The 57671-nt window shown below is 50.2% G+C and carries 50 protein-coding genes and 1 tRNA gene (1 of these 51 running past the window's edge); 16 read left to right on the forward strand and 35 right to left on the reverse strand.

Annotated elements, in window-relative coordinates:
- The 3 genes from HMPREF9439_RS00370 to HMPREF9439_RS00380 form a co-directional block, all read left to right on the forward strand.
- A partial coding sequence (locus tag HMPREF9439_RS00370; protein WP_008863288.1) for an addiction module antidote protein occupies positions 1 to 362 on the forward strand: 362 nt, incomplete at its 5' end.
- Between the two features lie 6 nt (positions 363 to 368).
- A complete protein-coding gene (locus HMPREF9439_RS00375; RefSeq protein WP_008863289.1) occupies positions 369 to 2216 on the forward strand; it encodes an AMP-dependent synthetase/ligase in 1848 nt (615 codons plus the stop codon).
- Positions 2217 to 4049 carry an AMP-dependent synthetase/ligase gene (locus tag HMPREF9439_RS00380; protein WP_008811795.1) on the forward strand — a complete coding sequence of 611 codons (1833 nt, stop codon included), beginning with the start codon at positions 2217 to 2219 and terminating at the stop codon, positions 4047 to 4049.
- A gap of 70 nt (positions 4050 to 4119) precedes the next feature.
- On the opposite strand, the gene cysE is transcribed toward HMPREF9439_RS00380, so the two are convergent.
- Together cysE and HMPREF9439_RS00390 are read right to left on the reverse strand one after the other, a co-directional pair.
- A complete protein-coding gene (gene cysE / locus HMPREF9439_RS00385) occupies positions 4120 to 4818 on the reverse strand; it encodes a serine O-acetyltransferase (RefSeq protein WP_008811794.1) in 699 nt (232 codons plus the stop codon).
- Positions 4819 to 4835: 17 nt separating this feature from the next.
- Entirely contained in the window at positions 4836 to 5633 is a 798-nt protein-coding gene (locus tag HMPREF9439_RS00390; RefSeq protein ID WP_008811793.1) for an RNA methyltransferase, read from the reverse strand.
- A gap of 87 nt (positions 5634 to 5720) precedes the next feature.
- On the opposite strand from HMPREF9439_RS00390, the gene HMPREF9439_RS00395 reads away from it, so the two are divergent.
- The gene (locus HMPREF9439_RS00395; RefSeq protein WP_008863290.1) at positions 5721 to 6650 is read left to right on the forward strand and encodes an inositol monophosphatase family protein; all 930 of its coding nucleotides are present in this window, start codon (positions 5721 to 5723) and stop codon (positions 6648 to 6650) included.
- Between the two features lie 112 nt (positions 6651 to 6762).
- Entirely contained in the window at positions 6763 to 9408 is a 2646-nt protein-coding gene (mutS, locus tag HMPREF9439_RS00400) for a DNA mismatch repair protein MutS (RefSeq protein WP_008811791.1), read from the forward strand.
- A gap of 72 nt (positions 9409 to 9480) precedes the next feature.
- Here mutS and HMPREF9439_RS00405 read toward each other — a convergent pair whose 3' ends face one another.
- From HMPREF9439_RS00405 to HMPREF9439_RS00440, 8 genes are all read right to left on the reverse strand, one after another.
- The gene (locus HMPREF9439_RS00405) at positions 9481 to 9999 is read right to left on the reverse strand and encodes an FKBP-type peptidyl-prolyl cis-trans isomerase (RefSeq protein ID WP_008811790.1); all 519 of its coding nucleotides are present in this window, start codon (positions 9997 to 9999) and stop codon (positions 9481 to 9483) included.
- Between the two features lie 79 nt (positions 10000 to 10078).
- Positions 10079 to 10555: a pyridoxamine 5'-phosphate oxidase family protein gene (locus HMPREF9439_RS00410; RefSeq protein WP_040603333.1), complete on the reverse strand. Its 477-nt coding sequence runs from the start codon at positions 10553 to 10555 to the stop codon at positions 10079 to 10081.
- 64 nt (positions 10556 to 10619) lie between these two features.
- Positions 10620 to 11792: an outer membrane protein assembly factor BamC gene (gene bamC, locus HMPREF9439_RS00415; protein ID WP_008811788.1), complete on the reverse strand. Its 1173-nt coding sequence runs from the start codon at positions 11790 to 11792 to the stop codon at positions 10620 to 10622.
- 93 nt (positions 11793 to 11885) lie between these two features.
- Positions 11886 to 12767 carry a 4-hydroxy-tetrahydrodipicolinate synthase gene (gene dapA, locus HMPREF9439_RS00420; protein ID WP_008863292.1) on the reverse strand — a complete coding sequence of 294 codons (882 nt, stop codon included), beginning with the start codon at positions 12765 to 12767 and terminating at the stop codon, positions 11886 to 11888.
- A 104-nt stretch (positions 12768 to 12871) separates the two neighbouring features.
- Positions 12872 to 13462: a class I SAM-dependent methyltransferase gene (locus HMPREF9439_RS00425; protein WP_008863293.1), complete on the reverse strand. Its 591-nt coding sequence runs from the start codon at positions 13460 to 13462 to the stop codon at positions 12872 to 12874.
- 18 nt (positions 13463 to 13480) lie between these two features.
- Positions 13481 to 14134 (reverse strand): site-2 protease family protein, encoded by a 654-nt coding sequence (locus HMPREF9439_RS00430; protein WP_008863294.1) that lies wholly within the window; start codon positions 14132 to 14134, stop codon positions 13481 to 13483.
- A gap of 37 nt (positions 14135 to 14171) precedes the next feature.
- Positions 14172 to 14795, reverse strand: a complete 624-nt coding sequence (locus HMPREF9439_RS00435; RefSeq protein ID WP_008863295.1) for an L-threonylcarbamoyladenylate synthase — start codon at positions 14793 to 14795, stop codon at positions 14172 to 14174.
- A gap of 80 nt (positions 14796 to 14875) precedes the next feature.
- On the reverse strand, positions 14876 to 15721 hold the full coding sequence (locus HMPREF9439_RS00440; protein WP_008863296.1) for a phosphatase: 846 nt from the start codon (positions 15719 to 15721) through the stop codon (positions 14876 to 14878).
- Positions 15722 to 15856: 135 nt separating this feature from the next.
- On the opposite strand from HMPREF9439_RS00440, the gene hslO reads away from it, so the two are divergent.
- Positions 15857 to 16807 carry an Hsp33 family molecular chaperone HslO gene (gene hslO / locus HMPREF9439_RS00445; RefSeq protein ID WP_008863297.1) on the forward strand — a complete coding sequence of 317 codons (951 nt, stop codon included), beginning with the start codon at positions 15857 to 15859 and terminating at the stop codon, positions 16805 to 16807.
- Between the two features lie 89 nt (positions 16808 to 16896).
- Here the strand turns inward: hslO and HMPREF9439_RS00450 are convergent, their stop codons facing one another.
- From HMPREF9439_RS00450 to HMPREF9439_RS00465, 4 genes are all read right to left on the reverse strand, one after another.
- Entirely contained in the window at positions 16897 to 17304 is a 408-nt protein-coding gene (locus tag HMPREF9439_RS00450) for a cytochrome c3 family protein (RefSeq protein WP_008863298.1), read from the reverse strand.
- Between the two features lie 9 nt (positions 17305 to 17313).
- Positions 17314 to 18843, reverse strand: coding sequence for an FAD-dependent oxidoreductase (locus HMPREF9439_RS00455; RefSeq protein ID WP_008863299.1), 1530 nt, complete (start codon positions 18841 to 18843; stop codon positions 17314 to 17316).
- 100 nt (positions 18844 to 18943) lie between these two features.
- Entirely contained in the window at positions 18944 to 19657 is a 714-nt protein-coding gene (locus HMPREF9439_RS00460; protein WP_008811779.1) for a response regulator transcription factor, read from the reverse strand.
- Positions 19654 to 21678: a sensor histidine kinase gene (locus HMPREF9439_RS00465; protein ID WP_008863300.1), complete on the reverse strand. Its 2025-nt coding sequence runs from the start codon at positions 21676 to 21678 to the stop codon at positions 19654 to 19656. The genes HMPREF9439_RS00460 and HMPREF9439_RS00465 overlap by 4 nt, the downstream gene beginning before the upstream one ends.
- Before the next feature lie 210 nt (positions 21679 to 21888).
- On the opposite strand from HMPREF9439_RS00465, the gene HMPREF9439_RS00470 reads away from it, so the two are divergent.
- The gene (locus HMPREF9439_RS00470; protein WP_008863301.1) at positions 21889 to 22650 is read left to right on the forward strand and encodes a sulfite exporter TauE/SafE family protein; all 762 of its coding nucleotides are present in this window, start codon (positions 21889 to 21891) and stop codon (positions 22648 to 22650) included.
- Here HMPREF9439_RS00470 and alr read toward each other — a convergent pair.
- The 10 genes from alr to pncB all read right to left on the reverse strand — a co-directional run bounded on the left by alr (position 22643) and on the right by pncB (position 33820).
- Positions 22643 to 23725, reverse strand: a complete 1083-nt coding sequence (alr, locus tag HMPREF9439_RS00475) for an alanine racemase (protein WP_008811776.1) — start codon at positions 23723 to 23725, stop codon at positions 22643 to 22645. The two genes, HMPREF9439_RS00470 and alr, sit on opposite strands and share 8 nt — an antisense overlap.
- 80 nt (positions 23726 to 23805) lie before the next feature.
- Positions 23806 to 24708: a ZIP family metal transporter gene (locus HMPREF9439_RS00480; protein WP_008863302.1), complete on the reverse strand. Its 903-nt coding sequence runs from the start codon at positions 24706 to 24708 to the stop codon at positions 23806 to 23808.
- 172 nt (positions 24709 to 24880) lie between these two features.
- Positions 24881 to 25186: a septum formation initiator family protein gene (locus tag HMPREF9439_RS00485; RefSeq protein WP_008811774.1), complete on the reverse strand. Its 306-nt coding sequence runs from the start codon at positions 25184 to 25186 to the stop codon at positions 24881 to 24883.
- Between the two features lie 3 nt (positions 25187 to 25189).
- Complete coding sequence (gene eno / locus HMPREF9439_RS00490; protein ID WP_008811773.1) at positions 25190 to 26476, reverse strand: phosphopyruvate hydratase; 1287 nt, start codon at positions 26474 to 26476, stop codon at positions 25190 to 25192.
- Positions 26477 to 26493: 17 nt separating this feature from the next.
- The gene (gene kdsA / locus HMPREF9439_RS00495) at positions 26494 to 27348 is read right to left on the reverse strand and encodes a 3-deoxy-8-phosphooctulonate synthase (RefSeq protein ID WP_008811772.1); all 855 of its coding nucleotides are present in this window, start codon (positions 27346 to 27348) and stop codon (positions 26494 to 26496) included.
- A 5-nt stretch (positions 27349 to 27353) separates the two neighbouring features.
- Entirely contained in the window at positions 27354 to 28997 is a 1644-nt protein-coding gene (locus HMPREF9439_RS00500; protein ID WP_008863303.1) for a CTP synthase, read from the reverse strand.
- Positions 28998 to 29142: 145 nt separating this feature from the next.
- Entirely contained in the window at positions 29143 to 30096 is a 954-nt protein-coding gene (locus HMPREF9439_RS00505) for a cation diffusion facilitator family transporter (protein WP_008811770.1), read from the reverse strand.
- The gene (locus HMPREF9439_RS00510) at positions 30093 to 30806 is read right to left on the reverse strand and encodes a hypothetical protein (protein WP_008863304.1); all 714 of its coding nucleotides are present in this window, start codon (positions 30804 to 30806) and stop codon (positions 30093 to 30095) included. The genes HMPREF9439_RS00505 and HMPREF9439_RS00510 overlap by 4 nt, the downstream gene beginning before the upstream one ends.
- A 190-nt stretch (positions 30807 to 30996) precedes the next feature.
- On the reverse strand, positions 30997 to 32418 hold the full coding sequence (locus HMPREF9439_RS00515; RefSeq protein ID WP_008863306.1) for a sodium:proton antiporter: 1422 nt from the start codon (positions 32416 to 32418) through the stop codon (positions 30997 to 30999).
- Positions 32419 to 32659: 241 nt separating this feature from the next.
- On the reverse strand, positions 32660 to 33820 hold the full coding sequence (gene pncB, locus HMPREF9439_RS00520) for a nicotinate phosphoribosyltransferase (RefSeq protein ID WP_040603335.1): 1161 nt from the start codon (positions 33818 to 33820) through the stop codon (positions 32660 to 32662).
- A gap of 220 nt (positions 33821 to 34040) precedes the next feature.
- Between pncB and fdxA the strand changes: the two genes are divergently transcribed.
- From fdxA to nth, 4 genes are read left to right on the forward strand one after another with little or no spacing between them, the layout of a single operon-like run.
- Entirely contained in the window at positions 34041 to 34370 is a 330-nt protein-coding gene (gene fdxA / locus HMPREF9439_RS00525; protein WP_008811766.1) for a ferredoxin FdxA, read from the forward strand.
- Positions 34371 to 34372: 2 nt separating this feature from the next.
- On the forward strand, positions 34373 to 35152 hold the full coding sequence (locus tag HMPREF9439_RS00530; RefSeq protein ID WP_008863308.1) for a ferredoxin--NADP reductase: 780 nt from the start codon (positions 34373 to 34375) through the stop codon (positions 35150 to 35152).
- Positions 35152 to 35748 (forward strand): RnfABCDGE type electron transport complex subunit B, encoded by a 597-nt coding sequence (locus HMPREF9439_RS00535; protein ID WP_008863309.1) that lies wholly within the window; start codon positions 35152 to 35154, stop codon positions 35746 to 35748. Before HMPREF9439_RS00530 ends, HMPREF9439_RS00535 begins: the two co-directional genes overlap by 1 nt.
- The gene (nth, locus tag HMPREF9439_RS00540) at positions 35717 to 36400 is read left to right on the forward strand and encodes an endonuclease III (RefSeq protein ID WP_008863310.1); all 684 of its coding nucleotides are present in this window, start codon (positions 35717 to 35719) and stop codon (positions 36398 to 36400) included. The genes HMPREF9439_RS00535 and nth overlap by 32 nt, the downstream gene beginning before the upstream one ends.
- On the opposite strand, the gene HMPREF9439_RS00545 is transcribed toward nth, so the two are convergent.
- Together HMPREF9439_RS00545 and htpG are read right to left on the reverse strand one after the other, a co-directional pair.
- Entirely contained in the window at positions 36397 to 37149 is a 753-nt protein-coding gene (locus tag HMPREF9439_RS00545) for a spermine/spermidine synthase domain-containing protein (RefSeq protein ID WP_008863311.1), read from the reverse strand. The genes nth and HMPREF9439_RS00545 overlap by 4 nt on opposite strands.
- Positions 37150 to 37261: 112 nt before the next feature.
- Positions 37262 to 39166 carry a molecular chaperone HtpG gene (gene htpG / locus HMPREF9439_RS00550; RefSeq protein ID WP_008863312.1) on the reverse strand — a complete coding sequence of 635 codons (1905 nt, stop codon included), beginning with the start codon at positions 39164 to 39166 and terminating at the stop codon, positions 37262 to 37264.
- Between the two features lie 247 nt (positions 39167 to 39413).
- Between htpG and HMPREF9439_RS00555 the strand changes: the two genes are divergently transcribed.
- Entirely contained in the window at positions 39414 to 40613 is a 1200-nt protein-coding gene (locus tag HMPREF9439_RS00555; RefSeq protein ID WP_008811760.1) for an aminotransferase-like domain-containing protein, read from the forward strand.
- 110 nt (positions 40614 to 40723) lie between these two features.
- On the opposite strand, the gene HMPREF9439_RS00560 is transcribed toward HMPREF9439_RS00555, so the two are convergent.
- The gene (locus tag HMPREF9439_RS00560; RefSeq protein WP_008863314.1) at positions 40724 to 42889 is read right to left on the reverse strand and encodes a flavocytochrome c; all 2166 of its coding nucleotides are present in this window, start codon (positions 42887 to 42889) and stop codon (positions 40724 to 40726) included.
- Positions 42890 to 43534: 645 nt separating this feature from the next.
- Here HMPREF9439_RS00560 and HMPREF9439_RS13395 point away from each other — a divergent pair.
- On the forward strand, positions 43535 to 43669 hold the full coding sequence (locus HMPREF9439_RS13395; RefSeq protein ID WP_244862359.1) for a TOBE domain-containing protein: 135 nt from the start codon (positions 43535 to 43537) through the stop codon (positions 43667 to 43669).
- 59 nt (positions 43670 to 43728) lie between these two features.
- Here HMPREF9439_RS13395 and ypfJ read toward each other — a convergent pair whose 3' ends face one another.
- The 8 genes from ypfJ to HMPREF9439_RS00600 all read right to left on the reverse strand — a co-directional run bounded on the left by ypfJ (position 43729) and on the right by HMPREF9439_RS00600 (position 53070).
- A complete protein-coding gene (ypfJ, locus tag HMPREF9439_RS00565) occupies positions 43729 to 44610 on the reverse strand; it encodes a KPN_02809 family neutral zinc metallopeptidase (protein ID WP_008811757.1) in 882 nt (293 codons plus the stop codon).
- A gap of 134 nt (positions 44611 to 44744) precedes the next feature.
- Complete coding sequence (gene parC / locus HMPREF9439_RS00570; RefSeq protein WP_008863318.1) at positions 44745 to 47564, reverse strand: DNA topoisomerase IV subunit A; 2820 nt, start codon at positions 47562 to 47564, stop codon at positions 44745 to 44747.
- 13 nt (positions 47565 to 47577) lie between these two features.
- Entirely contained in the window at positions 47578 to 49557 is a 1980-nt protein-coding gene (locus tag HMPREF9439_RS00575) for a DNA topoisomerase IV subunit B (protein WP_008811755.1), read from the reverse strand.
- Between the two features lie 132 nt (positions 49558 to 49689).
- A complete protein-coding gene (locus tag HMPREF9439_RS00580; RefSeq protein ID WP_008863319.1) occupies positions 49690 to 50355 on the reverse strand; it encodes a hypothetical protein in 666 nt (221 codons plus the stop codon).
- Positions 50356 to 50591: 236 nt separating this feature from the next.
- A complete protein-coding gene (locus HMPREF9439_RS00585) occupies positions 50592 to 51848 on the reverse strand; it encodes a dicarboxylate/amino acid:cation symporter (RefSeq protein ID WP_008863320.1) in 1257 nt (418 codons plus the stop codon).
- Between the two features lie 114 nt (positions 51849 to 51962).
- Entirely contained in the window at positions 51963 to 52340 is a 378-nt protein-coding gene (locus HMPREF9439_RS00590) for a cupin domain-containing protein (RefSeq protein WP_008811752.1), read from the reverse strand.
- Positions 52341 to 52403: 63 nt separating this feature from the next.
- Complete coding sequence (locus HMPREF9439_RS00595; protein WP_008863321.1) at positions 52404 to 52826, reverse strand: MarR family winged helix-turn-helix transcriptional regulator; 423 nt, start codon at positions 52824 to 52826, stop codon at positions 52404 to 52406.
- Positions 52827 to 52995: 169 nt separating this feature from the next.
- Positions 52996 to 53070: transfer RNA gene (locus tag HMPREF9439_RS00600), tRNA-Arg, on the reverse strand.
- An 883-nt stretch (positions 53071 to 53953) separates the two neighbouring features.
- Between HMPREF9439_RS00600 and HMPREF9439_RS00605 the strand changes: the two genes are divergently transcribed.
- The 3 genes in view from HMPREF9439_RS00605 to porA are tightly spaced (at most 24 nt apart) and all read left to right on the forward strand, a layout consistent with a single transcriptional unit that may run on beyond the window.
- Positions 53954 to 56089, forward strand: coding sequence for an acetate--CoA ligase family protein (locus HMPREF9439_RS00605; protein ID WP_008863323.1), 2136 nt, complete (start codon positions 53954 to 53956; stop codon positions 56087 to 56089).
- Between the two features lie 24 nt (positions 56090 to 56113).
- Positions 56114 to 56686 (forward strand): 2-oxoacid:acceptor oxidoreductase family protein, encoded by a 573-nt coding sequence (locus HMPREF9439_RS00610; RefSeq protein WP_008811745.1) that lies wholly within the window; start codon positions 56114 to 56116, stop codon positions 56684 to 56686.
- Between the two features lie 12 nt (positions 56687 to 56698).
- Positions 56699 to 57671 carry the 5' portion of a 2-ketoisovalerate ferredoxin oxidoreductase subunit alpha gene (gene porA, locus HMPREF9439_RS00615; RefSeq protein ID WP_008863325.1) on the forward strand. Its footprint extends 284 nt past the window's final position, so only the first 973 of its 1257 coding nucleotides appear in the window; it begins with the start codon at positions 56699 to 56701; its stop codon lies off the right edge, out of view.

Genomic DNA, 57671 nt, shown 5'->3' on the forward strand with positions numbered 1-57671 from the left:
ATTCGAAAGGAGGAGGCGCTTCCTCCCCTGCCGGAAGGCAGGGGACTCCGCGCCTAAATTTGATGAATTTATCGACAAAAACTCCTTCCTCTTCTCTTAAGGAAGACACGGAAGAGCTCGTCAATTCGCTCAATCGAATGCTCCAGAGCGCTCAGAACGACGCTGCGGAAATTGCAGCGGCACTCGGGCGTATTGCCAAGAATTACGGCATGTCCCGCCTTGCCCGAGAAACTGGACTCTCCAGAGAAAGCCTTTACCGCACGCTTTCGGGACAGTGTTCTCCGGAATTTTCAACCATTCTCAAAATCATCCGTGCCCTGAATTTGAACTTTGCGGTTACGGACAACTCTTCTTCAAAATAATCAATCATGCAGCAACCACAAGATAATGAATTTACCCGCGCTGAAGAGATTCGAAAGCTCCGCGTTATTCCTGAGCTTATTTCTCATCACCTAGAAATCCGCGGAGATGATCCGGCCGTTTGTCAATTCAATGCCAAAACCAAACAATGGGAAACGCTCTCTTTTAAAGAGCTCTACGCTCGCGCCCTAGATTGGGCCAACGCGTTTGTAGCCTCCGGTTTAAAGAAAGGCGATCGAGTCGCCATGCTTCTGCCAAACGGCATTGATGCCGTTTGTTTTGACCAGGGCGCACTGATCGTCGGCCTTGTTCCGGTCCCGCTGCATATCATCGACACGCCGGCCAACTGCGCCTACATTCTGGAAGATTCGGACACGAAGCTCCTCGTCACTGTTAACCGCGCACGCTGGCATGCCATTCAAGCAACCGGCGCCGATTTGTCTCAGCTCCGCACAGTCGTCTACATCGATGATGAATCCGAACCTGAAAGCAACGAGGTTCGCAGCGTTAACGTTGCTGAATGGCTGAAAGAAGGCGAATCCGTCTTAACCCTTCCGCCCGGACCCGAAGAGGAAGACTTGGCCGCTTTGGTATACACCTCCGGTACAACCGGTAAACCTAAAGGTGTCATGCTCACACATAAAAATATCATGAGCGATATTTCGGCCTTGCTTTACAACATCGCGCCGAATCCTTCCGACACCTGGTTATCCTTCCTCCCGCTGTCTCACACCTTCGAGCGCACCACTTCCTATTACATCGGCCTGGGAATGGGCAATAAAGTCACCTTCAGCCGAGGAGTTGCACGCATTCTGGACGATTTAAAACTTGTACGTCCGTCCATCATGATGTCCGTTCCGAGAGTTTTTGAAAAAGTCGCAGCTAAGATCAACGAACGTCTGAAACAAAAAGGCGCCGTGAGCCGCCTAGTCTTCAACGCGGCTGTTGACGCCGGTTACCGTAATTTCTGCCGCTGCAACGGCCTGCCCGTCGACTCCGCTGTCCCGGCAGCCTTCGATCGTCTGATGGATCCTCTTTACGACAAACTCGTTCGCAATCAGATTAAGAACTCCTTCGGAGGCCGCATGCGCGTCGCGGTTTCCGGCGGTGCAGCCCTGAGCCCAGAAGTTGCCAAAACGATCATCGGCTTAGGAATTGAAATCTTCCAAGGCTACGGCATGACCGAAACTTCCCCGATCATTTCCGTCAATAAAATCGAAGCCAATCATCCCGATACTGTCGGGCCGATCCTCGAAGGTATTGAAGCCAAACTGGGAGAAAAAGACGAGCTCTTAGTGCGCGGACCGCAGGTCATGAGAGGCTACTGGAAGCGTCCGGAAGACACGTTCAAGACTCTGGATCCCGAAGGCTGGCTCTCTACCGGTGACCAAGCCGACATCCTTCCCGGCAACTACCTGAAGATCAAAGGCCGCATTAAAGAGATCATCGTGACGTCTACCGGCGAGAAGGTGCCCCCTGTCGACATCGAGCAAGCCATCGAAACGGATCCGCTTTTTGATCAGGCCATGGTCTACGGCGACAATCGTCCCTTTATCGTCGGCCTCCTCGTGCTGAACAAAGATAACTTCGAACGATTTGTCGTTTCTCTGAACCTGGATCCCAAAGATCCTGAAATCCTTACCAACAAGGCAGTTATCAGGGAAATCCTTAAACGCATCAAGACCGCCTGCAAATCATTTCCGCAGTATGGTGTACCTCGTTCCGTGCTTCTTCTCAAAGAACCTTGGACAATTGAAAACGATTCTTTAACGCCTACGCTGAAATTGAAGCGCCGCGTTATCGTGGCCGAACACGGTGACGAAATCGAGAAACTTTATGAAAATTTTGGAAAGTAAATGACAGCAGACAACCTCAACAACATGCGCGTCATTCCGGACTTGCTCGCGATCAACGAAAAAGTTCGCCCGAACAAGGTTGCTTATCGCCAGTTTGACGACAAATCTAAGACTTGGATCAGCGTAACTTGGAAAGAATTCGCTGATATGGTTCGCAGCTGGCGCAAAGCCTTTACGGCCTCCGGCTTATCAAAAGGCGACCACGCAGCTGTCCTGTTGCCCAATTCCATCACGGCAACCGCCTGCGACTTGAGCATCCTTTCGCAAGGCATGGTTCCGGTTCCCTTGCACGCGGTTGATACGCCGTCTTCCAGCGCTTTCATTCTGAACAATTCGGAAGCTAAGATTCTTTTTGTTCCGCGTACTCTGCGCTGGAACGCCATGCTGAACGCGCAAAAAGAATATCCGTACCTCAAACTCGTCGTCACGACCGGAAACGATGCCGAGGGTGCTTCAGAAGACTCTCCTGTCCCTGTGGTCAATCTTTCCGATTGGCTCAAACAGGGAGAAAACACCGACCTTAAAGAAGTCTCGATTGATCCCGATGACCTCGCTGCCATCGTCTACACCTCAGGCACCACCGGTAAACCGAAAGGCGTCATGCTCACGCACGATAACGTTTTAAGCAACGTGAAATCGTTTTCTCAGGTGATTGACGTCGGTTCCGATGACGTCTTCCTGTCTTTCCTGCCGTTTTCTCATACGTTCGAAAGAACCGTCACTTTCTACTTCACTTTGTTCTTAGGCGCCGAAGTCGGTTTTGCCCGCTCCGTCTTAAAACTTGCCGAAGACCTGAAGATCATCCGTCCGACGATTTTTGTGGCCGTACCTCGCGTCTTTGAGCAGTTTCATAGCCGCATCAAAGCGAGTCTTCAGTCCAAGGGAAGCATTGCCGCCACGCTTGCCGATCAAGCCGAAATGATCGGCTGGAGAAGATTCTGCCGCCGTAACGGCCTGGCCGTTCCCTCTTCTTCCGCTTCCTGGCTTGATTCTTTCATTTGGCCGATGCTGGAAAGCCGCATCGTGCTCCCGATCCGCGATGTGTTCGGAGGCCGATTGAGAATCGCGATTGCCGGCGGTGCCGCGTTAAACAACGCTATCGGCCGTTTCTACAACGCCATGGGCGTTGAACTGCGCCAGGGTTACGGTCTGACCGAGACCTCTCCGGTTATTTCCGTGAATCGCGAGAACTGCAACAATCCCGTCACGGTCGGACAGCCGATTCCCGGACTTCAAATTCGTCTCGGCGACATAGAAGAGCTGCAGGTTAAAGGCCCGACTGTCATGAAAGGCTACTGGAAGCGTCCTGACGCAACAGCCGAAGTCTTTACCGAAGACGGCTGGTTCAGAACGGGCGACCAAGCTGACTTGTCGGATGCCGGCCGCATCCGCATCAAAGGTCGAATCAAAGAAATCATCGTAACTTCCACCGGAGAGAAGATTCCTCCGACCGACATGGAACTTGCGATTCAGACAGATCCGCTTTTTGAGCAGGTCATGGTGGTGGGCGAAGCTCGTCCTTTCATCACAGCTTTAGCTGTCGTCAACGAAGCCGAGTGGGAGAAGTTTGCTAAGGAATTCAATGTGGATCCTTCAGACGACCGCATGCTCATGCGTCGCGACATCCGCATGGCCGCGCTGAAGCGTTTAAAGAAAGCTGCTTCTCGCTTCCCGCAGTACGGTATTCCGCGAAATATTCGCCTGTTGAAGGAACATTGGACCGTTGACAACGGATGTCTGACGGTCACGATGAAGCTTCGCCGTCCGATCATCCGCGAAAAACTCCGCGCTGAGATCGACGAGCTCTACACCGTCCCGCAGAATAACGTTTAATCAGAGATTATTCCTTGATTCGTGCAGCCTTCGGGCTGCACGTTTTGTTTTGGGCTTAGATCAGGTGTGCTTAGCTGATCTTCTTTTCCATTTCGTCCAGACGTGCCTGCTGCTCCTGAAGCAAATTCTCGAGCGATTTAATCTTCTCTACGTACGGGTCTTCTTCGTTAGCAACGACGCCATAGGCAGCTAAACGAACCTGGGCTTTCGGGTCAGGCTGAGGCTCGGGCTCTTTCTTCGGAACCGCTTTCTTGGATTTATCCACGATTCGAGCCGGGTTGCCCACAGCTGTTGAGTTGGGCGGGAGCGGCTTGATCACCACGGCGTTACTGCCGATGCGGCAGTTATCGCCGATTTCAAAACCGCCGAGAATCTTGGCGCCGGCGCCGACAATGACGTTTTTACCGATCGTCGGATGCCGTTTTGTTCCCGAGGCAAGAGAAGTTCCGCCCAGCGTGACGCCGTGATAAATCGTGCAGTCATCTCCGACCTCAGCCGTCTCTCCGATCACGACTCCCATGCCGTGGTCAATCAGCACGCGGTCTCCGATCTTTGCTGCCGGATGGATTTCAATTCCGGTTAAGAAGCGGTTGCACTGGGAAAGTGCTCTTGCGCTTACCTTCCAGTCTTTATTCCACAGCCAGTGTGCCACTCGGTGTGCAATGATGGCATGCAGTCCGGGGTAGCAAAGAAGAACCTCCCAGCGTGAACGCGCGGCAGGATCCCTTTCATAAATGGAGTTGACATCTCCTTTGATTCTCGAAAACATCCTTCCCTCTGAATCTCTTATTGCTGTCCGTCTTTTTTCGATTTTCTTCCGCTGCGTTCCGCCCGCGGACAAATAATCGCAGCGCAGATACCCCTAAGCATATCGACATCGGGTACGCTTAAACCGGAACGAGACAAAATTCTTTTCAGTTTGGGCATCATCAGCTTAGGACGTTCGGGATTCAGAGCTCCGCAGGCGATCATTGCCTCTTCAAGGTGTTCATAGAGCCCTTCAATGGCTTCCACACTTGCGGGCGCCTCACCTTCAAAACGGCTGGCATGCGCATCCAAGGCTCTTCCGCGAAGTGTCTGCTGAGCCTGATAAGCCGTCACCTGCACAGCCTGGGCCAGATTCAGGGAATCGCATTCAGGATTAGCCGGGATAGCGGTACAGAGCTGACAGAGCATCATCTCTTCGTTCGTCAGGCCGCTTCTTTCCGTTCCGAAGACAAAGGCGATTTCTTCCTGAGGATTTTCTTCCAAACATGTCTTGACCATTTCGCAGGAAGTCTGCAAGTCTGCCAGAGGAGGTCCGAATTCCCGATCGTAGCCGGAGAGCGCACAGGCAAAAGAAACATCTTTTAACGCTTCTAAAAGTGTCTCAGTACAGACGCTGTTTTGAAGAACATCGACAGCATGAGTAGAAAAAGCAATTGCATCCGGATCGGTGCGGTACTCGGGATGACGGGGGCTCACGACGTATAGACGGTCAAATCCCATGGTCTTAATCGCCCTTGCGGCAGAGCCGATATTGCCCGGGTGGCTGGGTGAAACGAGAACGAAGCGGATACGCCCTCGTTGGGGAAGGAAGTCCATAAACTACTGTCTCTTGAGGTAAAATTTCTGACTCTAAAGTTTACTTCACCGCTGAGGCGGTGCATAAAAAGTTCATCAGAGGAATAAATGGCAACCACAACTAAGCCGATGGCAAAAACGACAAAGGCCACCGATAAAAAGCGCGCTCCTCGCTCCACCAGCCGTAAAAGCGCTGAAAACGGCGATCAGAAGAAACATTACCGCCCTGCTCCATCTCTGCCGATGCAGAATGAAGGCATGCTCAACATGGCAATTAAGGCCGCTCGCGACGCCGGCAAGATTCAGGTCATCGCTTTCCGTGACCGCAGCAATCTTCAGATCTCGAACAAGAGTCTCGGCGACTATGTCACTGAAGTGGACAAAGAATGCGAACGCGTCATTGTAGAAACACTTAAGACCGCCTACCCCGATCACGCATTCCTCGGTGAAGAAACCGGTGAGAGCGGCAAGAAAGACGCCGAATACACTTGGGTCATTGATCCGCTCGACGGCACGACGAACTTTATTCACGGAATTCCTCAGTTTGCCGTTTCCATCGCTCTGCTGAAAAACGGTCAGCCGCTCCATGCTGTCGTCTATCACGCCATGGCCAATGAGCTCTTTACCGCAACCAAAGGCAAAGGTGCTTACCTTGATTCCCGCCGTATCCGCGTCTCCGGCTGCAATTCCATGCAGGATGCCCTGCTTGCCACCGGCTTCCCCTTCCGCGAAGGCGATAACTACGATGCTTACATCAAGTCCATGAAGGTCATGATGGAAAAGACCTGCGGTCTGCGCCGCATCGGTTCTGCTGCTCTTGATCTTTGCTGGACAGCCTGCGGCCGCTTTGACGGCTACTGGGAAAAAGGCATCAAGATTTGGGATATCGCTGCCGGTGCACTGATTGCCCGTGAAGCCGGCGCCTTCGTTACCGACTTCTCCGGCGAAGGTGATTATCTTCAGAAAGGCGAAATCATTGCCGCCGCTCCGAAGATCTTCCCGGAAATGGTTAACGTCATTCAGGGCCGCCAAGCTTAATCCTTAGCGCAAATTTTGATAAAGCCTTCGGCGAACCGTCCGAAGGCTTTTTTTATCGATTTTTTGTCCGTTGAGATATCATCAACGAACGCCACTTATTATCCAAGTATCAATGTCCGACAAGTCTATCGCCTCGATTGCCAATATTAGTGAACAGGATTTGCTGAGCTTTACGCCTGCAATGCGTCAGTTTATTCAAATCAAACGCGACAATCCGACCTTATTGATCATGTATCGAATGGGCGACTTCTACGAAACTTTTTTCGAAGACGCCGAACTCGTCCATAGAGTGCTCGGGCTGACGCTGACTTCGCGTTCGTCCACCAACTCCGGGACTCGTATCCCAATGGCCGGCATTCCCTACATGACGCTGGATCAGTATCTGGTCCGTTTGGTCAATCAAGGCTTCAGTGTCGGCATCTGCGAGCAACTCGGTACCCCGGGCAAAGGTTTGATGGAAAGAAAGCTGGTTCGTACGATCACGCCGGGAACGCTGACAGACGAAAGCCTTCTCAACGACCGCTCGGAGAGCACACTGCTCGCCGTGTACATTCAAGGCAAGGGAAGCGCTGTCGGATTAGCCTGGATGACGATTTCTTCCGGTGTCTTCAAGGCGATGGAAACCACCGAGGCCGGTCTTCTGAACGAAATCGAACGCATCAATCCGTCTGAAATTTTGATTGCAGACCATGACCGCGAACTTGCTGAAGAGCGTTTCCCGGATCGTTCTGTATCTGCCCTTCCCGACTGGCACTTTGATCGAATTCGAGCAGAAAAGACCCTGCTGAAGCAATTCGGAACCTCCACCCTTGAGCCTTTCGGAATCGCCGACTCCGACCTCTTGATTACTGCGGCCGGAGTGGTAGCGGAATATGCCCGTTCCACCCAGGGAACCGACTTAACGCACATCACGGCCATTACCCGCGAGACAGACAACGACCACTTAGGCCTTGATGCTGCCTCCCGCAGAAACCTTGAAATTGTCCGTACGCTGCGTGGAGAGCAGACCAATACGCTCTTCTCGACGTTGGACCATTGCCGGACGGCGATGGGAAGCCGCCGTCTTGCTTCCTGGCTGACTTCGCCCTGTCGAGATCAGTCTGAAGCCACCAAACGGTCGGATGCTGTCGAGATTCTTTTGGGCTCGATGGAAAAGCTGGAAAACATTAACGAGTTCCTAAAAAGCATTCCCGACTTTGAACGAACCGCTACGCGTATCGCTTTAGGCTCAGTCAAACCTCGTGAACTTGCTGCTTTGCGGGACGCGCTGCCGTCGCTCAACGTAATAGCCGAGAACCTGTCGGATCTTGATTCCGAACTTCTCAAAGAAACCGCGGAAGAGTTGCCGCTCCCCGAAGAGCTTTATCAGCTTCTTTGCGCTTCTCTAAAAAAAGAACCGAGCACCTTTATCCGCGACGGCAATGTTATTGCCGAAGGATTTAATGCTGAGCTTGACGAACTTCGCGCCCTTAAAAATCACGGCGGTCAATTCTTAGTTGACTACGAAGCCCGTGAAAAAGAACGAACAGGCATTCCCAATCTTCGAGTGGAATTCAACAGCGTTCAAGGCTACTTCATTGAAGTCCCTAAAGGCCAAATTGATAAAGTCCCTGCGGATTACCGCCGGCGCCAAACCCTCAAAAACGTTGAACGCTACATCACGCCGGAACTCAAAGCATTTGAGGACAAAGCCGTCAGCGCAGAGGAACGATCCAAAGCTTTGGAAAAGCAGCTTTACGAAGAGCTCATTCTTAAGTGCAAGCCCTTCTGCCAGGATCTTTTGAATTCCGCTCACGGCGTCAGCGCCCTTGATGCGCTTTCTTCTTTTGCTCAGCACGCCGATACCTACCGCTGGATTAAACCGAATTTTGTTCCGGTGACCTCTGTGGAGATTAAGGGTGCCCGACACCCGGTTGTCGAAGAAACGATCGAGAACTACGTACCGAATGACTGCGACCTCGATGCCCAGCACCGTCTGCACATCATTACCGGACCGAACATGGGTGGTAAATCAACGTACATGCGTTCCATCGCGCTGATTGTTCTTTTAGCTTACAGCGGTAGCTTTGTTCCCGCAGAGAGCGCGGACATCGGCGTCATCGATAAAATTCTGACTCGTATCGGTGCCGCAGACGATCTGGCAAGGGGACTTTCCACGTTCATGGTGGAGATGACCGAAACCGCTTCGATCCTCCGCCAGGCGACCGATAAGAGCCTAGTCCTTATGGACGAAGTCGGACGCGGAACTTCTACCTTTGACGGATTGTCTTTGGCAGCCGCAATCGCGGAAGATTTAGTTGTGAACTGCAGAAGCCTGACGCTGTTTGCAACGCATTATTTTGAGCTGACGCAGTTAGAAAAGACGCTCCCAGATGTCGTCAACGTTCATGTGGCGGCCGCTGAAAGTTCGAAGAACATTGTCTTCCTGCACGAAATCCGACCCGGCGCCGCCAATCAAAGCTACGGTATCGCTGTGGCCAAGCTGGCGGGCATTCCGAGAAGTGTGATTCGAGGTGCACAAAAGGTGCTCTTAAAACTTGAAGAACGTGCGGCTCAAACGGATGATAAACAGCTCGACCTCTTTGTTGCGTCTGAGGCCTCGTCAACAGTCTTCCCGGAAGAAGAACTCCCCGAAGAAGATCCGACTCTGCTCGAACTCAGAGACCAGCTCGCGGATGTTTCCATGGATGATCTCTCTCCGCGCCAGGCTTGGGAATTATTGGCCGATCTGCAAAAGAAAGCCAAAGAGACGAAATAGTATTTTTCTGTCTTTTTAATGCGAATGGCTCGACCTTTGTCGAGCCATTCGCATATTTGATTCTTCGGTGAATCAGTGTTTGGTTTCTGAAGCCTCTTTGACCAGATCTGCGACCTCCAGCAGTTCCGGCGCTTCCATTTCTTCGACTTCTTCCGGCGTGGCTTTTTCGACCTTGAGGACTCTAACGACAAACTTCAGAGCCCAGCCGGCAAACGGATGATTACCGTCTAAGAAGACGTGGTTTTCATCGCTGCCGATCACGGTATAAAATCTTCCGTCGCTCGGTTCTCCAGGAACGCCTTCGACTTTCATACCGGGTTCCACATTGTCACCGAGTAAATTCAGCGGAACGGAGCGAATCAGTTCCGGTTCGCTTTCCCCGAAAGCATCTTCCGGCTCCAGCGTCAGCGTAACGGTATCTCGTGCCTTCTTACCCATCAAGGCCTGTTCAAGTTTCGGGAAAATATCATTGTGTCCGAACAACACTTGCCAGCCTTCTTCCGGGCCTTCCTGTAATTGATTTCCGGTGAGATCAAAAACATCGATCTTCAGCCAAGCAACCGTATCTTTTCCAATTACTGTTTCTGCCATGGTTTTAAACCTTCCTTTTTGACTGCGCTCATCCTACCAGTCTGAAGCGTTATAAAGGCTTTCGATCACCTCAGAACGGTTATTTCACGCAGATCTTGCAGCTGTATTCGTCACACTCTAAGCAGAACATCGTGACGAAGTTTTCCGCACCTTCCGGGAAGGAAGGCACCACTCCGGTCTGGTGGCGATAGAAAACTTCGAGCGCGTGACGGGCTTCCGAGCCCTGAAGGATTTTCATCGTTCCGTTGGCCATGATGCTTTGGAAAGCCGAGCCGCTCTTGCAAGGAATTTCGGGATCAATGACGACGCGTTCTCCGCACTCCATAATCGCAGCCACTTTATTGCAGATGCCGCGGATGATGGAAACTTTTTTACCATCGAGCGCGCTGTGGCTGTAGAGGCGGAGCTTCCCTTCAGGCGTAAATTCATAACCGAAGTTCATGATCACTGCGTACGGTTTTTCTCCATCCCACATGGCGTAGCTCACGATTTTGCAGCGATCAAGAATCACTTTCATCTTCTGAACATCAGCAACTTCACGGTCAGTTCGGCGCAATTTATTTTCTCCTATGAAAAAGCCGACGTTTTAAGGGCGCCGGCTTCGAATTTGATTTGAATTTTTATCTGACTTGTTCTTGGAGCAGATTCAGAATTCTTGCAGAAGTGCTCAAAGGATCGGTCTTATCACTGTCAGGCATTGCGGTGACAGTTGTCTTATTGCCGTCAGAAACAAGTTTGACACGATAAAGCGGTGCATCGACGGGTTTTTCTTTCGAGAACCAGCGGCTAAAGAGGCCTTCGTCGTTGCGCTTCTTAACTTCGTAGTCCGGATCCAGATAGCGGATGTAGTAGATACCGGCAGAGCGGTCACGGTCTTCAATGTTCAGACCGACACGATCAAGGCCGACGCCAACGCGTCTCCAGGCGCGGTCAAAGTCTTCGTCGATTTCCAGGGCTTCCGTCTTGCCGTCAGCTCCCTTGATTTCACGGCTGATGTAAACTGGAGCGGCTTTCTGCAGTGCAGGCTGTTTTTCGATTTCTTCTCTGGTCTTCTGCTTCGGATTGAAGTCATTTTCCAAGCGCAGAGACAAGCGAGTCAGCATTTCGGCTTCAAGTTCTTTGTCAGCCGGAGCCGGCTGCCAGGCAGTGTGTTCTTCGCTGGAGCTGGTATAGACCTCAACCATGCGGCGGTTCGTGATGTAAATATCGGTACCGCCGTTTGCATTGCGTTCAATACGAGTGCGGTAACGGTCACGTTCGCCGGTGGAGTAAACGGAGTCGAGAAGCTTGCCGAGCGTAGCTCGGATAATGTCCTGCGGCAAATTGGCTTTGTTTTCTGCCCAGTTGGTTTCCATCACGCCGGCGCGCGGATCTTCTCGTTCAACCTGAAGACCGACTGAAGGCCAGAAGTCCAGCAGAGATTCCCAAACCTGTTCCGGAGGCAGGTTGACTTGGATATATCTTTCACTGCCGTCTTTAACAATTTTTGTCACGACGGTTGTGGGAAGAACCGGAGCGGTGCCGTTCTCAACAGCGGCGCCGGAAGCGTTCTTGCGAGCCTGCTCGGTTTCAGCAACCTGAGTAGCCGTAACGGTCTGAGTCTTACCGGGAACGGTAAAACGATCGTCCATCGGGAGCTGTGAAAGATCAGGCGGAATTTCTAACGGAGCGCGGCTGGTTGTGCTCTCGTACTGAATCTTTTCGTCTGTAAATTTAGAACCCAAGTACTGACATCCGGTCAAAGAGGCCGCAATGACGGCAACAGTACAGGCACGCAGAGGAAATCTGCTCATTTAGTCACTCCAACTCCCTGGAAAATCGGGAAAATTAAAACTATTAAGGCGGTAATTTTAGCTTATACCGCCTCTTTCGTGGTGCTCAGTGAATTAGATGCATCCGCCGACCATCAATGCACGCTCAACCTGCTCGTGTTTCGAGGGGGAAAGCGGTGTCAGCGGGAGACGGATTCCGGGAGGAATGAGTCCCATTCTGTGAAGGGCCCACTTCGGAACGATCGGGTTCGGTTCACAGAAAAGTTCTTTGTGCAGCGGCATCAGGCGATCATTAATTTCACGAGCGCCCATGACATCGTTGGCCAAGGCCATCGCGCACATGCGGCTCATGAGTTCCGGAGCCACATTGGCAGTCACGGAAATAACACCGGCGCCGCCCATCAGCATCAAAGCTAAAGCGGAATCATCGTTGCCGCTGTAAATCGCAAATTCACGATCTTTCGGCAGACGGCTCAAGAGTTCGGAAGCGCGGCCCAAATCACCGGTTGCGTCTTTCAAACCGATAATGTTCGGAAGCTCCAGCAGACGAAGCACCGTGTCATTCTTCAAATCGGCAACCGTTCTTCCGGGAACGTTGTAGAGAATAATAGGAATATCAACTGCATCGGAAATTGCTTTGAAATGCTGGAAGAGACCTTCCTGTGTCGGCTTGTTGTAATAAGGAACAACTTGAAGTGTCGCATCTGCGCCGACGGAAGCTGCATAAGCGGAAAGCTCGATGGCTTCCTTCGTAGAGTTAGAACCTGTTCCGGCGATCACGGGGATGCGGCCAGCTGCCGTTTCAACGGCGACACGAACAAGTTCGTTATGTTCGTCATAATCAACCGTCGGGCTTTCGCCGGTTGTACCGACGGCAACGATGGCGTTAGTGCCGGCGGCGATGTGCATTTCAATGAGGTTGCGGTAAGAGTCGTAGTCAATGGTGCCGTCTTCGAACATCGGCGAGACCAGTGCAACAATACTGCCTTTAATCATTATCAGTCACTCCTTGAGGTGAGATCCTTGGTTGGTTTATCAAATTCATTGTATAGAAGTTATGGAGCCTAACGAGGCTCCATAATCATTGATTTCACTAAGATTTATTCTTTTGGCAGGATCACCGGAACATTTTTCCCGTTGATCGGCTTTCTAGCCACAAACCGCTGGAAGCAGTCGCCCTTTTCAATCAGCGACTCTTCGTATGCGAACACTTCCAGCGTATCCCGGAAAGCATCAATGAGTTCCAAAGGCTCCAGTACAAAATCCGGGCTCTTTGCGCGATTGCCGTCAAACCCTTCAAAGGGAAGCATGAAGGTTTCATAAATAAGGTATCCGCCCCGCTTTAACGATTTGACCAGATGCGGAAAAAGCGAGCGCTCCAGGTAGAAGCTCACGACGATCACGTCGAATACTTCATCCTCGAACGGCCACGGAGCCCCTTCTAAATCCGCCTGCATAAACGTCGCGCCCGGAATTACCTCAATGTAAGGTCTGCAGCGCTCATCGATATCCAAACTCGTCACTTGGTTGCCGAAAGAAGCCAAGAGCTTAGTGTTTCGGCCGGCGCCGCAGGCCATATCCAGCACCTTAGCGTTGGGAGAAAAGAGCGGACAAAAACGTTTGATCCACGCAGAAGGCTCAGCGTTTAATCCTTTAACGGCATGCTCGGACGGAATGTAAGGTGCTCTCATGATGTGCTTATCCTCGAACTAAATGAACCACTGAACGATTGCCTGTCCCATCCTCATGAACGGATGCATAAGGAAGGACAAAGTTCCCGTCAGAATCAGCGCAAACAAAATCCACATTCCGTACGGCTCGATTCTTGAGTACTGCCAAGCCATTCCCGGAGGCAGAAGACCGGTAACAATGCGGCCTCCGTCCAGAGGAGGAATCGGAATCAGGTTCAATGCCATGAGCACGATGTTGCAGCTGACGCCGGCCACACACATTTTTATGAAGAAGTCTTCGTAAATGCCCATGGAGATCAAAATTTTGAGTGCGATGGCCCAAAGGATGGCTTGGATCAGATTGGCGCCGGGACCGGCTGCCGCCACCCAGATCATGTCGGTTTTAGGATTGCGCAGATTGCGGAAATTGATCGGTACGGATTTTGCCCAACCGAACACAATGCCGCTCATGCCGGTCAGCGCACTGCCGATCAGCAGCGCACCCGGAACCAAGATCGTTCCTACCGGGTCAATATGCTTGATCGGGTTCAGCGTTAAGCGGCCGAGCATGTAGGCCGTCTGGTCGCCACAGAGCTTAGCGACGTAACCGTGCGCCGTTTCATGAATCGTGATCGCAAAAATCAAAGGGATCGCGTAAACCGCGATCGTCTGAACAATTGAAGAAATGTCCATATGCTTCTTTAGAGGAGCTGATTAGATGGGAGCTTTGTTAAAGGCCTAAGGCAGAAACCGAGCCTAAGCCTTCACGGATAACTTCGGGTTCGTCTCCGGAAAGATCGACCACTGTCGTATCACCGATTACGGAAGTGCCGTCATCCAAAATGAAAGCCAGCTGGTCACCGATTCGATCCTGAATTTCCCAAGCGGAAGAAAGCGGTTCCTCCTCGCCCGGCATGATGACCGTCGTGCCGACAAGAGGCTCTCCGATCTTTTCCAGCAAAGCGTGCAGTGCTTTATTAGACGGAACTCTTAAACCGATGGTCTTCTTAGACGGATGAGAAAGGCGACGGGGCACTTCTTTAGTCGCTTCCAAAATGAAGGTGTATGGCCCCGGCGTGACGCTTTTTGCCATGCGGTAGCCGGTATTGTTGACGCGAGCGAGCTTGCTCATCTGAGACAGAGAGTCACAGAAAAGCGTGAAGTGCTTCTTCTCGCTCAGCTGACGAATCAGACGAATCTTATCCAGCGCTTCTTTGTCGTCCAAACGGCAAACCAAAGAAAAACCGGTGTCGGTAGAAACAGCAGCCAACTGCCCTTTTGTCAGGAGCTTCGCGGCTTGTTCGATGCGATGAGGCTGAGGGCTCTCAGGCATCACTTGCAATATGTATCCCATTACTTTGACCTTTTCTATATATAAATTCGGGCGAAGAGAAACCGCCTGATTTTTAGGTCAGTATTGTATAGGTGTGCGGTTCATGACGCGCGAAAATGATTCCAAACGGGCTCAACTGTTCTCGGTAAATCGCCTTGAAGACCGGGCTCGCAGCGGTTCATAGGACGGTGGAAGTCACTGCCGGTAGAGGCCCAAAGATTTCTCGACTGAGCGAAATCGCAAAAAAGCAAATTCTGTCCGGGGGTATGGCTTCCCGTCGTCACCTCAATCGCGTGGCCTCCCGCTTCGGTAAACTCCTTGAACATGCTGTCGAATTCCCATTCATTAAGCTTGTATCGGCCCGGGTGAGCTAGAACGGGAATACCTTTTGCCTTGAGAATCGCCGAGGTTGCTTCATGGATGGAGGTTTTAGCGCGTTCTACGTAACCGGGTTTACCGCGGGAGAGATACTTGGAGAAGGCGGCGTTGTAATCTTCGACATAACCGTTTTGTGCGAGCCACGCGGCAAAGTGCGGACGTCCGATGAGTCGGGGATTCGTCACAATTTCCAAAACGCCTTCCCAAACGCCTTTCATGCCAAGCCTCTCTAATTTTTCGGCTATCTGCACTGCTCTTTCAAACCGGTTAGCGCGGATGCGTCCTAAGAGCGCCTGGAGCATTTCATCTTCAGGATCAAAATCGAGCCCCACCACATGAATGGAAACTTCCCCGTAATCGGCGCTGATTTCTACCCCGTTCGCAAACTGGAGCCCGTGCTGAGCGGCCGCTGCTTTCATGCGTTCAAGTCCGCCCGTCTCATCATGGTCAGTCAGCGAGATCAGCTCGACGCCGTTATTTTTAGCTCGAATAACCAATTCTTCGGGTTCTTCCACACCATCCGAAAATGTCGAATGCATATGCAGATCTGCGCGTTTAATTTGCTTCATCAACGACCATCCATCAGTGAAACGCTTAGCTCTTTGTCCGTTTTGAACATATCGGGGGTATACCCCGAGCGAGCGAAATACTAAAATTCACGAGTTAGTGAAAATATGTATAAGTTTAGGTAACCACATCAATCTATGACAGAAAATAAAAAAGAAAATCTTAACAACCGCATGATTAAATTTTTGTTCGAGGGTGCGCCGGTTCGCGGTGCCTGCGTACAAATGGCCGAAGAATGGCAGGAGATGATTAAATTCCATCACTATCCTGAAAACGTGGCCGCTTTGCTCGGACAGTTCACAGCCGGGGCTCTTCTTCTTTCGAGCACCATCAAGTTTGAGGGCAGCCTGATTCTTCAGGTTAAGGGTTCCGGCCCGATCGCCTTCATTTACGCCGAAGTCCGCAATCCGATGAGCGTTCGCGCAATGGCCGAAATCCGTGAAGGTGCGGAAATTAAGCCGGAAATGGATCTGCAGGAACTGATCAACAAAGACGGTAAAGGTCTCTGCGCCCTGATCCTTGACCCGAAGGACCGCAGACCGGGAGTTCAGCCTTACCAAGGCATGGTTTCTCTGGAAAGCAACTCCGTTGCCGAAAATCTTGAAAACTACATGGCCAAGAGCGAACAGCTCGAAACCAAGCTTTATCTTGCCGCTGACAGCAAGAAACTCGGCGGCCTTGTCATTCAGAAAATGCCGTCGGTGGGCGGCAACGTTAGCGAAATTTCAGATCCGGATGCCTGGGGGAGAATCCTGCAGCTCGCTCACACCGTTACTAAGGATGAGCTGCTCAACGTTCCTGCGACAGATGTTCTTCATCGCCTCTTCTGGCAGGAAAAACTCGTTCCCGTCGCAGAAACCGACATCACTTTTGAATGCAACTGCTCCCGCGACAAGACTGACAGCATGCTGCTGCAGTTGGGCAAGCAGGAATGCATGGATATTCTGAAGGCAGAAGGCAAGATTGAAGTTAACTGCCGATTCTGCAACCGCAAGCAGGTTTACACGCCTGAAGAAGTGGAAGCCTTATTCGTGGAGCCGAATATTGATGCTGCCGCCATGGGAACCGACCCAAAACGTCCTCAGTAATTTTTGAAAGCTTCCCATAAAAAGAGCTCGGCTGAAGATACAGTAGCCGAGCTTTTTTGGTCTCTAGGAGAGACCAAGGAGGGATTCTTTTACTTCGGATCTTTCATATTCCAAGCTTTGACGTCATGGCAGGTGGCGCAGTCGTTAACGCTCGGACGATGTTCACGGTGGCAGTCGGTGCAGTCTTCCGTCTTGCCGAAGTGATATCTGTCATGAGGATTGATTCGGGCGAGGTGCTCTTTGACTTCGCCGGTCTTCGGATTCTTCATGCGTGAAATGTAGTTGAGGCGGTCGGTTTTTTGGGCCAGCTGATCCTGGTTATGGCAGGTCTGACACTGTTTTGTTTCGACCGGTTCAAACTTTCCGGTGGTATGACACTGCGTGCAGTTCACACCGCGCTGAGCATGCTTGCTGGACTGAGGCATTCCAGCGGCCTGAACGGACATAGCGAAAACGGACGAGCAGATTAAGAGTGCGGCTTTATAAGTAAATTTCATGGCTTCCTCCTAGATACTTTTGCGTTGAGCGGCACTTTCACCGGCAATCATGCCGAAGACTGCGCATTCAGGCATCGAGCAGCCGGTCATACGTTCCTGGCCGTGCAGTCCGCCGCTGGCTTCTCCGACCACATACAAACCTTCGATCGGTTTACCGTCTTTCAGCGCAATTGCTCTGCCTTGTAAATCCGTGCGGATTCCACCCGGTGTGTAGTTCAGTCTGGGGTTAATGACCATCGCAAAGAGCGGTCCCTTCAGGTCGAGCGCTTCAACCTTGCGGCCGGAACGTTCAAGCGGTTTATCAAACTGAGCGTCCTTGCCTTCCGTGATCATGGCGTTGTATTTAACAAGCTCGTCTTCAACGACCTTTGGATCAGCGCCGAAAGCCTTGCAAAGTTCGCTCAGATTGTCGTACTTGACCATTGTGCCGTCGATGCCGTTTAAGCCGTTAAGGCTGCGCTGGACACGGTTGAGGTTGTGGAATTTACCCAGAGATTTTTCATCGTAGATGATGAACGGTTTCTTGTCTCCGTTCTGCAGTCTCTTCAGAAGAACCGCCTGTGCAAGCGCATTTCTTGTTAAGCCTTCATTGATGAAGCGGCGACCGGTGGCGGGATCGACCATCATGCCCCAAATCATATCTTCCGTCGGCAGCGGATAAGCAAAGCGAAAGAGAGACAAGTGCATCGGCTGGGCACCTGCGTTAACTAAAATCTTCAGAGCTCCGGCGGTTGCGCCCGGGTTTGTGGTGGTTGCAACGCCTGCTAAGAACGGAACCTCTGAAGAGCGGAATGCTTTGTCTCTGGCGTAGCCGCCGGTAGCGAAAATCACGCCTTTCTTAGCTTCGATGCGTTTTTCCACACCGGTCTTGTTTTCGTTGTCGTCGGTTTCAGGGGTATCAAAGAAATATTTTTCTCTGACCTTGACGCCGACCGCGACGCCTTTATCGTTAAAGAGAACTTCATCGGCCTTCACATGGGTGCGGACAGTGACGTTCTTCAAACCTTTCATGTAAGTCCACAGAGCATTCAGCAGACCGGCTCCGTCACCTTCGGAAACGAGAACACGAGGCTGAGAGTGACCGCCTAATTTCAGCAGGCGGCCGTCCCACTTGACGCCGCGCTGTGTCATGAAAGCTTCGGCGCGGGCAGTGTTCTTTGCCATTTCAAGGGCCTTTTCATAATCGCCCATGTTGCCCGAGACTTTATACATATCGGAGGCGAGCTGCTCAGACGTGTCTTTGACGCCTTTAGCCTTTTGAGCGGGAGAACCGACACAGGCAAAGTTCAGACCGCTGATGCGGGATGTACCGCCGAGGCGGCTCATCTTTTCAATCATTAAAACATTAGCGCCTTTATCGGCGGCGGAAAGTGCGGCCATCGTTCCGGCAATACCGCTGCCTACGACGATCACGTCGAAGCTTTCATCGAATTTGGGTTTGGCAGCTTCGGCGGCAACGGCCGGAGTGGAACCGATAACTGCAGCCGCAAGCAGAGATCCTTGGAGAAACGAGCGACGCTTCAAAGCGGATGTTGTCATATTTTTCCTCTTGTTATGGTTTGAGGTGGTCTATGACTGTTATTTTCTAAAAATAAACTTTCAGCGCCGCCAAAAAAAAATCGAAAAGATTACAAAAACATTACAAGTCCTCTTCCGAAAGGTCTTCGATGTAATAACCGATCCCTGAATAAGAGGAAATGGCCGAGCCCGGGAAACCTGCCGCCGTCAGTTTCTTTCTTATTCTGGAGAGGGACACACGCAAATAGTTGAGTTCTCCGATAAATTCAGGCCCCCAAACTCGCCGAAGCAAATCTTCGTGTGTAAAGATGGTTCCCGGCCGTTTAACCAAGATAAACAGAAGACGGAACTCAGTATCGGCAAGCCTAATTTCCTGATCCTTGTATCGGCATGTACGTTTATCGGGATCCATAACGAGAGGTCCGTTAACTGCCTGTACGGTCGCTGCCGGCCCGGTCTTCACGCCGCCGGAGCGTCTCAGGATAGCTCGGATGCGAGCCGTCATTTCTTCGATGGAAAATGGTTTGACGACATAGTCGTCGGCCCCGAGTTCCAAGGCTTGGGTTTTCTTAGCAATTTCTTCTCGAGCCGAAAGCATGATCACGGGAATTGACGATTTCTTTCTCAATTCTGCTAGGAACGCCATACCGTCGATCTCAGGCATCATGTAATCGAGAATAATCAGATCGCAATGACCGTTCTTTAAGTATTCCGAAGCGCTCATTGCCGAGTCTGCCACGGCTACATCAAATCCTTCTGCCTCTAGAGAGCGGGAAAGCAGTCTGCGGATTTTGCTTTCATCATCAACAATCAAAATCGTCGTTCTTTCCGTCATTCTTCTTCCTCATTTGCTGTCTCTGTCGGAAGCGCCGGCAGCTCAAGCGTAAAGACCGTTCCTTCGCCTAAAGTACTTGCGACCGTGACCTTTCCTTTATGCAGAAGCACCAATTCCTTAGTAATGTATAAGCCCAAACCCGTTCCGCCGATTTTTCTAGCGGAATCCATTCTGACTTGATAAAACCGATCGAAGATCTTATCCAGCGCCGACTCGGGCACTCCTATACCGTCGTCTTCCACCATGAGTTCCAGGAAATCTCCTAACTTCCGGGTTTGAATTTTCACTCGGCAGGCACTGCCCTCTTTCCGGTATTTATAGGCATTCGAGAGAAGATTCTGAATGATCTGCATAAATGCCTGTTTGTCCACGTTGGCAGCCGCAGCATCCGGCGAAATTTCCAAGGAACATTCAAAATCTTTAAAGCCGGAAAAATGTTTGAGCGCTTTTCGTATCATGGGCTTAATCAAACAGAATTCCGGGTGAATTTCATAAGAGCCTGTCTGAAGTTTGGCAACATCCAGCCAACGAGAGATCATGTCTTTCATTTCGTCGGCGCTTTCCAGAAGCTCGGCGGCCGTCTCTTTACTCTCTGGGTCCTGAACCGTTTTGACCAGGCATTCTGCCGCCATGCGCACCCCGGCGAGCGGCGTTTTAAGTTCATGGGCAGCGATTCCGATCAGTTCATCCTTTAATCGGTCAATTTGAACTTCTGAAGTCGCATCGCGAGCGATTACACAGAACACATCTTTGGTCCCGCTCTCAAACATACGCAGTTCCAAATCATAAACACCGGAATGAATGAAAAGATGCTTATCAGGACTCTGATGCATTTCTTTTACCAGGGCTAAAAAGCGTTTCCGTGCTTCGTTCTCTGACAAGTTAAGCAGACGAACAGCCGAAGGATTACGAAAACGCATTTCCAGCTTTTGGTTAAACAAGACAATCCCTTCATTCATATCTGAGAAGAGAGAAGTCAAAAGCGCTTCATGCCGCTGAATCGTTTCAACCTGAGCCTTCACCTTAGCCTCAAGCGAGGAATTCAACTCCTTAAGACGTGTCTGAGCTGTCAGTAGTCTTTCCTGCATCCGTCCGTACGTGCGCTGCAGCTGAACAAGCTCTCTCGGCGACTTAATTTTTTCGCTTTTATCCGGAAGGATTCTTGCGGCCGTCATTTGACGCGTCAGTTTTTCAACAGCCCGAACTACTGAAATCGAAGCTAAAAAGCCGATCACAATCGCAGCTAGGAAAGTCGCGAGCCAAACAAATACATTGCGTATGAAAAGCTGGACCAAAACCGTCTTTCGATCAACGGTTCGTGAGAATACACCCACAGACCAATCCGTAACCGCTAAGGGACGCACATAACCGTAATATTCGGCATTCGAGAAAGTGAAGCTGCGGTGCGTTCTTTCTTCAATCGAGAGATTGTGAAGCGGAACCGACTTGCCGGAAGAAAAGATAACCTCTCCGTTTCTGCCGAAAATGCCGATTTGATAAGCATCCGTGGCCAAGCCTTTTAAAACCTGAGCGGCAATCTGCTCAAGATCAAGGGCGGCAACGGCCAAACCCACGAAACGTCCGTTGGAATAAACAGGCTTGGTAATATTCACAATCTTACGGTCGGAAGCTCCGACCGCTTGAACGAGTCCAGAAACCGATATGCCGTCCTTAACATAAGGATTCTTCCAGTGAGAGCGATCTTTATGTGAAACGCCGATATTAGATTCACCGCGCTTGTTTTTTCGAGGAGAAAAAGCCACGCTCACAGCGGAGGGATCGTCGAAATGCATATTCAGGATATCCGGCGAAGCCTTGCAAAGCTCTTCTAATATCAAACTCAGTTTCTCAGCGGGCTCTCCTTCTTCGGATTTCAAGATTTCCGCAGCAGCGGTTACCAAGGAAACGGCATTGTCGACCTTGGCTTCCAGACGCTCAGACACTAATAAAGAGATCTCCGCTCTCGTGCGATCGTCCTCAGTGAATTCTCTTTCAACCGCAACGTATTGAAGCCATCCCATGACCAAACAGGGAATGGTTACGGCCGCAGCCGAGATAAAAAATAATAGAGTCCGGAAACGCATGGAAACTTGGAAGAAATCGCTTTTTTAGATTATCTCCCGAGACCCTCAAGGACTCCCTGAGGATTTTTACCTAAGAAAGTTTTAGGTTTTGATAATCCCGGACGAGCATAATTTCTTCATTACAAAAACACTGCCTCGATCCGAATCATGGACATCACGCTTACCGTCATACTCGTCTGCTTTGTTGTTTTCTTTATTGCAGGCTTTGTCGATGCTATTGCGGGCGGAGGCGGTCTCATCACGATGCCGGTCCTTTTGCTGTTGGGCATACCCGCTCACTACACGCTCGGAACCGGAAAGCTCGCTTCCAGCCTCGGTTCAATTACGGCATTGATTACCTTCTGGAAAAGAGGCGCCGTCATCAAAGAAGTCGTCCTATTGGGCGTTATTTCTTCTTACTTCGGCGCAGTAATTGCCTCTGCGACGACACTTCTCATTTCCAATGAGAAGATGACGATCATCATGATTTTTCTTCTGCCAGTTGCGATTCTCCTTTCGCTTTTCTGCGGAACGCTCAAACTGACGGAAGAAGACCTTCCAAAGAAAGGGTTATGGTGGAGAGTCTCGGCAATCGGTTTGTCCGTCGGTTTCTATGAAGGCTTTTTCGGTCCCGGCGCCGGAAGTTTCTTTTTGATCGGCATTCACCTCTTGCTCAAGGCCGGTTTGGTTAAAGCTTCCGGTACGGCAAAAGCATTCAATATCGCCGCCAACTTAGGCGCGGTCACAACGTTTGCTTCCGCAGGAACGCTTTATTACTCGCTGGCTCTCCCTTGCGCGGTTGCCAGCATCTTGGGCAACCGCTTAGGCGCAATCTATGCCGTCAAAATCGGTCCGACGCTCGTACGCAGCATGCTCTACTTCGTGTTAGTCATGCTGCTGATTTCTCTGATAACGCGATTCGTTATTTAATTAGAACGCGGGGTACACGCTGGTTCACGTCGCAAAGAAGTTCATAGCCGATCGTGCCGAATCCCTTTGCGACTTCATTGACCGGCAGGTTCTTACCCCAGATTTCCACTTTGGAACCCAACCGGACATTGGGCAGATCGGTGACGTCAATCGTCAGCATATCCATGGAAACGTTTCCGATAACAGGTACTCTTTTGCCCTCAACGACCACCTCTCTGTGCGGATTGTCTTTACGCGGATAACCGTCGGCATACCCGCAGGCTACCACGGCGAGTTTCGTCGGTCGATGGGCAATAAACTTAGAGCCGTAGCCGCAGGCTTCGCCCGGCTGAAGATCCTGGAAGGCAATGATTTCGCTCTCCAGTGTCATGACGGGATCAATACCCAGAGACTGTGAAGAAACATTACCGTCGGGGCTGACACCGTACATGGCAATACCTGCGCGCACAGCCTCGTCTCCGGCTTCATGCCACAAAATGCCGCCCGTGTTGGATAAGCACATCGGCAGAAGTCCGCGCAGTTGTATCAATGCAGCAAGCTGATTCTGGACGGTAACCGGTTTGTCCTGTTCGTAAGTAACTTCAGCATTGGCAAAGTGCGCCAACAGATCGACAACTTCTACCTTAGGAATATTATTCAGGCGGAACAAAACTTGAGGAATCGCCTCCGGTCTGAAGCCCAAACGGTTCATACCGGTATTGCACTTCAAGTGCACGCGAAGCGTGTTTTTGAGTTCGGCTTTTTCCAGCCATTCAATCTGTCTTTCGTTGTGAATGACGGTTTCAAATCCGTACTCATCAGCCATCTCGATGTCAGAGGCCGCAAAGATGCCTTCAATTAACAATACCGCTTTGGCCCAGCCGGCTTTGCGGATATCCACACCTTCTTTCGGATCAAGAAGCGCTAACCCGTCAACCCAGTTGTCGAAGGTCGGAAGCAGACCGATCAGACCGTGACCATATGCGTTGGCCTTAACAACGCCCCATAAAAAACGATTGCCGCTTTTTGCGCGAAGCAAAGACAAATTCTTTTCCAGTGCGTATGTATCGATGAGGGCTCTAATCGGTCTTGTCATTCTTTTTCCTATCTCGCTGAAAGCTATTGCGATATTTTAGAGTGAACTGCAAACCGACAGAGACCGAAGCAAAGATTTTTCTAGCTGAATATTTTTTCCAAAATCATCATCAGGCCGAAGCCGCACATCAAACCGATCGTGGCCGTACTGTGATGGCCTCTGCGGTGTGTTTCAGGAATCACTTCGTGGAAAACGACAAACATCATGGCGCCGGCAGATAACGCCAGTCCCAGCGGATAGACATAGCCCAACCCGCCGGCAAGGCTCACGCCGAAAAGTGCGCCGACCGGTTCCATCAGACCCGAGAACACTCCGATCCCCACTGCCTTCGCGCGTGAAATGTGAGTCGAGCAAAGAGCGAGTACGACCGCCAGACCTTCCGGAAAGTCCTGCAGAGCAATGGCAATCGTGAGCGGCACACCGATCTGCATGTCTTCTGCTGAAAAAGATATGCCCATCGCCAGGCCTTCCGGGATGTTGTGAATGATGATGGCAAGAACAAAGAGCCAGATGCCGCTTTTGACTTCGATCTCCGGACCTTCATAATTCTGACCTCCGTGCTCATGAGGAGTCAGCGCATTAATGATCAGGAGGAAGACAACACCAAGAAAAACTCCGAAGAGTACCCAAAGCGTTGCTGCTAATTCAGAAGTGAACAGCTTTTCACTGGTTTCGATACTCGGAAGCAAAAGCGAGAAGATCGCTGCTGCAAGCATCATGCCGGCCGAACTGCCAAGCATCCAGTCTTCGGCTTTATCGGAAAGTTTATGAAGATAAAAACCCGGCAGGGAGCCTAAGGCCGTCGCACCGAAACCGACCATACCGGCGATAAAGGCGTAAAGCGGGGCCTTAGCACCGTAAACCGTCATATCGTAAATCGCTTTCAGGCAAAAGAAAGCGACAAGTGCAAACAGAAGCAGACATCCGTAAAACCATCCGCGATGCTCCTTTGCGTAGCGTGCCACCGTCATCGGTTTACTCATGTTCACTCCTAACAAAAAGATCCGACTTCGTCATTCTTATGACTCTCAACTCTCAATTTTGAAATCGAGACTACTCTCGTTTGCGGCTAGGAAGGATTTTTTCTGCCTGACACGGACATAAAAAAGGCCGGAGTTTTTAGTTCCGGCACTTCTCTAATTAATAAGTAATTGATTACGGCATAATTCGAATCAGGTATTCGTTCTCGCGAATCATATTGAGTTTTTCACGAGCCCTACTTTCTAAGGCTTCACTGCCATGGCGAAGACTATCGGCCTCGCCTTCGAGCCTTGTAATTTCAAGCTCGAGCGCGGCATTCTTCTCCTTCTGAGTTTTGAGCTGGTCCTGCAAATCGAGAAGCGTAGCATTGCTGCCCTTCCCGACCCATAACGGATATTGAATGCCGACCACGGCAATGGCGAGTACCAGGACTAAAAATCGAGGTACTCCCAGCTTTACCTTTTTCGTCAGGCGCGCCATAAATTACTTGCAGATGTTGTAGAAGGCATCCAGGCCCGGGTAGACAGCGATGTCGCCGAGTTCTTCTTCAATACGAAGAAGCTGGTTGTACTTGGCCATACGGTCGCTGCGGCTCAGAGAACCTGTCTTAATCTGACCGGCGTTTGTACCGACGGCGATATCCGCAATCGTGGAATCCTCAGTTTCGCCGGAGCGGTGAGAAATCACAGCGGTATAACGGGCCTTCTTAGCCATTTCGATAGCTTCGAAAGTTTCTGTCAGCGTACCGATCTGGTTGATCTTGATCAGGATGGAATTGGCGATGCCCTTTTCAATACCTTCCTTAAGAATGGAAGTGTTAGTGACATAAAGGTCGTCGCCGACAAGCTGAACACGGTCGCCCAAAGCTTCGGTGAGTTTGGCCCAGCCTTCCCAGTCGCCTTCGGCCATACCATCTTCGATGGAGATGATCGGATAACGGTCAACCCACTCGGTCATCTTAGCGATCCATTCGTCAGCGGTGAGTTTCAGGCCCTGGCCCTTCTGGTTGTAAACGCCGTCTGCATAGAATTCGCTGGCAGCGCAGTCCAAACCGATGAAAACCTGTTCTCCCGGTGTGTAGCCGGCAGCTTTGATGGCGTCGATAATGAATTCAATGGCAGCTTCATGGCTGTCGATGTTTGGAGCGAAACCGCCTTCGTCACCGACAGCAGTAGACATACCGTGAGCATTCATGATCTTCTTCAGGGCATGGAAGATCTCGGCGCCGCAGCGAAGAGCTTCGCTGAAGGTCGGAAGACCAGCCGGGATAATCATGAATTCCTGAATGTCGAGATTATTGTTGGCATGAGCGCCGCCGTTCACAACGTTCATCATCGGAACGGGCAGAGTGAAGCCGTTGATACCGCCGAAATAGCGATACAGCGGGAGTGCGCATTCTTCTGCAGCTGCGCGGGCAACGGCCAAAGAAACAGCGAGGATGGCGTTTGCGCCGAGACGGGACTTATTTGGGGTGCCGTCGAGTTCGATCATGGCGCGGTCGATTTCAGTCTGCTGGCTGGCGTCGTAACCGACAACCTCATCGCGGATTTCGTCGTTGACGTTGGCAACGGCTTGCAGAACGCCCTTGCCGTTGTAGCGGGAAGCATCTCCGTCGCGCAGCTCGATGGCTTCGCGGCTGCCTGTAGAAGCACCGCTCGGGACAGCTGCACGGCCGATCACGCCGGAGGCAAGAATGACTTCGGCTTCAACCGTCGGGTTGCCGCGGGAATCCAATACTTCACGGCCAAAGACTTCAACAATTTCGCTCATGTTTATCTCTTTAAAAGTTAATGTAACTGGTTTTCTAAAAATTCACCGGACTTCACGAGTCGGTCAATGCCCTGCAAATTGGTCAGCAGTGCTTCCATCTTATCCAGCGGAACCATGTTCGGTCCGTCGCTCTTAGCGCAGCAGGGATTCGGATGTGTTTCCATGAAGAGTCCGGAAACACCGACAGCAACCGCCGCACGGGCCAGAGGCGGAACGAACTCTCTGCGGCCGCCGGAGCTTGTGCCCTGACCGCCGGGGAGCTGGACGGAGTGCGTTGCGTCAAAAATCACCGGAGCATCGCAGTCGCGCATGATCACAAGGCTGCGCATATCGGATACAAGGTTGTTGTAGCCGAAACAGGCGCCGCGCTCACAAACCATGAAGCGGTCCTCAGAGAGTCCGGCAGCTGCTGCAGCATGGCGAGCTTTGAGCACAACCTGCTTCATATCCTGAGGAGCCAAAAACTGACCTTTCTTGATATTGACCGGCTTACCGCTCTTTGCGCAGGCGGCAATAAAGTCTGTCTGACGGCAAAGGAAAGCCGGCGTCTGAAGAAGATCCACCACAGCGGCAACTTCCGGAACTTCATCGGCCGTATGAACATCGGTGACAACCGGAACGCCGATCTGACGGCGGACTTCTTCCAAAATACGAAGACCGTTGGTCATACCCAGACCGCGGAAGCTCGTATCGGAGGAACGATTCGCTTTGTCGTAGCTTGCCTTGAAAACATAGGGGATCCCGAGCTTATCGGTGATCTCCTTCATCTTGCCGGCGATATCGAGCGTCAGCTGTTCGCTCTCAATGACGCAGGGACCGGCGAGAAGAATAAAGGGTCGGTTCAGACCGACTTCAAAACCGCATAACTGCATGTCGATTACTCAGCCTTTTCGTGTTCTTTGTGATACTTGGCAGCCGCTTCAATGAATTTATTGAAGAGCGGATGACCGAAACGCGGAGAGGAAGTAAATTCCGGATGGAACTGAACGCCGATGAAGAAGGAATGATCGGGGAGTTCCATGATTTCGGGAAGATTTTCGCCGGGGGTTCTGGCAGAAATCACCATACCGGCCTTCTCGAACTGGTCACAGTAAGAATTGTTCACTTCATAACGGTGACGATGACGCTCGCCGACTTCCTTACCGTAAACTTCGGCAGCCAGTGTTCCGGGTTTAACAGGAACAACTTGTTTGCCTAAACGCATTGTGCCGCCGAGATCGCTGTCTTCATCGCGTTTTTCGATAACGCCAGTGTGGTCTTTCCACTCGGTGATCAAAGCAACAACAGGATGCGGTGTTTCCGGATCCAGCTCAGTGGAGTTAGCGCCGCCGAGACCGCAGACATGACGGGCAAATTCAATCACGGCAAGCTGCATACCCAGGCAAATGCCGAGGTAAGGAATGTCGTTCTTACGAGCGTATTCGATGGCTTTGATCTTGCCTTCGGTACCGCGTTTGCCGAAGCCGCCGGGAACCAAAATAGCATCCATGCCCTTGAGGCAGTCAGTGCCTTCTTTTTCAAGAATTTCAGCTTCGATGAAGGTGACATCCACATGATGACCGGTATGGATACCAGCGTGGATCAGAGCTTCATTCAAGGACTTGTAGGAATCCTTCAGGTCATACTTACCGATCATGGCAAGTTTGACAGTGTCTTTCGGATGTTCAAGACGATCAACGACCTTTTCCCAAGCGGAAAGATCGGCAGCTTTCGGATTCAGGTCTAAGCAGCGGCAGACGATTTCATCTAAGCCCTGCTCATGCAGCATCATCGGAACTTTGTAAATCGTGTCAACGTCCCAAACGGAGATGACGGCATCCATCGGAACATTGGCAAACAGAGAAATCTTGGCTCTTTCGTCGTCCGGAATCTTGCGGTCGGCACGGCAAAGCAGAACGTTGGGGCTGATACCGATCTTACGGAGTTCGCCCACGGAGTGCTGAGTCGGCTTTGTCTTCAATTCGCCGGCGCTGGCGATATAAGGAACGAGTGTCAGGTGAATGAAGCAGGTATTGTTGCGGCCTGCTCTCAACGACAGCTGACGAACGGCTTCAAGGAACGGCAGAGATTCGATATCACCGACCGTACCGCCGATTTCAACCAATGCGATATCGGGATCGCCGGCAGCATGAGCACCGCGGGCAATGAAGTCCTGGATTTCGTTGGTGATGTGTGGAATGACCTGAACGGTTTTACCTAAGTATTCGCCGCGGCGTTCTTTGCGCAGAACATTACGATAGATCTGGCCGGTCGTAAAGTTATTCGCCTTGTGCATCTTCGGCGTGATGAAGCGCTCATAGTGACCTAAGTCCAAGTCGGTTTCAGCACCGTCTTCGGTCACGAAGACTTCACCGTGCTGGAACGGGCTCATTGTGCCCGGGTCGACGTTGATGTAGGGGTCCATCTTGATGATTGTGACCTTGAGCCCGCGAGACTCAAGGATGGCGGCCAGGGAAGCTGCTGCAATACCTTTCCCCAGGGAAGAAACTACACCGCCGGTAACAAATACATATTTCGTCATCTTATTCTCAACAGAAAAAAAAAAGAGACGCGCTTCAAATGAGCAGGCGTGGCTTTACAAAATTCAATCAATTATAGCGGTCGGGAGCCTATTTGTAACTTCTAAAAGGCCGCTCCTGACGGTTTGATACAAGTCCGCTTCTCTGCTATTCGCCGATGCACATGAAACGCTTTTTCATTTCCTCAACCGGTTCCGGCTGAAGCGTAATGTGTGAGATGCCGTACTTTTTCTCCAAAACCTCACGCGCCTTCTCCAAAACCTGAGGCCATTCATCCATCCGCTCTAAAACAATATGAGAGGAAAGAGCCGCCTCGTTTGCCGTCATATCCCAAATGTGGAGATCATGCACGGCATAAACACCGGGAATTGCTTCCAGAGTCGAACCGACTTCCTGATAAGGAATGTTGTCAGGAACTCCGTCCAAAAGAAGATGTACTGAAGTTTTCACAACGCCCCAGGAGGAATGCAGAATTAAAGCACTCACAAAAATAGAAAGGATCGGGTCAACAATGACCGGACCGCCGAAGTAAATCACGATACCAGCCGTGATCGCGGCCACAGATCCGAGCAAGTCGCCCATGACATGCAGGAGCGCTGCCCGCGTGTTGATGCTCTTCTGGTCGCGGGAAAGCGTCCAGGCAACAGCGATATTGATCAGCAACCCGAGCGTGGCAACCAAAAAGACGCTAGAACCGTTGACCGGTTCCGGACTGCTGAAACGCTCTACCGCTTCCACAACAATCCAAAGCACCACCGCAAACATGGCAAGCGCATTCAAAAGTGCTGCGAGCACTTCCAGCTTGGCAAAGCCAAAAGAATATTTCCCGCTTGCGGGGCGTCCTGCAAGAACATTGGCCAGCAGTGCAAAGAAAAGAGAGGCTGAGTCCGTCACCATGTGACCGGCGTCAGAGAGCAGCGCCAAAGAGTTCGAAAGAAAACCTCCGATGACTTCGATCACGGCGTATCCTAAGGTCAGACAAACCGAGGCGATCAATACCTTTTTGGATGAGCCTGTGCCTTGATGGGTATAGTCGCTGTCGCCTTCATGATGGCGTGTCAGCTGCTTTTCTAAATTGGTCGATTCAATTACTTCTTTCATGCCGGATTTCTTGCCGGACAAATGCCGTCAATTTCCTCAATAACTTCAAATGGCAGATCAGAAATTTTAAGGTTGTAACCGTCCAAAAGCTGCTTAATCAGGCAGATCTCTTCATATTTTGAGATCTTCCGATTCTGAGTTTGGGCAAATTTCTCAACAACTTCCAACAAAGCTTTCTTCGGCTCGTGGGGCTGAATTTCTCGAATCAGCGCGTCCGTGGTTAAAACTGAGCGTTTCATTAAACCCTTACCTAAGATTTCAACAATGGCATGTCTGAAACAGTCCTTGTCGTAAGTCAGAGCTCGCTTCCGGGCTATGAACGGGACAAAAATAAAGATAAGGCCGATACCGATACTAACCGGAATCGTGATTCTTCCCCACACACTTTCAGGAATAGAAATTAAGGCCAGAAGCACACCGGCCAGTACGAAGCTTCCTCCGACGAGCCACATCATGAAGGCATCCGTCAGATGTTCAAACCGCCCGATCCTGCTCACATCTGCTTCAATCCGATCAATTTGGTTAAAAACATGAACCGCCTCTTTACGACTGATGCCGGCTTCGCGCATCAGCGTGCCGATAGGCAAGGTATTCAGATAATCCCATTCCTTTTTAGACAGGGCCCCAGGGGATTCAATCAGCTGATTTAAAAGCGCAGCGATCTTCAGCCCCTCATCGGTGTCTTCTTGATAGTAATGAGTGTGAGACATATATTGCGTGTGGTTCGTTTCTATTGATCGTAAATACGATCATTGTATCTTTCTCAACACAGAATCTGACGCTTTGCATCCTAAGTTGTGCGGTTAGCCTCTTCTTTTCCGAGGCTTTCCTTCCGGCAAAAACAAACCGCTCCGATCACGAATGAAAGGAGCGGCTGGAAGGATATCTATCCTAAGCGGCTTACATTAAGAAGAGCCACGTAAGAACCAGGAAGATCGGAACCAAAATACCGTACGACCAGGCCATGAAGCCGAAGAAGGAAGGCATTTTGACGCCGCGGTTCTGAACGATACTGACCACCATGAAGTTCGGTGCATTGCCGATGTAGGTCATCGCACCCATAAAGACGGCACCCATAGAAATCGCCATCAGGGTATGTGCGCCTGTCGTCATGAGGTAGGCAGGATCGCCGCCGGCCAAGTTGAAGAAAGCCAGGTATGTCGGAGCGTTATCCAGGAAGCTGGAGAGCATACCGGTCAGCCAGAAATAAGCGGCGTTGACAGGCTGTCCGTCGGAACCGGTCACCAAAGCAACCACCGGAGCAAAAGCACCGGAGGAACCTGCGCGCAGCATTTCCAGAACCGGAACGATCGTTACGAAAATACCGAAGAACAATTTGCCGACTTCCAGAATCGGTTCCCAAGAGAACTGGTTGGCCTCGCGGTACTCTTTCTTCGTGAGAATAAGAGAAAGAATTGCTGCTGTCGCAAAGATAGCGTCGCGAATAAGGGATTCAAGTGCAATGTGCAGACCGAGGAAGTGATATTCGACGCCTGTCTTCCAGAAGCCGGACATGAGCACGGCACCCACGATACAGGCAAGAAGAACGAAATTAACGGAGCCTTCGAAACCGAACGGAACGTAGGCGACGGGCTTCTTGAGTTCTTCGTTGTCTTTAAGTTCTTTCTTGTACAGCCAAGTATCAAGAAGGAAGTAAATGATCAGAAGGAGTCCCACGGCAAGACCGGTCACTTCCCAAAGATGACCGGCCGTCCAGAAGAAGGTCACGCCGCGCAAGAAGCCCAGGAATAAGGGTGGGTCGCCGAGCGGAGTCAAAGAACCCGCGATATTAGCGACAATGAAGATGAAGAAAATGTAGGTATGCATCTGATAGTGACGTCTTCTGTTCGCGTTCAGCAGAGGACGAATCAAAAGCATAGCGGCGCCCGTGGTACCCATAAGGTTGGCCAAGATAGCGCCGCTTAAAAGAAAAGTAGTATTAAGCCAAGGCTTGCCGACAAAAGAGCCTCTGAGATGAATACCGCCGGCCACAATATAAAGAGAGCCGACGAAAATAATGAACGGAACGTAATCTCCGATCAGGGCGTGTGCAAGAGCTTCGACAGAAGTCTGTGTTCCGAAGAACATAAAGAGCGGAACGGCTGCCAAAACTGCCCACATCAAGGCGACTTTGCCGTAGTTTTTGTGCCAGAAATGTGCAAAAAGCAGAGGTCCCAGAGCAATACTGAGCAAAATACCGGCGAAAGGAATCGCCCAACACAAGCTCAGTTCGGCACCGGGAAGCGCCGCATGGGCAGAAATCGGAAGCAAGCCGGATAACGCCGCCACTGCTCCGAGGAATGTTGTTTTCTTGTTCATCATTTACCTTTTCTACGTTCGCGGCCGGCAGAACAAAAATGCCGGAACCGAAACCATCAAATGATTCGATGTACCGCAAAACAAAACCAAAGCAGAATTTAAAGTCCGTTTGTCTTTAATAACAACAGAAATAAATTCTGCTCCTTCAAACAGTCAAAATTTGAATAACTGCCTAAAAGAAAAGGTAAAAGTTTAACAAATTCACTGGGTTAAGTTTGTAACTTTCATATTACGATAAGATTTATCATATATTAAAAACACTTTTCAGATAGCGTAAATACGATTCGTCCTCGCACATACTCTTTATCGGATCATCGGAGAGTTTTGCCACGGGCTGATCATTGCAGCGAATTAGTTTGATGACATTCTGCAGTGCAGGAATTCCCAAATCGTTGACAAGGTTTGTGCCGATGCCGAAGCCGAGTCTGATTCTTCCGTGGAAAGCGTTATACAAACTAATCACTTTCGGGAAGTCGAGCATGTCCGAGAAAATCAGCGTCTTTGTCTTCGGATCACAGCGGTTCTTCCGATAATGCTCGATAAGGTGTTCGCCCCATTCAAACGGATTGCCGGAGTCATGGCGTGCTCCGTCAAAGAGTTTGCAGAAGTACATATCGAAATCCAGCAGGAACGGTTTCATGCCGTACACATCCGACAACGCAATTCCTAAGTCGCCGCGATACTCTTTTGCCCACATTTCGAAGGCGTATTTTTGAGAATCTCTAAGACGGGGGCCTAACGCCTGACATGCCTGGAGATATTCATGGGCCATGGTTCCCAGAGGCGTGAGGCCCAGCTGCATCGCGTAGTAAACATTGCTGGTGCCCGTGAACTGTTTGCCCATGGTCGCCTGCATGGTCTTAATAACCTCTTCCTGCCAGGCTTTAGAGAAACGTCTGCGGGTGCCGTACTCAGAAATACCGATATCCTGAATATCTTTGATGGACTCCATTTTTGCTTTCAGACGTCGACGCCCTTCCGTCAAATCCTGATTAGGATAGAACTTGCGGTAGTAGCACTCGTTGACGATGGCAAGAACCGGAATCTCAAACATGATGGTGTGCAGCCAAGGACCGCGAATGCGAATCTCAATATCGGTATCGCTGCCTTCCGCCTTCTTGACCTGGATACAGGAGCGCTTGAGATGGAAAAGTTCCAAAAAGTCGATGAAGTCGCTCTTCATAAAGCGCAGGCTGCGCAAATAGTCCAGCTCGTCTTTGCGGAAATGCAACGCGCACAAGTGATCAATCTCTTCATTGATCGGACCGATCACGGCCTGAAGGTCGGTTCCGGGATTTCGACACTTGAATTTATATTCCGCCTGAGCGGCCGGGAACTGATGCAGGACACACTGCATCATCGTAAATTTATATGAGTCGGTGTCTAATAAAGAATCAATAATCACTGCATGCTCCTTGGCAACTACGATAGCTATTCTATAGTCTCGAGTTGACGCGAACCGAAAGGACGGAGGAGTTTTTCAGTTGAGACTTCTTCACGCTCCGCAGTTAACAAAGCGTTTCGGATTTCTTAGTCTTGATTCGGCTACGGCATGAGCTCTCTACAGATCGGAATCTACTAAAATATAGAGTTTTAGTAATGAATTAAGAAAACGGAGTTTTCCAATGGCACATGTAGTGACCGAACCCTGCATCCTCTGCAAATATACCGACTGCGTTGACGTTTGCCCGGTCGACTGCTTCCGTGAAGGTCCGAATTTCCTCGTGATCGATCCGGATGAATGCATCGACTGCGCTGTCTGCATTCCTGAATGCCCGACCAACGCCATTATGGCTGAAGAAGATGTTCCTGAAGATCAGCAGGAATTCATCGCATTAAATGCAGAACTGGCTCGCGTTTGGCCGTCCATCACCAGAATGAAACCGCACACAGACGAAGCCGAAAAATGGCGTGACGTCCTCGATAAGCGTCAGTACCTGAAGAAGGAACTCTAAGCGTGTCCGAAAATCGCACCAAAGTCCGCCTGCTTCAAAAACAGGTTTGGAGAAAAGGTTTGGTCTCTATAAGAGTGACCAAACCGGAAGGCTTTACCTTCACGCCCGGACAGTTTGTCCGTTTGGGACTGGATATTGAAGAGAACGGAAAAACGGAATACGCCGCTAGAGGCTACTCCATAGCTTCCGTCCCCTCTGACCCGTTCCTTGAATTCTTCATCGTCGAAGTCCCGCAGGGCCTTGTCTCCCCTCGCCTGTGCGCCTTGGAAGCGGGCTCTGAACTTTGGCTGGAAACCGATCTTTGGGGCTCCCTGCTGCCGGAAAGACTTCCTGCTTCTCAAAATCTTTGGTGTCTCAGCACCGGAACCGGCTTAGCGCCGTTCCTCAGCATTCTTCGCCAAGAATCCGTTTGGGAAAAATGGCCTACGATCGTTCTTGTCCATTCCGTGCGTTTGGCTGAAGATCTGACCTACACCCAGCTGATTCAGAAAATCAAGGATGACTCTTCACTCGGCGGCGGAAGCGGAAGAAACCTGGTTTATATTCCCATCGTCACACGAGAAGCAACACAGTTCTTATCCAGAAGAATTCCGGATTTGATCAGCTCCGGTGATTTGGCTGAAACCGCAGGCGTTAAGTTCGATAGTTCTCTTTCCAGCGTGCTTCTTTGCGGCAACCCTGCCATGATCAAGGAAGTCCGCGCTTTGCTTAAACCTATGGGTTTCCAAGCACCGAGACGCGGCGAACCCGGCAACCTAATCGCAGAAAACCTTTGGCAGTGATGATCGAAATTTCTAAGATTGAAGAAATCCTCCCGCAGACTCAGTGCAGGCAGTGCGGTTATCACGACTGCGCTGACTATGCAAAGGCCATTGCTAACGGAGAACAGCATAATCGCTGCCCGGCGGGAGGCCCTCAAGTAATTTCCCGCCTGTCCGCCCTTTTAGGTCGAGAAGAACTTTCCCTCAATGAAGAGTGCGGTGTGCATGTTCCGCCTGAGATCGCGGAAATAGATCCGAACAAGTGCATCGGCTGCCGACTTTGCTCGGACGCCTGTCCGACGGACGCCATCATCGGCTCCCCGAAACATATGCATTGTGTTGACGCCGAACGATGCAACGGCTGCTGTTTATGTCAGCTCGCTTGCCCTGTCGACTGCATTTCCATGGTTCGCATTGACCGAGAGTGGACGGATGAGCTTGCGCGTCAATCTAAGGAAAATTACCTGAAACGAAATCAAAGGCGCGCCAAGATTCGTCAAGAGGAAGAAAATCTCCTCAATGCCAAGAGCTTGACGAGTGACAAGCGCGACTTCGTGGCAAATCTTATTCGCCGGAAAATCTTAAATGAATCAGGAAAAACGCCTCGAAATTCTTAAGGCCCTTCAAGCGGACAATCCCACGCCGAAGACCGAGCTCGAATACCATTCGAACTTTGAACTGCTGATTGCCGTCGTGCTTTCTGCACAGGCAACGGATAAAAGCGTCAATGAAGCCACTCGAGTGCTTTTCCCGCTGGCCAATACGCCCCAGGCCGTTTTGGATTTAGGCCCGGAAAAATTCACGGACATCATCAAGCACATCGGGCTTTACCGAAGCAAGACGAAGAACGTGATGAAACTCTGTGAGGACTTGATCGAGCATCACAACGGTCAGGTGCCTACGGACTTTGATTCCCTGATCAAGCTTCCCGGCGTCGGCCAAAAAACCGCCAGCGTCGTCATGAACGTTGCGTTCGAAAAGCCGACCATTGCCGTGGACACTCATGTATTCCGTGTCGCTAACCGCACCGGCTATGCAAAGGGCAAAACGCCTGAAATCGTCCAGAAAAAAATGGAGCGGTACACTCCGCTCCCCTATCGTGCAGATGCTCATCACTGGTTCATTCTGCTCGGCCGCTATATTTGCAAAGCCAGAAAGCCCGAATGCTGGAAGTGCCCGATTGAGCAGTACTGCGAATACAAAGAAAAGAATCTTGAGCCTCCCGAACCGAAGAAGTCCAAGAAACGTCTGCTTCCTATTGAAGACTAAAACTCGAACCCGCCTTTAAGGTTGTTTTCCTGTTTCAGCTTTTTCCAAATTTTCTTAGCTGGAAGGTGTCTTGAAGCCTGAAGCTCAGAAGCTCTCTGATCAAGCAGCTCGACGGAATAAGTTTCCTTCGGTCCCTTCTTGGCAAGAATAATTCTGTTGCCTTCTGCTACATCCGGCATGACGAGCACTCGTCCGTCAAATGCTTTCGAGATGTTATCGAGACTCTTGGTGAAATCTTCCCCGCCGAACACGTTATAAGAAGAGATGCCTCCGTCCGTCAACGCCTTTTTGCAAAGTCGATAGAACGGAACATCGTCATAGACCGGACCCCAGGCTTCCGCATCATAAATATCGACTAAAAGCCAATCGGCTGTATTTGCAGCTCGGGCTAGATATTTCTTGCAGTCTTCAAAAACGACTTCCAAATGATCATCATCGTCAGGCATCTTGAACCACATCCTCGAAGCCATATAGACATCTTCGGAAATCTCGACCACTTTCGTGTGCGCTTCGGGAAAATACTTCCAAGTGTATTTCGCAAGTCCGCCGGCGCCGAGCCCGAGCTGGAGAATATTTTTAGGTTCCGGTCGGAAGAAAAGAAGCGCCAGCATGTACTGCTGGTATTCCAGCGCCAAACTGTATGGACGGTTAATTCTCATGCCGCCCTGAATCCACTCGGATCCGAAATGAAGATAACGGAAACCTCCGAGCTCGGAGAAGTCCACCGGTGTTCTCTTAGTTTTAGCCATTTCCTGCCCTTGTAACCTTTTGAATTTGTGTGAGTCTAACGCCGAAAACAAAAAATTAAGCGCAGTCCCAACGAATTGGAGCTGCGCTTATTGTTTCCGTTTTTAACCGAGATTAGTTCACAGACTTCTTACCGATCGTATCCATCAGCATCGTATTCATACGATTGATGAATCCGGCCGGGTCTTTGAGCTGTTCACCTTCCATCAGCTGAGCCTGTTCAAGGAAGAGCTTAGCCCATTCCGGAGAGAAGGCAGCCTGTTCTTTCAGTCTAGAAACCAGAGGATTGTTCGGGTTCAGTTCAAGAATAGGTTTCGGTTCGGGAACGTCTTGACCAGCTGCTTTCATCATGCGGACAAAAGCAGGATCCAAGCCGTTCGGGTCCGTCACGATGCAGGAAGGAGAATCGGTCAGACGCAAAGTCATACGAACATCTTCGACGCTGTCGCCCAAAGCGGCTTTGAATTCGTCGACGAGCGGTTTGTACTCAGCTTGAACTTTTTCTTTCTCTTCCTTTTCTTCCTTGTCTGCCAAGTCGCCGAGATCAAGGTCGCCCTTTGCGATATTGACAAGCTTCTTGCCCTGGAATTCAGTCAAGAACTGCATCATCCAGCGATCGATCGGGCCGCTGAGGAGCAGTACTTCGATATCCTTCTTCTTGAAGAGTTCGAGCAGCGGGCTCTTGGCGGCTGCTTCAGGTGTATCACCGATCACATAGTAAACGGTGTCCTGACCGGTCTTCATACGGCTGATATAACCTTCAAGGGTGACATCGGCCTTGCCTTCGCTTCCCGTGGAAACAAATCTCAGAAGTTTGGCGATACGCTCTTTATTGGTCGGATCTTCGCCCAGGCCTTCTTTCAGCACATTGCCGAACAGCGCCCAGAACTTGTCGTAATCGGAAGCTCTGTTGGCGGCAAGGTCTTCCAGCATGGAAAGAACACGCTTTGTCGTACCGTCGCGAATGATACGAAGGTCGCGGGTCTGCTGAAGAATTTCACGGCTGACGTTGAGCGGAAGATCTTCGGAATCGATCACACCCTTAATGAAGCGCAGATAGTGCGGAAGCAGCTGGTTCGTGTCATCCATAATGAAGACACGTTTCACGTACAGCTTCACGCCATGTACGTTTTCTCTGTCCCAAAGGTCAAACGGAGCGGCAGACGGAACATACAGAAGCTGGATGTATTCGTTCTTGCCTTCAACCTTGTTGTGCGTCCAGCAAAGCGGATCGGTAGAGTCGTGAGAAACGTGGTGATAGAACTCTTTGTACTGGTCTTCAGTAATTTTATTCTTCGGACGTGCCCAAAGAGCTGCACCGGTGTTGATGGCTTCCCATTCTCCGGTGTCAATAACTTTATCGTCCTTGTATTCATCCTTGCCCATTAAGATCGGCGTGGAGATATGGTCGGAATAGCGCTGAAGGATCGTGCGCAGACGATACTTGCTCACCAGATCGCGGTCCTCGCTCTTAACAGAGAGAATGACGTCCGTACCAAAATGATCGCGGGTTGTATTTTCAACCGTAAATTCGCCTTCGCCGTTGCTTTCCCACTTTGTAGCGGCATCGGCCGGATCACCGGCTTTACGGGTAATAACGGTTACTTTGTCGGCGATGATAAAGGAAGAATAAAAACCGACACCAAACTGTCCGATAAGCTGAGAGTCTTTCTTCTGATCTCCGGATAAGCGGGCAAAAAATTCTCTTGTACCGCTCTTGGCGATCGTACCTAAGTGTTCAATCACTTCTGCACGCGTCATGCCGATACCATCGTCGCTGACCGTGATTTCCTGCTTCTGTTCATCTACACCGACTCGGATCGAAGGATGCGGATCGTCGGCAAGCAAGGAAGGATTGTCGATTGCGGCAAAACGCAGCTTGTCGATGGCGTCCGAAGCGTTGGACACCAATTCACGCAAGAAAATCTCGCGGTTGGAATAAAGAGAATGCACCATCAGATGGAGCATCTGTTTCACCTCGGTTTGGAAACCGAGCGTCTCTTTCTTGTTTTCAGACATTAAGCGATACCTCTGTTGAATAATTCAGGCTTATGACACTATTTGGTGTCACTTTTCGTATTTTCAACCTCTGCTGATGTAAGATTTTCTGAATGCGGGCAATAAGGGGAGTGATTATCACCACTTCTGCCCATTTTGGTTTTCCGATACCCGCAATAAAGGCTGCCACAAACAGCTCAACTACAAGGTCTTTATTTTTTGGAGCTTTTTGGCTCCGATGTTTTTATTTATCGCAGGAATGCGCACTATGTCTGACAATTCTTTAACACCTCCAAAATCGATCCGCGCAAGATCCTCTCAGCGTTCCATTATTCGTGAACTCCTCAAACTGGCGAGCCAGCCCGATGTCATTTCTTTTGCTGGCGGCCTGCCCTCTCCTAAGAGCTTCCCGGTCAAAGCCATTGAAAAAGCGACCGACTGGGTTTTAGAAACACAAGGCACCCGTGCCCTCCAGTACTCCAGTACCGAAGGTGAACCCGCTCTTCGCAAGGCCATTGCCGCTCATGAAGCTGAATTAGGTGCTCCCGTTGACCCTGACTGCATTCAAATCGTTTCCGGTTCTCAGCAGGCTTTGGATTTAATGGCCCTCGCCTACATCGATGAAGGTTCCAAGGTTGCAGTCGAAGATCCGACTTACCTCGGTGCATTGTCTGCTTTCAAACTCCAGCGTCCTGAATTTGTCACGCTCCCGACGGATGAACATGGCTTGAACCCGGATTTAATCGGACCAGAATTCAGCGGCATTCGTTTTGCCTATGTCATGCCGACTTTCCAGAACCCGACAGGCATCACGATTACTGAAGAAAGACGTAAGAAACTCGCTGAAAAAGCCCGTGAATACGATTTCTGGATTTTGGAAGACAACCCCTACGGCGAACTTTGGTATGACCGTCAGCCTCCGAAGCCGATTCGCTGCTATGCCCCGGAACGTACTCTGACAATGGGAACATTCTCCAAAGTTCTGTCTCCCGGTTTCCGTCTCGGTTACATCATCGGGCCGAAGCCTGCGCTTGATCCTCTCACAACGATTAAGCAGGCCGTTGACCTCCATACGTCTACATTCACGCAGCTGATTTCTGCCCGCTGCCTTGATGAAGGCCTTATGAAGACGCACATGCCGGATGTCCGCGCTCTTTACAGAACTCAGTGCCACTGCATGCTCGATGCATTAGAACGTTACTTTCCCGAAGGCACAACTTGGACTAAACCTGACGGCGGTATGTTCATTTGGGTCACACTGCCGGAATACATCAACACCGACGACATGATGAAAGAAGCGCTCGACAGAAAAGTCGCTTATGTTCCGAGCTCCGCTTTCTACGCCAATGAGCCGAAGTTCAACCAGATGCGCTTGTCCTTCGTGACGGTTCCTCCGGAAAAGATTGACCAAGGCGTCAAGGTTCTAGCTGACCTTATTAAGGAAAAAATGGCTGCTCACAACGCTTAATCCGCGTTAAGCAGTGCGATGTCAACAGGTCCTTCGGGATCTGTTTTGCTATGCAGCAAACTAAAGCGGCCGAAAAATCCGGCCGCAATCGTCAATTATTTGGCTCTATCTTACTTGTGAGCAACAGCAGACTTAGCCGCAATTCTGCCAAACGTTAAAACATCAGCCGTGGCATTACCGCCTAAACGGTTAGAGCCATGGATACCGCCTGTCACTTCACCGGCTGCATAGAGGCCGGGGATCGGCTTGCCGTTCTTATCCAAGACCTGAGCATTGGTCGAAATCTGCAAACCACCCATAGTGTGATGGATCGAAGGTGCACGCGGAGTAGCATAGAACGGAGGTTTAACGATAGGACGATCAAAGAGTTTGCGTCCGAACTTCGGATCGTTCTTAGCTTCAACCATCTTATTGAATTCAGCCACCGTTGCTTCGAGCTTATCAGCAGGCATACCGAGCTGTTTAGCCAAATCAGCTAAAGAATCAGCCTTGTAGATACGGCCGATGCTGACCAAAGTTTCAACATCTTCGTTAAAGCTGTTGAGCGGTTTAACGATCGAGGAATCGTTGATATCGTAAACAACTCCGCCGGGCTGCTTCTTGATCGCGGCAACGAATTCGTCGCGGCGCGCATCTTCTTTGACGAAGCGTTCACCGTTCTTGTTGACGTCAATCACATCGTCCAAACCTGACATCTTGCGGGCGCGGCCCTGCAGAGCGCCGGTACCCGGAGTAGCCAGCGGATAAACCTGAACGTAGTTCATGCCGGTTGTATCTGCGCCGTGTCTTGTGGCAATAACAATACCGTCACCGGTTGCACCCGGCTGGTTCGTAGAAACCATTTCCGGAGTGAGGTGCGGAGCAGACTTCCGACGCATTTCTTTGTTCTGGGAATAGCCGCCGGTAGCCAGAATGACACCGTCCTTGGATGTGAATTCGTACTTATTGCCAACCTTGTCGGTTGCAGTCACGCCGATCACGCGGCCCTTGTCATTGAGGATAAGGTCCTGAACGCGCATACCCAGCTTGAAGTTAACGCCCTGTTTGACGGCAGACTGATACAGAGGATCAATCAGGCCGAGACCTGCAGGAGCATCGAGCTGGTGTGTACGCTGCCAGAGAGCGCCAGCGCCCTGGCTGACGCGGTCCATCACAGGAGAACCTTTAGACTGCATCCAGTGCAGCGTATCGAGTACATTGTTGGAATACTGCCTGATCAGAGGAATCTGACCGACTTTGTCGCCGCCGTTATAAGTTTGGAGAGCATGCCATTCAGGGCAGTCAAAGAGAGTCTTAGAACCGCTCTTCAAGTAGGCTTCATACTTGGCTTTGACGTCGGCCATTAGCTTGGCGTGTTCTTCGCTGACAGGTTTTTCGCTGATTGCTTTAACCACAGCTTCCTTCAGTGTTTCGGTCATCGGAAGCGCTTTCTGTCTATCAGGGTCAGCTGCATTAAATGCAGATGCGCAGCGAAGTGTGTTTCCGCCGATCACGGGCATCTTTTCCAAAACCAAAACGTTCTTAACGCCTAAATCTTTAGCTGTGACAGCAGCGGAAAGACCGGCGCCGCCAGCACCTACGATGATGAGATCTGCACTGTCCTTGGTTATCCCGGCAACTTTCTTGATCTTTTCAGAAACGGGTTTTTGGAATGCTGCGATGTCGCCGCCGGCTTTTTCAATTGCCTGAGCAATGGCTGTCTTCAGGGCGGTACTTGTGACCGTCGCACCGGCGATGTTGTCAACATTGAGCGTCTGATACTGCAGAACGTCTTTACCGATTTCACGGATTGCCGTGTCGCCTAAATATTTCGTTTCTCTCTGGCCCGGTGTCTTAATGTCGATAATCTTGTTGTCTTTAATCGTAACTTCAACGGTCAGCCAGCCGTTATTGCCGTATGCTTTGCCTTCAAAATTGCCATTCTTGAGAGCCAGAGGAGCGGCTTTCTTGCCCTGGGCCTGGTTCAGGCATTCCTGAACAGCTTTCTTGATGGCGGCAGAAGAAACAGAAGCACCGGCGACGCCTTGGACATCTGCAGACTGTGCTTTAACGATTTCAGCCGGAAGAGAGGCAACTGCCTTGGAGCCGATACCTTCCGTTTCCTTTTGATCAACGATCTTGACGGAAAGAATCTTGTCCGCTGAAGTCGTTACTTCGACTTTGACCGGTCCGTTCTGGCCAGCAATGGCGCCCGTGTAGGTGCCCGGTGTATAGGCATATGCACCGGTAGAAACGGCAGCAAGCAGAACTGAGGTGGCAAGTACTGATAATTTCATGAATATTTCTCCTTAGTTCAAAGGCAAATCGAGCAAAAATCCCTCTTTTTGCTGTTTGACTTTGATTTAGTCTTGGGAATTCCCGCCAATAAATATTCCCCAATGGGCGGCGAGACCGGAGGCCTTAAAAAGAACCCAAAAGCATCGGGCGCCTCGTCAAATATAGTGTTTTCTTCTTGGCACTATTATTCTTTTTCTGCGGTGAACTATAGTTCCGCAAAACATGGATGTAAAGGTTCTTTAGTTGCTTGCTAAGGGTTTATTCTTAGGATTTACCCCTCGGATTTGTTTTCGTAAAATCCAAAAGAACTTCTAATACCATTAAGAAAGTAAGCTTTCTTGTAAAAAATTATTTCCGCAAAAGGCAAAAACAAGTTTTTTTTGCAGCTGAACCATTCAGCCATTTCTAAATTCAGAATAGTTTTACCCTTACATGCAAAACAACTTTTTCCTCAAGTCCTCGATCGTTATTCTCTTATTTACAAGCGAGACTTCTCTTTTTACAAAGGGCTGAGAACTTCTTAAACTTTCGTTGATTTTTTAATCATCTAACTAAAGGAATTTAAATGAAATTATCCGCACGTAACGTTCTCGAAGGCAAAGTTCTCTCTATCAAAAAAAGGTCCGGTTTCTACCGAAGTTGATATCGAGACTAAAGGCGGCGAACGCGTTGTTGCTTCCATCACCACAGCTTCTGCTGACTCCCTGAAACTCGAAGTCGGCAAGAAAGTCTATGCCGTCATCAAGGCTTCCAACGTTATGGTTGGCACAGACGAGTAATTCTCGTTAGTCTTATGCGAAAGTCCGGCGTTTTTTCGTCGGACTTTTTGTTTTTGGAGTTACTGCGGACCGGCGCCGGCTTTAAAGGTGTTGCACATCTCCGGATTTCCGGTATCGAATCCGGTCTTAAACCAGTAATACCGCTGTTCAGATGTGCCGTGTGTAAAACTGTCCGGCACGACTCTTCCTTGAGCTTCACGCTGCAGTCGGTCATCACCGATTGCGGTTGCTGTTCTTAAAGCTTCCTGCAAGTCTCCCTTCTCAAGGATTCCTTGTCTCTGCATATCGTGTCCCCAGACACCTGCCAGGCAATCTGCTTGAAGTTCCAGCTTAACGGAAAGTCTGTTAGCTTCTTTAGGGCTGACTTGAGACTGCAGTTTCTGAACCTGAGAGGAAATCCCTAGAAGCGTCTGAACGTGGTGTCCTACTTCATGGGCTAGGACATAACCTAAAGCGAAGTCTCCTCCGCCGCCCAATTTTCTCTGCATGTCTTTATAGAAAGAGAGGTCCACATAAAGCTTATGGTCGGACGGACAGTAGAACGGACCCATCGCAGCCTGACCATATCCGCATGCGGTCCGGGTGCTTCCGGAATAAAGCACCATTTTCGGAGGAATGTACTTTTTGCCGGATTGAGCAAAAATTCGGCCCCACGTCTCTTCTGTTGTTCTCAGTGCCACAGAAGAAAACTTCGCCAGTTCCTGCTCCTGAGCACTCGGCTGGTAGCTTGAACTTTGTGTCTGAGTAGGCATCGGAGAATCCAAGCCTAGCAGCGGCGTCAGATCGATGCCGTAATAGCCGGCAACTAAAACGACCGCTAAGACAGCTAATCCCAGCTTGCCTCTCGGCATAGGGAATCTCGGACCGCCGCCCCCGAATCCTCCGCCTTCTCCACGGCGGTCTTCTACGTTGCTGCTGCCCTCTCTGTCTTTCCAAAGCATCTTATCCTCCGATGCACGTGTTGCCTGTGCACATTTTAGGGGCCGTCCTCCTAAGAAACTTTCTACCGGGGCCCCTTTTAGGAAAAGGCGCCGTTCCCGCGGGAACAAGCGCCTTGTATTTGAGTCTGAAGCTCTTAGATGATCGTGCTTTCTTCAACCTCTTCGCTATCGTCACCTTTATTGGCAGTCTCAAGCTTATAAGGCTTCAAACCTAAGAACTCCCATTTAGCCTCAACGAACCGGCCCTTACGGCCTCTCCGTGTTCGGTAGTCTTCAATGGAGCGAGGACCGACCAAAAGTTCCTGAATCTTGCCGCCGCGGCCTTTTCCGACCACCACGACTCCGTTCGGAGAAATCGGAACGGCTGCGACCAGTTTCTCATCGTCCTGGAGCGCCATGATTGTGGTGCCCTTGCCGCCGCTCGAAAGAGCTCTGAGTTCATCCGTCGTGAAGACAACCAATCGACCGCTCGAAGACAACGCGGCGATCCAGCCGGTCAACGGTGTTGAAACCTGAACCGGAAGCGGTTTAGCTCCGTCCAAGATAAAGAAGGATTTGCCGCCTCTCTGACGGACTGCAAGATCAGACATCTTGCAGAAGAAGCCCATGGCTGCGTCTGAGGTAAACAGCAAGACAGTATCGGACGCACCGCAAATGTAGTCAAAGGGAACATCTCCGTCCTGGAATTGGACGAACGCGCTCACATGAGTCCCCTCGCCTCTGGCACTCGGCAGAGAAGAAACCGGAATACTGTAAATGCGTCCGGTGTTCGACAAGATATACAAATTGTCGACACTGCGGCATTCCATAGAGCAGCGATACTTGTCACCCAGCTTGAAGTTCATGGCACGAGCGTCAAATCCATGACCTTGTCTTGAACGCAGGAAGCCCTTTTCACTCACGATCACTGTGACAGGTTCATCAATCACCTGTTTCGCAATCGAAGCGCCCTTGGCTTCTTCAATGAGTGTGCGTCTTTCGTCGCCATAGGTGTCAATATCCTGACGGATCTCTTTGGTGACTTCTCTTCTCAGTTTCTTTTCATCCGTCAGCAAGCCGCGCAGACGTTCAGCTTCATTCCGAAGCTTCTCCAGCTCTTTACGGAGTTTGACTTCATCGAGAGAGGCCAACTGACGCAGTTTGATTTCAAGGATGTCTTCGGCCTGCGTATCAGACAACCCGAAATGCGTTATCAGTTCTTTCTTGGGATCGTCCGCACCGCGAATGATGCGAATCACTTCCTCAATATCAACGAGAACAATGAGACGACCTTCCAACGTATGGATACGAGCTTCAGCTTCATTTAAAGAAGTCTGAGATCGAGCGCGAACCGTACGCAGTCTAAAGCTAACCCATTCGGAAAGAATGTCTTTCAAACCTTTTTGACGAGGTTTGCCGTCAATGCCAATCACCACAAGGTTGAACTTGCAGGAGGTTTCAAGACTGGTCTTACTGAGAATGGTGCTGACGAGCTCTTCTCGATCAATGGATTTCGATTTCGGATCGATGACCAAGCGTACAGGTGCCTCAGCACTCGACTCGTCTCTCATGCCGCTCATGACGTTCATGATCAGCTGCTTGTCCTGCTGCTGTTTTGCAGTCAGAGACTTCTTACCTTGCGGTGCCTTAGGATTAGTGAGCGCTTCCAGTTCCGACATCACCTTCATGACGGAAACTTTATACGGAACGCTGTCAAAAACTAACTGCCACTGGCCCCTGGAAAGCTCTTCAAAGTGGTAAGTGGCGCGAACCTGCAGGTTGCCGTAACCGCTTCGATAAACATTCTTAATGTCAGAGGCAGAAGATATAACCTGAGCACCGCCCGGGAAATCCGGACCTTTAACAATTTCAAGCAATTCGTCCGTCGTGATCTCAGGATTACGGATCACTTCAATGGCAGCCTCTCCGACTTCCGTAAGATTGTGGGACGGAATTTCGGTTGCCATACCGACCGCAATACCGCTGGAGCCGTTCAATAAAAGCACCGGCAGACGGGCCGGCAGTAAAACTGGTTCTTTATGGGTTCCGTCGTAGTTCGGAATAAATTTGACGGTTCCTTTGTCCAGTTCGCCAAGCAGAAGATCGGCATACTTAGAAAGGCGGACTTCGGTGTAACGCATAGCCGCAGCACCGTCGCCGTCAGCCGAACCGAAGTTACCCTGACCTTGAACCAACGGATAGCGCATCGTGAAGTCCTGCGCCAAACGAACCATAGCGTCGTAAGCGGCCGAGTCACCGTGCGGATGATACTTACCTAAGACTTCACCGACGACTCGAGCACTCTTAACCGTTTTGACATCCGGATTCAGGCCGAGCCGCTTCATTGCGTAGAGAATTCTTCTCTGGACAGGCTTCATGCCGTCGCAGACGTCCGGCAATGCACGGCCTTTTACCACAGAAATAGCGTATTCCAGATAAGCGCGGCTTGCAAAGTATGCAAGCGTTAATTCATCGCAGTCTGTGTCGGCATGCTTCAGAGCTTCTTCGACGATGTCAGAACCACGGGGCTGTGCAGGCGCAGGAACCAATTCTGCTTCTTCAACTTCGTCCGCAACTTCCTGAAGCTCTTCCTTCATGTCAGAAGCATCTTCACGCATCAGGTTTTGAGCGAGCTGCTCGGCTTCTTCTAGAGAATCTTCATTCTTCGGTTCAGAAGCCGGTTCAGCCAACTCTGCTGTTGCATCTTCCAGTTGAAACTCTAATTTCTTTTCACCCTCGGAGGAAGACTTTTCTGCCTCAGGAGAATGTTCCGGCTCCTCCTCTAGCATATCAAAGAGGAAACCGGTTCCCTTACCGATGTCTTCTTCGGGTTCCGGCTGAGCTTTTTTAGCTTTTCCTTTCTTCTCTTGGGGCTCTTCGTCTTCAGCTGCGGGCAGAACCGCCTTTCCGTCGATTTCTTCAAAAAGCTCGGTCTGATCAGCTTCCGTTAATTTGCGTCTTGGTTTCTTAGGCATTTATTGCGCTCAGTTAAATATCAGGTTCGAACTGGTCGCCGTGGCGTTCGATCCACTGCTTACGTGCGTCGGCTTCTTTATTTCCCATGAGAATCTGCATGGCCTTTCCGGTTAAATCGTCGCCCGGTAGTCCGACCTTCACCGGCAAAAGTCTGCGGGTTTCGGGATCCAAAGAAGTCTCTTTGAGTTCTTCCCAATCCATTTCGCCGAGACCTTTGAATCGTGAGATAACGATCTGAGCATCGGTAAATTTTTCTTTTTTGAGTTTCTCGACTGTCTTTTTCAGCTCTTCTTCGTTCAAGCAGTAAATTCGGCGTTCTTTCTTCTTTCCTTTGTTCGGAACCGAAACCTTAAAGAGCGGCGGCATCGAAATGTAGATATGCCCTGTCTCCATAAGGTAGGAAAAGTGCTTGTAGAAAAGCGTCAGCAGGAGCACTTCAATGTGAGAGCCATCCACGTCGGCATCGGCCATGATGCAGATCTTGCCGTAACGAAGATTTGAAATATCGGGCTTCTCACCGATCTTGTGGGGATCGACACCGATAGAAACCGAAATATCGTGAATTTCTTTGTTGCCGAAAAGCAGGTTCTGATCGACTTCCCATGTGTTCAAAACTTTACCGCGAAGAGGAAGAATGGCTTGATATTCTTTATCGCGTCCCTTCTTAGCCGAACCGCCCGCAGAGTCACCTTCCACCAGGAAGAGTTCATTGCGGGAAATATCGCCGCTCGTGCAATCCGTAAGTTTGCCCGGAAGAACCGCAACAGAAGATCCTTTTCTCTTTTCGATTTTCTGAGCGGAATGCTGGCGCGCCTGTGCCTGCTTGATAAACATTTCAGCAAGCTTGCGGCCCTCTTCAACGTGGCTGTTGAGCCAGAACTCCATCTGCGGACGCACAAAGCTGGAAACCAGCTTCAGCGCATCTCGGCTGATCAATTTTTCTTTGGTCTGTCCCTGGAACTGAGGGTCCAGTACTTTTGCATTCAAGACAAAGCTGGCACGCGCAAACACGTCATCCACGATCATCTTGATGCCTTTAGCGCCCAAGCCATGGGTTTCCATGAAACTTCTCATGGCTTGGAAGACGCCGTCGCGCAAACCAGCTTCATGAGTGCCGCCGAGCGGTGTCGGAATCAGGTTCACGTAGCTCTCACGTTCCAGCTGACCTTCATCTGTCCAGCAAACGACCCAGCCGGCGCCTTCGCCCTGAGAAAAGGTATCGTCGTCCGCTCCGGCAAAGCCCTGAGCTTCGAAAGGCTGAACCAACGGAGGACGGTCCAGCTGTTCGGTCAAATATTCCTTGAGACCGCCTTCGTATTTCCAGACCTGTTCGATGTTGTCTTTTTCATTGCGATAGACCACCTCGCAGCCCGGAAGCAAAACTGCCTTACTTCTCAAGAGGCGGATCAACTGGTTCTTAGGAATCGTGAGCGTGTCGAAATACTTTCCGTCCGGCCAGCAGCGAACCCTCGTTCCGGTCGCTTTCTTTGGTCGAGGAGTTTTAACACTGTTCAAAGGCACTGTAACAAAACCGTCCTCGAAAGTAATTGAGCTTTCGAGACCGTCACGCCAAACGGTTACTTCCAGGCGAGAGGACAGCGCATTGGTGACAGAAACACCGACGCCGTGCAAACCGCCGGAGAAAGAATAGGCACCGCCGGCACCTTTGTCGAATTTACCGCCGGCATGCAGACGAGTGAAAACGATTTCAACAACTGGAACCTTCTCTTCCGGATGAATACCGACCGGAATGCCGCGTCCGTTATCTTCTACGGAAATCGATCCGTCAGCGTGTTCGGTCAGGATGATTCGGTTGGCGAAATTCGCTAAAACCTCGTCCGTCGCGTTGTCGATGACCTCCTGAATAATGTGCAAAGGACAATCCGTCAAGGTATACATACCGGGGCGTTGTTTAACCGGCTGAAGACCTTTCAAAATGCGAATCGATTTTTCGGAGTAATCGTTGACTTTATTATCTTGCTCAAGAGACATACGGGCGCCAATCCAGCGACAAAGAAAAGATGCAAATGGCTATTTTAACAAATTGATTTAGACCGACTTCTGCCTTTTTACGGCCGGGAAGTCATCTTTTGACGCGTTTTTACTAATAGTTTTTACAGAATCCTACGAGGCCTTTCGAGCCTGTTCTGCCTTCATCGCCTGCAGATAAATCCCGTCGGCGAGGTCTCGAAGTCCTCTGGCGCATTTTTCCGGATTGCCTCTCGCGTCCTTAAAGACATACCAAATTCGATGGACCGCTTTTCTCAAGTTTTCATCTTCGAAGAGATCGCCGATGAGAATTTGCAGCTCCTTGTTCTTAGCAGTCCCGCCTTCCATAGCTTTATAAGCGGCCAAGGAAAAGATCCTTCTCACATCGTAGCCGCCTTTTAAGCCTCTTAATTTAAGAATCGCCGGAGCAGCTAAGTAAAGAGCTGTTGTCGCAAACCGGTCCCGGCGATCAATGGATTCCAATTTTGTAAATAGGAGGATTTCGCCGGCAGAAAGAGGGTCTTCCTCATAATTTCTAAGATTGAACGTCTTCAAAAAGATAGCGTTCATCAAGCGGTCAAACTTTTCCTGAGGCGACTGCATTGCTTCGTCAGGAGGATTATTTTGTGTCGAGGTTGCGACCAGTTCGCAGAAAGAATTGATCGTCTTCCAATTAGGAAGACCGCCTTCCTCCAATTCCAGCTGCAAAAAATTCAGCAAATAACCGTCCTTCTGGGCTTCAGCAACGATTTTCTTGGTTTTCGTTGTAACACCACAAGACCAAATATCGTTAATAAACATGATACAACCTGACAGCTCAAAAGGACTAAAAAACGGACTACTTCCATTCTAACCAAGGTTGCTTTACGCCTGCTTACATTTTTGACGCCTCTGCGGGTGATCACTAACCTTGGTTTCTTCACCACCTATTATCCAGATTTTCCTACTCTATGAGCGCTGTATACGAATTCAGCCTCCATCGGAGGCTGAATTAGCTATCAATGACCATCTGCAATCAAATTGCAGAGAAGTCCAAGTTACTTGGCTGCCATAACTGCATCAAGTTCCTTCATGTCTTTATCAACCATCGCAGAAACAGAGCTGTCGGACCAGACGTTAAGACTGGTTTCAATCATATCTACCACGGCATAGAAAGGCAGAATCACTCCCATCAGAAGGATGGGAACATTCATGCTGGCGAGCAAGCTTGCGGACAAGAAGAAGCAGCCCATAGGCACGCCGGCGTTCCCGATAGCTGCCAGAGTCGCAATAAAGATCCAGGCAACAATGACACCGGGATGGATATCAAGACCAGCATTTTGCATCAGATAGACGACGGTTAAGAAAATGAAAGCCGCACAGCCATTCATGTTGATTGTTGTGCACATCGGAAGGACGAACTGCGCAACCTGCGGTTTTTCTCCGAGGTTCTGCTGCGCGCATCTCATTGTGACCGGCAGTGTTGCAGCTGAGGACTTAGAGAAGAAAGCCAAAGCAAGAGCCGGCAGCATTCCCTTTGCAACTTTAATCGGATTGAATCCTTTAAACATCAGGAAGGCAGGGATCACGATGAACATCTGGATTAAGATCGCGGAAATAACCAATGCGAAGTAAGTTCCCAAACCGCCTAAGCTGACGCCATGGCTGACTTCCTGAGCCAGTGAAGCGACGAAAGCAAAGATACCGATCGGCAAAACGACGATAAGCCAATTGACAAGCGTAAAGAGAACATCCTGAGACGCTTTAAAGAATGTGATCATGAGATCCTGATTCTTAGATTCTCTCGGCATCTTTGCAATGGCAATACCGACAGCTGCAGCGATGAGAAGTACAGAAAGAACGTTCGCTGTTTGGAACGGCGTAATGAAATTATCGGGGACAATGCTTTCCACGTAATCCAAATAAGAGTGACTTCCTAATTTATTAGAGATATCAGGAGCCGTTCCGGTGACGGCCACGTTCGCCGGTGTAAAAAGCACGTATAAAGAGGCGGCCACGCAAGCGGCAAGAATCGTTGTTGAAAGCGTATAAAAAATCGTGTGTCTGAAAATCTTCGCCGATTCATTGTTCTGAGACAAAGTCGACAAAGAAGAAATAATGGACACGCAAATGATCGGAATACTTAAGAACTTGAACAATCTAATGAAAACGGTGCTAATGAACTGCACAACGATCATTAAATAATGGTTTTCCCAAATTCCGGCCAAAATGCCTAGAGCAATTGCCAAAAAGTAGGCAACAACCACGCCAACGAAGCCTTTCTGCATCCCGGCAGCTAAGATTTTTTTATCCACGATGAATCCTTATGTGTGTTTTTGTAACAGGATATACCAGACTTGAAACAAAAATTCCCGCTTCGGTTCTTTATTTCCGAAAGCGGGAACTCTGGTTATGGAGAAGGCTTCAGATTATTTCAACCAAGGGGTTTTTTCTTCGAGGATGATGGCGTCTCCGGCAGTAAATTCCTGCAGGCTTCCGCTCTTTGTCTGAATGCAGATGAATTTGATGCCTTCGTCGTCAGAGGCATGAATAGCGCGATGTCCGTTGGGACGAATCACAAACCAGTCACCTGCTTTGATATCAACGACCTGGCCATCAATATAGAGCTGGCCCTTGCCGCCCAAAACACCGTAGACTTCTTCGTTCTGCTTATGAGCATGGACGAAAGGTACTGCGGCCTTAGCCGGAAGTTCATTAATAGAAATTTCGCATCCGGTCAGACCGAGCAAGTTGTGCAGTTCGACACGCGGAGCGTCTTTTACTTCAACCATCTTAAAATTTTCCATCTCAAACTCCTTAATTAAAATTTAGTTCGTAACCGAACTATTTAGTTAAAAACTAAAGTTTCCTCAAAAATTTGAAGTGAGCTTCCTCATTACTTTTTCGGCAATTTCTAATTCTTCCGGTTCCACTGCTGAAAGGATCCTCTCCGAGAGGTCTTCAGAAATTTTTCCGAAAACCGCCTCAAATGCGACACCCTTTTCGGTGAGCGAGATCTTCACGCCCCTGGCATCGGCCGGATCTGTTTTTTTGCAAACATAACCGAGCTTAACCAGCCTATCCACAAGCTCAGAAACAGTGGACTTCGAACGGCGAGTGCGTTCGGCAATTTCTTTTGCACTCAGCTCCCCTGCCTCAAACAGCGTATGAAAAATATCTCCGTGCGCCATTTTCAGCTCCGGACAACCGTACTTCTTCAGTTCTTCCTGAATGAAGAATCCGGCCTTCTCGTTCAAAAGCGATGAAAGATAAACAATCTCATAATTTTCCATGGACGAAATTATAGTTCGGTGCCGAACTAAATTCAAAAAGAAGGATTAAAAAAGATCTCAAATCGGGTTTTGTTTTAAGTTAAATTCGGAATAAAGACAAATTATTTCGAATAAACAATTAGAAAGGTTTGAATTATAGAGGGGTCTAAAAATACGGTTGAAAGACGGGTGGCGGCCCCAACAGGAATCGAACCTGTACCTCAGTCTTAGGAGGACCGCGTTGTATCCATTCAACTATGGGGCCGACGCACGAAATTCTAATCGAAAATCCCGTTCCATGCCTCTCCTCGCGGCCTCAAGTCTGTTCAGAAAAAATCAAACGGCAGAAACAGAGAAGTTTTAAACAAAAAATCCTCGGTCCAGCCGAGGATTTTTTGTTTCACCAAGGGGCGTTTGAGCCCCTTTAATTCAATTAACTGAAGAACTGCGCAGCAAGAAGAATCGCGCCGCTTCCGATGATGGACATAACGGAGGACACAGCGATGATCTTTGCTTTATCTTTTTGTTCTCTTTTTCCTTTTTCCATTTTTTTTACCCTCCTAAAGAAGTCCGAGCAATATACCGATAACTTCAGGGAAAGGCAAGCCGCTTTTACACAAAATAACTTATGTTTGGGATACTGTTTTTTCTTTAAAAATCCGAACGTTATGAAATCTCATAAGAGACAGGAAAAACGAAATTTTTTCCCGCTTTTTTCTGAGTTCGCGAATAAGCCGAACGGAACTAATTTGTAACTTGAACTGCGACCTTCACCACCCGACCGCCGAAACTCCTAAACTTCTCGGATTGCAACCTTCAACTTGGAGAGTTTCCTCTCGGCTCGCCGACTTCAATAAGAGTTTTTAGGGAAAAAATTGTTAACGTTAGAAATAAGGTGAAGAATGCATAACCCATTGAATTATTTAAATATTTCGCTATATGCAAATATCAGATAATGAAGTTTTAATATTTATTTCTTTTAGATCAAACAGTTAGATAAACATAAAGAAATCAAAAAACTCATATCTCATTGAGTGAATGGCTATTGCACAATATGAAAACTTACTGAACCCACGGATTATTTTCAATAAAATGGCGAATACAGTCGAATTTTAGAGACTCCCAAGGATTACTAAGGAAAAGAATTTATGTCATATCTGAATAAAATCATGAGCCCTCGCAGCGTGGCTGTGATCGGTGCATCTAATAAAGAACACACGATCGGTTCCGATATCATGAAGCGCCTCGTCGAGTACGGCTTCACCGGCAAGATTTTCCCGATTAATCCTAAAGACTCTGAAATCCAAGGTATGACGGCCTACCCTTCCGTCTTAGAAGTTCCGGAAGAGATCGATATGGCGGTGATTGTCATCAACGCTAAATATGTGCTCTCTGCTGTGGATCAATGCCACCAGAAAGGAATTAAAGGAATCGTCGTCATCAGCGCAGGTTTCAAAGAAACCGGGGGCGCCGGCGCCGAGCTCGAAGCAAAGCTCGTCAATAAAGTCCGCGAATACGGCATGACCTGCGTCGGCCCGAACTGCCTCGGCGTTGTCAACACAGATCCGAAATTCAGACTCGATGCCTGCTTTGCCGAGTCCCTCCCCGTTCGCGGCGATATCGGTTTCGTCTCTCAGTCCGGTGCTTTGGGCGGCGGTATTCTGAACATCCTGCAGGATTTAAATTTAGGTTTCGCTCAGTTTATTTCCATCGGCAATCAGGCAGACGTCAACGCTGACTCGGCCATTGAGTACTGGGAAAACGTCGACGACGTCAAACAGATTCTTCTCTATATGGAATCTATCGCCGATCCGAAACGCTTCCGCGCGCTGGCTTCCCGCACGAGCAAGAAAAAACCAATCATCGCCTTGAAAGCAGGCCGCAGCGCAGCAGGTGCTTCCGCCGCTTCGTCTCACACAGGCTCGTTGGCCGGCGCCGATAAAGCAGCCGATGCATTACTGAAGCAGTCCGGTGTGATCCGCGAGTTTTCTCTGCAGGACCTCTTTAATACAGCAAAAGTGTTCAGCCACTGCCCGATTCCCAATGGCAATCGGGTTGCAATCGTGACCAACTCCGGCGGTCCCGGTATTATGGCCACCGACGCAGTTTGCGAACACGGAATGGAAATAGCTCACCTCTCAGATCAGACTAAAGAAGCCCTACGCTCTTTCCTGCCGGCAGCGGCCTCCGTTAAAAATCCGGTGGACATGATCGCGTCTGCTCCGCTGGAACACTATAAGAAGACATTGGAAACGGTGCTCGCGGACGACGGCGTTGATATGGTCGTTGTCATTTACCTGCCTTTCCTCGGCCTTAAAGATATTGATGTTGCCAAAGCCGTCATGGAAATTCGCGCCGCCCATCCCGACAAACCGATCGTCGGCGTCTTCATGACAAAGAACGAATTCTTTGCGCACCTTTCCGAAACCGAGGTCAACGTTCCGTTCTTCATGTTTGCCGAACAAGCCGTAGAAGGCTTGGCTCGTTTAAATCAGCAGCGTCTCTGGCGCGAACGCACCGACACACCGGCGCCTCGCTACTCCGTTGACACCGAGACCGTCGAAGCCGTCTTCAAACAGGCGGCTGCCGACAATCGCGTGCAGCTGACGACCGGAGAGTCTCTGCAGGTCCTGGCTGCTTACGGAGTCCGAGTGTGCAGAGACGGCGAAGCCAAAGATGCCGATGAAGCCGTCGCTTTAGCCAACAAGATCGGCTATCCGGTTGTGATGAAGCTCAACTCTAAAAAGATCTCTCATAAAACAGACGTCGGCGGCGTCCGTGTCGGCATCAAAGATGCGGATCAGCTTCGCGCCGAGTTTGCTGATCTCGTGAATAAACTCACCGAAAAAGGTCTCATGGACGGCTTTGAAGGCGTCATCATCCAGGAAATGGTTAAGAGCGACCGTGAAATGGTCTGCGGATGCGCCAAGGATCCTCAGTACGGTCAGATGATGATGTTCGGTTTAGGCGGCGTGTTTGTCGAAGTTATGAAAGACGTAACTTTCCGCCTCGCTCCCCTCACCGTCGAGGACGCCTCCGACATGATTCATTCCGTAAAAGCCTATAAACTTCTCGCCGGCGCCCGCGGGGCAGTTCCCGCACAGATAAATAAAGTCGAGGAGACATTACTTCGTTTGTCTCAGCTCGTTGAAGATTTTGCTTTCATCGACGAACTCGATATCAACCCGTTAATGATCAGCGGTAAGGACGGTGAACCGATCGCAGTCGACGGAAGAATCAAATTTAATGCAACAGAAGCGCTCGTTGCTTTGTCAATCGCCTAACAATTTATAAAAGGAAGATAACAAGTGTTCCAAATCAGATTACACGGCCGCGGCGGTCAGGGTGTTGTGACTTCAGCAGAAATGCTGTCGCTTGCAGCCTTTACCGAAGGCCACTACGCTCAAGCTTTTCCAAGTTTCGGCAGTGAACGTACCGGAGCACCGGTTGTCGCTTTCGCTCGCGTCAGCGACAAGCCGATTCGTCTTCGTGAACCGATCATGGAACCGGATGCCGTTCTTATTCAGGACCGCACACTGCTCGAAAGCGTAAATGTCTTTTCCGGCTTGACGGAAAATGCCTATGTCCTTCTGAATAGCTCTCAGTCGCCTGAAGAACTCGGTCTGGAAGATTTGGTCAACCGCCTACCTAAGGGACACGTCATTACGCTGCCCGCCACTAAATTCGCGCTCGCCCGCATCGGTCGTCCTCTTCCCGGCGCTGCTATGCTGGCAGGTTTTGCCGCGCTGACCGGCAAACTCAAACTCGAAAGCGTCCAGCAGGCTTTCCAAACTCGCTACAAAGGAAAAGTTGCCCAAGCCAACGCCGACGTTGCGGCAGACGCTTACTCCTTTGTTTTAGAAGCTAAGAATCGTTTATAAAGGATCGCCCCAATGCTCAAACAAATTGAAGGCTCTTTAGGCGTCGCTGAGGCTGTGGCACTTTGCCGCCCCGAAATCATCTGCGCCTACCCGATCTCTCCTCAGACCCATATCGTCGAAAACCTCGGCGCCATGGTCAAAAAAGGAACTCTTGAAGACTGCGAATTCTTGAACGTTGAAAGTGAATTCGCAGCCATGAGCGTGGCAATCGGCGGTTCCGTCGCCGGCGGCCGTGCCTACACCGCTACCGCTTCCCAGGGGCTGCTTTATATGGCTGAAGCGGTTTACAACGCCTCCGGGCTCGGTCTCCCGATCGTTATGACCGTCGCCTCTCGCGCCATCGGTGCCCCGATTAACATTTGGAATGACCACTCCGACTCTATGAGCCAGCGCGACTGCGGCTGGATCCAGCTTTTTGCTGAAGACAATCAGGAAGCGGTCGACCTCCATATTCAGGCTTTCAAGATTGCCGAAGAGCTCTCTCTTCCGGTCATGATCTGTATGGACGGTTTCGTTTTAACGCACGCTTTCGAAAGAATGGACATTCCTTCTCAGGAGCAAGTTGACCAATTCCTTCCTCCGTACGATCCTCGCCAGAGCTTGGATCCGGAACAGCCGGTTTCTATCGGTGCAATGGTCGGTCCCGAAGCGTTTACCGAAGTTCGTTATCTTGCCCACGCCCATCACCTCCAGGCACTCGGCGTGATCGACAGAGTCGCCAAAGAATACGAAGAAATCATCGGCCGCAAGAGCGGCGGTTTGGTTGATCTTTATCGTGCTGAAGATGCCGAAGTCATGGTTGTTGCTTTGGGCTCTGTCATCGGCACGATCAAGGATGTTATTGACGAAATGCGCGAAGACGGCAAGAAAGTCGGCCTTCTCGGAATCAAGTCATACCGCCCCTTCCCGGCTGCCGAAGTCTTTACAGCTCTCGAAGGCGCCAAGACCGCAGTCGTGATTGACCGTTCTCTTCAGGTCGGTATCG

Origin of the sequence: Parasutterella excrementihominis YIT 11859 (assembly GCF_000205025.1) — a bacterium.
GTDB classification, from domain to species: domain Bacteria; phylum Pseudomonadota; class Gammaproteobacteria; order Burkholderiales; family Burkholderiaceae_F; genus Parasutterella; species Parasutterella excrementihominis.

Coding starts and splice junctions, on each gene's coding strand:
- HMPREF9439_RS00375 (WP_008863289.1), top strand. CDS start 369: ATGCAGCAACCACAAGATAATGAATTTACCCGCGCTGAAGAGATTCGA.
- HMPREF9439_RS00380 (WP_008811795.1), top strand. CDS start 2,217: ATGACAGCAGACAACCTCAACAACATGCGCGTCATTCCGGACTTGCTC.
- cysE (WP_008811794.1), bottom strand. CDS start 4,818: ATGTTTTCGAGAATCAAAGGAGATGTCAACTCCATTTATGAAAGGGAT.
- HMPREF9439_RS00390 (WP_008811793.1), bottom strand. CDS start 5,633: ATGGACTTCCTTCCCCAACGAGGGCGTATCCGCTTCGTTCTCGTTTCA.
- HMPREF9439_RS00395 (WP_008863290.1), top strand. CDS start 5,721: ATGGCAACCACAACTAAGCCGATGGCAAAAACGACAAAGGCCACCGAT.
- mutS (WP_008811791.1), top strand. CDS start 6,763: ATGTCCGACAAGTCTATCGCCTCGATTGCCAATATTAGTGAACAGGAT.
- HMPREF9439_RS00405 (WP_008811790.1), bottom strand. CDS start 9,999: ATGGCAGAAACAGTAATTGGAAAAGATACGGTTGCTTGGCTGAAGATC.
- bamC (WP_008811788.1), bottom strand. CDS start 11,792: ATGAGCAGATTTCCTCTGCGTGCCTGTACTGTTGCCGTCATTGCGGCC.
- dapA (WP_008863292.1), bottom strand. CDS start 12,767: ATGATTAAAGGCAGTATTGTTGCACTGGTCTCGCCGATGTTCGAAGAC.
- HMPREF9439_RS00425 (WP_008863293.1), bottom strand. CDS start 13,462: ATGAGAGCACCTTACATTCCGTCCGAGCATGCCGTTAAAGGATTAAAC.
- HMPREF9439_RS00430 (WP_008863294.1), bottom strand. CDS start 14,134: ATGGACATTTCTTCAATTGTTCAGACGATCGCGGTTTACGCGATCCCT.
- HMPREF9439_RS00435 (WP_008863295.1), bottom strand. CDS start 14,795: ATGGGATACATATTGCAAGTGATGCCTGAGAGCCCTCAGCCTCATCGC.
- HMPREF9439_RS00440 (WP_008863296.1), bottom strand. CDS start 15,721: ATGAAGCAAATTAAACGCGCAGATCTGCATATGCATTCGACATTTTCG.
- hslO (WP_008863297.1), top strand. CDS start 15,857: ATGACAGAAAATAAAAAAGAAAATCTTAACAACCGCATGATTAAATTT.
- HMPREF9439_RS00450 (WP_008863298.1), bottom strand. CDS start 17,304: ATGAAATTTACTTATAAAGCCGCACTCTTAATCTGCTCGTCCGTTTTC.
- HMPREF9439_RS00455 (WP_008863299.1), bottom strand. CDS start 18,843: ATGACAACATCCGCTTTGAAGCGTCGCTCGTTTCTCCAAGGATCTCTG.
- HMPREF9439_RS00460 (WP_008811779.1), bottom strand. CDS start 19,657: ATGACGGAAAGAACGACGATTTTGATTGTTGATGATGAAAGCAAAATC.
- HMPREF9439_RS00465 (WP_008863300.1), bottom strand. CDS start 21,678: ATGGGATGGCTTCAATACGTTGCGGTTGAAAGAGAATTCACTGAGGAC.
- HMPREF9439_RS00470 (WP_008863301.1), top strand. CDS start 21,889: ATGGACATCACGCTTACCGTCATACTCGTCTGCTTTGTTGTTTTCTTT.
- alr (WP_008811776.1), bottom strand. CDS start 23,725: ATGACAAGACCGATTAGAGCCCTCATCGATACATACGCACTGGAAAAG.
- HMPREF9439_RS00480 (WP_008863302.1), bottom strand. CDS start 24,708: ATGAGTAAACCGATGACGGTGGCACGCTACGCAAAGGAGCATCGCGGA.
- HMPREF9439_RS00485 (WP_008811774.1), bottom strand. CDS start 25,186: ATGGCGCGCCTGACGAAAAAGGTAAAGCTGGGAGTACCTCGATTTTTA.
- eno (WP_008811773.1), bottom strand. CDS start 26,476: ATGAGCGAAATTGTTGAAGTCTTTGGCCGTGAAGTATTGGATTCCCGC.
- kdsA (WP_008811772.1), bottom strand. CDS start 27,348: ATGCAGTTATGCGGTTTTGAAGTCGGTCTGAACCGACCCTTTATTCTT.
- HMPREF9439_RS00500 (WP_008863303.1), bottom strand. CDS start 28,997: ATGACGAAATATGTATTTGTTACCGGCGGTGTAGTTTCTTCCCTGGGG.
- HMPREF9439_RS00505 (WP_008811770.1), bottom strand. CDS start 30,096: ATGAAAGAAGTAATTGAATCGACCAATTTAGAAAAGCAGCTGACACGC.
- HMPREF9439_RS00510 (WP_008863304.1), bottom strand. CDS start 30,806: ATGTCTCACACTCATTACTATCAAGAAGACACCGATGAGGGGCTGAAG.
- HMPREF9439_RS00515 (WP_008863306.1), bottom strand. CDS start 32,418: ATGATGAACAAGAAAACAACATTCCTCGGAGCAGTGGCGGCGTTATCC.
- fdxA (WP_008811766.1), top strand. CDS start 34,041: ATGGCACATGTAGTGACCGAACCCTGCATCCTCTGCAAATATACCGAC.
- HMPREF9439_RS00535 (WP_008863309.1), top strand. CDS start 35,152: ATGATCGAAATTTCTAAGATTGAAGAAATCCTCCCGCAGACTCAGTGC.
- nth (WP_008863310.1), top strand. CDS start 35,717: ATGAATCAGGAAAAACGCCTCGAAATTCTTAAGGCCCTTCAAGCGGAC.
- HMPREF9439_RS00545 (WP_008863311.1), bottom strand. CDS start 37,149: ATGGCTAAAACTAAGAGAACACCGGTGGACTTCTCCGAGCTCGGAGGT.
- htpG (WP_008863312.1), bottom strand. CDS start 39,166: ATGTCTGAAAACAAGAAAGAGACGCTCGGTTTCCAAACCGAGGTGAAA.
- HMPREF9439_RS00555 (WP_008811760.1), top strand. CDS start 39,414: ATGTCTGACAATTCTTTAACACCTCCAAAATCGATCCGCGCAAGATCC.
- HMPREF9439_RS00560 (WP_008863314.1), bottom strand. CDS start 42,889: ATGAAATTATCAGTACTTGCCACCTCAGTTCTGCTTGCTGCCGTTTCT.
- ypfJ (WP_008811757.1), bottom strand. CDS start 44,610: ATGCTTTGGAAAGACAGAGAGGGCAGCAGCAACGTAGAAGACCGCCGT.
- parC (WP_008863318.1), bottom strand. CDS start 47,564: ATGCCTAAGAAACCAAGACGCAAATTAACGGAAGCTGATCAGACCGAG.
- HMPREF9439_RS00575 (WP_008811755.1), bottom strand. CDS start 49,557: ATGTCTCTTGAGCAAGATAATAAAGTCAACGATTACTCCGAAAAATCG.
- HMPREF9439_RS00580 (WP_008863319.1), bottom strand. CDS start 50,355: ATGTTTATTAACGATATTTGGTCTTGTGGTGTTACAACGAAAACCAAG.
- HMPREF9439_RS00590 (WP_008811752.1), bottom strand. CDS start 52,340: ATGGAAAATTTTAAGATGGTTGAAGTAAAAGACGCTCCGCGTGTCGAA.
- HMPREF9439_RS00595 (WP_008863321.1), bottom strand. CDS start 52,826: ATGGAAAATTATGAGATTGTTTATCTTTCATCGCTTTTGAACGAGAAG.
- HMPREF9439_RS00605 (WP_008863323.1), top strand. CDS start 53,954: ATGTCATATCTGAATAAAATCATGAGCCCTCGCAGCGTGGCTGTGATC.